Annotated in this window: 61 protein-coding genes (1 of these 61 cut by a window edge); 16 read left to right on the top strand and 45 right to left on the bottom strand. The window is 42.9% G+C overall.

The window, feature by feature from the left end; all coding sequences use genetic code 11:
• The 25 genes from rpsA to FTV31_RS08420 form a co-directional block, all read right to left on the bottom strand.
• Positions 1-405: the 5' portion of a 30S ribosomal protein S1 gene (gene rpsA / locus FTV31_RS08540; RefSeq protein ID WP_004783987.1), read on the bottom strand. The gene continues 1,272 nt to the left of window position 1, outside the view; 405 of the gene's 1,677 nt are visible here — the first part of the coding sequence; the start codon lies at positions 403-405; its stop codon lies beyond the left edge, outside the window.
• Between the two features lie 110 nt (positions 406-515).
• Positions 516-1,199 carry a (d)CMP kinase gene (gene cmk, locus FTV31_RS08535; RefSeq protein WP_180014275.1) on the bottom strand — a complete coding sequence of 228 codons (684 nt, stop codon included), beginning with the start codon at positions 1,197-1,199 and terminating at the stop codon, positions 516-518.
• 14 nt (positions 1,200-1,213) lie between these two features.
• On the bottom strand, positions 1,214-1,648 hold the full coding sequence (locus tag FTV31_RS08530; protein ID WP_180014273.1) for an SRPBCC family protein: 435 nt from the start codon (positions 1,646-1,648) through the stop codon (positions 1,214-1,216).
• 62 nt (positions 1,649-1,710) lie between these two features.
• Positions 1,711-2,226 carry a tRNA adenosine(34) deaminase TadA gene (tadA, locus tag FTV31_RS08525; protein WP_180014271.1) on the bottom strand — a complete coding sequence of 172 codons (516 nt, stop codon included), beginning with the start codon at positions 2,224-2,226 and terminating at the stop codon, positions 1,711-1,713.
• A gap of 6 nt (positions 2,227-2,232) precedes the next feature.
• Positions 2,233-3,354 carry an enoyl-CoA hydratase/isomerase family protein gene (locus FTV31_RS08520; RefSeq protein ID WP_180014269.1) on the bottom strand — a complete coding sequence of 374 codons (1,122 nt, stop codon included), beginning with the start codon at positions 3,352-3,354 and terminating at the stop codon, positions 2,233-2,235.
• Positions 3,351-4,064 (bottom strand): uracil-DNA glycosylase, encoded by a 714-nt coding sequence (ung, locus tag FTV31_RS08515; protein ID WP_004783992.1) that lies wholly within the window; start codon positions 4,062-4,064, stop codon positions 3,351-3,353. Before ung ends, FTV31_RS08520 begins: the two co-directional genes overlap by 4 nt.
• A 45-nt stretch (positions 4,065-4,109) precedes the next feature.
• Positions 4,110-4,706: a 6-carboxytetrahydropterin synthase gene (locus FTV31_RS08510; protein ID WP_180014267.1), complete on the bottom strand. Its 597-nt coding sequence runs from the start codon at positions 4,704-4,706 to the stop codon at positions 4,110-4,112.
• A 160-nt stretch (positions 4,707-4,866) separates the two neighbouring features.
• Positions 4,867-5,838, bottom strand: a complete 972-nt coding sequence (gene gspK, locus FTV31_RS08505) for a type II secretion system minor pseudopilin GspK (RefSeq protein WP_180014265.1) — start codon at positions 5,836-5,838, stop codon at positions 4,867-4,869.
• Between the two features lie 14 nt (positions 5,839-5,852).
• On the bottom strand, positions 5,853-6,479 hold the full coding sequence (gspJ, locus tag FTV31_RS08500) for a type II secretion system minor pseudopilin GspJ (protein WP_180014263.1): 627 nt from the start codon (positions 6,477-6,479) through the stop codon (positions 5,853-5,855).
• On the bottom strand, positions 6,476-7,060 hold the full coding sequence (gene gspI, locus FTV31_RS08495; protein ID WP_180014261.1) for a type II secretion system minor pseudopilin GspI: 585 nt from the start codon (positions 7,058-7,060) through the stop codon (positions 6,476-6,478). Before gspI ends, gspJ begins: the two co-directional genes overlap by 4 nt.
• Positions 7,050-7,598 carry a type II secretion system protein gene (locus FTV31_RS08490; protein WP_180014259.1) on the bottom strand — a complete coding sequence of 183 codons (549 nt, stop codon included), beginning with the start codon at positions 7,596-7,598 and terminating at the stop codon, positions 7,050-7,052. Before FTV31_RS08490 ends, gspI begins: the two co-directional genes overlap by 11 nt.
• A gap of 9 nt (positions 7,599-7,607) precedes the next feature.
• Positions 7,608-8,222, bottom strand: coding sequence for a TetR/AcrR family transcriptional regulator (locus tag FTV31_RS08485; protein ID WP_180014257.1), 615 nt, complete (start codon positions 8,220-8,222; stop codon positions 7,608-7,610).
• Between the two features lie 40 nt (positions 8,223-8,262).
• The gene (locus FTV31_RS08480; protein WP_004783999.1) at positions 8,263-9,036 is read right to left on the bottom strand and encodes a TatD family hydrolase; all 774 of its coding nucleotides are present in this window, start codon (positions 9,034-9,036) and stop codon (positions 8,263-8,265) included.
• Between the two features lie 27 nt (positions 9,037-9,063).
• A complete protein-coding gene (locus FTV31_RS08475) occupies positions 9,064-9,405 on the bottom strand; it encodes a PilZ domain-containing protein (RefSeq protein ID WP_005236142.1) in 342 nt (113 codons plus the stop codon).
• Between the two features lie 17 nt (positions 9,406-9,422).
• Complete coding sequence (locus FTV31_RS08470; protein ID WP_180014255.1) at positions 9,423-10,403, bottom strand: DNA polymerase III subunit delta' C-terminal domain-containing protein; 981 nt, start codon at positions 10,401-10,403, stop codon at positions 9,423-9,425.
• A gap of 14 nt (positions 10,404-10,417) precedes the next feature.
• Positions 10,418-11,179 carry a 3-deoxy-manno-octulosonate cytidylyltransferase gene (gene kdsB, locus FTV31_RS08465; RefSeq protein WP_180014253.1) on the bottom strand — a complete coding sequence of 254 codons (762 nt, stop codon included), beginning with the start codon at positions 11,177-11,179 and terminating at the stop codon, positions 10,418-10,420.
• Between the two features lie 12 nt (positions 11,180-11,191).
• The gene (gene lpxK / locus FTV31_RS08460; protein WP_125279030.1) at positions 11,192-12,196 is read right to left on the bottom strand and encodes a tetraacyldisaccharide 4'-kinase; all 1,005 of its coding nucleotides are present in this window, start codon (positions 12,194-12,196) and stop codon (positions 11,192-11,194) included.
• Between the two features lie 3 nt (positions 12,197-12,199).
• Entirely contained in the window at positions 12,200-13,927 is a 1,728-nt protein-coding gene (gene msbA, locus FTV31_RS08455; protein ID WP_180014251.1) for a lipid A export permease/ATP-binding protein MsbA, read from the bottom strand.
• Entirely contained in the window at positions 13,927-14,349 is a 423-nt protein-coding gene (locus tag FTV31_RS08450) for a biopolymer transporter ExbD (RefSeq protein WP_004784014.1), read from the bottom strand. Before FTV31_RS08450 ends, msbA begins: the two co-directional genes overlap by 1 nt.
• A gap of 10 nt (positions 14,350-14,359) precedes the next feature.
• Positions 14,360-15,001 carry a MotA/TolQ/ExbB proton channel family protein gene (locus FTV31_RS08445; RefSeq protein WP_180014249.1) on the bottom strand — a complete coding sequence of 214 codons (642 nt, stop codon included), beginning with the start codon at positions 14,999-15,001 and terminating at the stop codon, positions 14,360-14,362.
• A 37-nt stretch (positions 15,002-15,038) separates the two neighbouring features.
• Positions 15,039-15,926, bottom strand: a complete 888-nt coding sequence (locus tag FTV31_RS08440; RefSeq protein WP_004784018.1) for a ParB/RepB/Spo0J family partition protein — start codon at positions 15,924-15,926, stop codon at positions 15,039-15,041.
• Positions 15,923-16,705, bottom strand: coding sequence for a ParA family protein (locus tag FTV31_RS08435; protein ID WP_004784019.1), 783 nt, complete (start codon positions 16,703-16,705; stop codon positions 15,923-15,925). The genes FTV31_RS08440 and FTV31_RS08435 overlap by 4 nt, the downstream gene beginning before the upstream one ends.
• Before the next feature lie 24 nt (positions 16,706-16,729).
• The gene (rsmG, locus tag FTV31_RS08430; protein ID WP_166139427.1) at positions 16,730-17,362 is read right to left on the bottom strand and encodes a 16S rRNA (guanine(527)-N(7))-methyltransferase RsmG; all 633 of its coding nucleotides are present in this window, start codon (positions 17,360-17,362) and stop codon (positions 16,730-16,732) included.
• 85 nt (positions 17,363-17,447) lie between these two features.
• Positions 17,448-18,137 carry an N-acetylmuramate alpha-1-phosphate uridylyltransferase MurU gene (murU, locus tag FTV31_RS08425; protein WP_180014247.1) on the bottom strand — a complete coding sequence of 230 codons (690 nt, stop codon included), beginning with the start codon at positions 18,135-18,137 and terminating at the stop codon, positions 17,448-17,450.
• On the bottom strand, positions 18,138-19,151 hold the full coding sequence (locus FTV31_RS08420) for an aminoglycoside phosphotransferase family protein (protein WP_180014245.1): 1,014 nt from the start codon (positions 19,149-19,151) through the stop codon (positions 18,138-18,140).
• 121 nt (positions 19,152-19,272) lie between these two features.
• Between FTV31_RS08420 and lptC the strand changes: the two genes are divergently transcribed.
• Together lptC and FTV31_RS08410 are read left to right on the top strand one after the other, a co-directional pair.
• Complete coding sequence (gene lptC / locus FTV31_RS08415; RefSeq protein ID WP_180014243.1) at positions 19,273-21,726, top strand: LPS export ABC transporter periplasmic protein LptC; 2,454 nt, start codon at positions 19,273-19,275, stop codon at positions 21,724-21,726.
• Complete coding sequence (locus FTV31_RS08410; protein WP_180014241.1) at positions 21,726-23,033, top strand: peptidylprolyl isomerase; 1,308 nt, start codon at positions 21,726-21,728, stop codon at positions 23,031-23,033. The genes lptC and FTV31_RS08410 overlap by 1 nt, the downstream gene beginning before the upstream one ends.
• A 103-nt stretch (positions 23,034-23,136) precedes the next feature.
• Here FTV31_RS08410 and hfq read toward each other — a convergent pair whose 3' ends face one another.
• The 4 genes from hfq to tsaE form a co-directional block, all read right to left on the bottom strand.
• Positions 23,137-23,661, bottom strand: coding sequence for an RNA chaperone Hfq (gene hfq / locus FTV31_RS08405; protein ID WP_180014239.1), 525 nt, complete (start codon positions 23,659-23,661; stop codon positions 23,137-23,139).
• Positions 23,662-23,752: 91 nt separating this feature from the next.
• Positions 23,753-24,697 carry a tRNA (adenosine(37)-N6)-dimethylallyltransferase MiaA gene (miaA, locus tag FTV31_RS08400; RefSeq protein ID WP_180014237.1) on the bottom strand — a complete coding sequence of 315 codons (945 nt, stop codon included), beginning with the start codon at positions 24,695-24,697 and terminating at the stop codon, positions 23,753-23,755.
• 6 nt (positions 24,698-24,703) lie between these two features.
• Positions 24,704-26,674 (bottom strand): DNA mismatch repair endonuclease MutL, encoded by a 1,971-nt coding sequence (gene mutL, locus FTV31_RS08395; RefSeq protein ID WP_180014235.1) that lies wholly within the window; start codon positions 26,672-26,674, stop codon positions 24,704-24,706.
• Positions 26,667-27,143, bottom strand: a complete 477-nt coding sequence (gene tsaE / locus FTV31_RS08390; protein WP_180014233.1) for a tRNA (adenosine(37)-N6)-threonylcarbamoyltransferase complex ATPase subunit type 1 TsaE — start codon at positions 27,141-27,143, stop codon at positions 26,667-26,669. The genes mutL and tsaE overlap by 8 nt, the downstream gene beginning before the upstream one ends.
• A gap of 129 nt (positions 27,144-27,272) precedes the next feature.
• Here tsaE and FTV31_RS08385 point away from each other — a divergent pair, with 129 nt between their 5' ends.
• From FTV31_RS08385 to FTV31_RS08375, 3 genes are all read left to right on the top strand, one after another.
• Positions 27,273-28,181, top strand: coding sequence for a pseudouridine synthase (locus FTV31_RS08385; RefSeq protein ID WP_180014231.1), 909 nt, complete (start codon positions 27,273-27,275; stop codon positions 28,179-28,181).
• Between the two features lie 113 nt (positions 28,182-28,294).
• Positions 28,295-28,642 carry a type II toxin-antitoxin system RelB/DinJ family antitoxin gene (locus FTV31_RS08380; RefSeq protein WP_180014229.1) on the top strand — a complete coding sequence of 116 codons (348 nt, stop codon included), beginning with the start codon at positions 28,295-28,297 and terminating at the stop codon, positions 28,640-28,642.
• A gap of 99 nt (positions 28,643-28,741) precedes the next feature.
• On the top strand, positions 28,742-29,185 hold the full coding sequence (locus tag FTV31_RS08375) for a GNAT family N-acetyltransferase (protein ID WP_180014227.1): 444 nt from the start codon (positions 28,742-28,744) through the stop codon (positions 29,183-29,185).
• Positions 29,186-29,195: 10 nt separating this feature from the next.
• Here the strand turns inward: FTV31_RS08375 and FTV31_RS08370 are convergent, their stop codons facing one another.
• Positions 29,196-29,903 carry a pseudouridine synthase gene (locus FTV31_RS08370; RefSeq protein WP_180014225.1) on the bottom strand — a complete coding sequence of 236 codons (708 nt, stop codon included), beginning with the start codon at positions 29,901-29,903 and terminating at the stop codon, positions 29,196-29,198.
• A gap of 136 nt (positions 29,904-30,039) precedes the next feature.
• Between FTV31_RS08370 and FTV31_RS08365 the strand changes: the two genes are divergently transcribed.
• Positions 30,040-30,492: a DUF441 domain-containing protein gene (locus tag FTV31_RS08365; protein ID WP_159124011.1), complete on the top strand. Its 453-nt coding sequence runs from the start codon at positions 30,040-30,042 to the stop codon at positions 30,490-30,492.
• Positions 30,493-30,701: 209 nt separating this feature from the next.
• Here the strand turns inward: FTV31_RS08365 and FTV31_RS08360 are convergent, their stop codons facing one another.
• From FTV31_RS08360 to hrpA, 5 genes are all read right to left on the bottom strand, one after another.
• Positions 30,702-32,417, bottom strand: coding sequence for an AAA family ATPase (locus tag FTV31_RS08360; RefSeq protein ID WP_180014223.1), 1,716 nt, complete (start codon positions 32,415-32,417; stop codon positions 30,702-30,704).
• Positions 32,418-32,504: 87 nt separating this feature from the next.
• Positions 32,505-34,511, bottom strand: a complete 2,007-nt coding sequence (locus tag FTV31_RS08355; RefSeq protein WP_180014221.1) for a hypothetical protein — start codon at positions 34,509-34,511, stop codon at positions 32,505-32,507.
• A 154-nt stretch (positions 34,512-34,665) separates the two neighbouring features.
• Entirely contained in the window at positions 34,666-35,424 is a 759-nt protein-coding gene (locus FTV31_RS08350; protein WP_180014219.1) for a lysophospholipid acyltransferase family protein, read from the bottom strand.
• A 14-nt stretch (positions 35,425-35,438) separates the two neighbouring features.
• A complete protein-coding gene (locus tag FTV31_RS08345) occupies positions 35,439-36,548 on the bottom strand; it encodes a beta-ketoacyl-ACP synthase III (RefSeq protein ID WP_180014217.1) in 1,110 nt (369 codons plus the stop codon).
• 30 nt (positions 36,549-36,578) lie between these two features.
• Complete coding sequence (hrpA, locus tag FTV31_RS08340) at positions 36,579-40,523, bottom strand: ATP-dependent RNA helicase HrpA (RefSeq protein ID WP_180014215.1); 3,945 nt, start codon at positions 40,521-40,523, stop codon at positions 36,579-36,581.
• Between the two features lie 362 nt (positions 40,524-40,885).
• Between hrpA and ahpC the strand changes: the two genes are divergently transcribed.
• Both ahpC and FTV31_RS08330 read left to right on the top strand, forming a co-directional pair.
• On the top strand, positions 40,886-41,449 hold the full coding sequence (gene ahpC / locus FTV31_RS08335; RefSeq protein ID WP_004784041.1) for an alkyl hydroperoxide reductase subunit C: 564 nt from the start codon (positions 40,886-40,888) through the stop codon (positions 41,447-41,449).
• A gap of 294 nt (positions 41,450-41,743) precedes the next feature.
• Positions 41,744-41,950 (top strand): KTSC domain-containing protein, encoded by a 207-nt coding sequence (locus FTV31_RS08330; RefSeq protein WP_004784043.1) that lies wholly within the window; start codon positions 41,744-41,746, stop codon positions 41,948-41,950.
• A gap of 16 nt (positions 41,951-41,966) precedes the next feature.
• Here the strand turns inward: FTV31_RS08330 and FTV31_RS08325 are convergent, their stop codons facing one another.
• Together FTV31_RS08325 and FTV31_RS08320 are read right to left on the bottom strand one after the other, a co-directional pair.
• Positions 41,967-42,557: an O-methyltransferase gene (locus FTV31_RS08325; RefSeq protein WP_180014213.1), complete on the bottom strand. Its 591-nt coding sequence runs from the start codon at positions 42,555-42,557 to the stop codon at positions 41,967-41,969.
• 43 nt (positions 42,558-42,600) lie between these two features.
• The gene (locus tag FTV31_RS08320) at positions 42,601-42,819 is read right to left on the bottom strand and encodes a DUF1653 domain-containing protein (RefSeq protein ID WP_180014211.1); all 219 of its coding nucleotides are present in this window, start codon (positions 42,817-42,819) and stop codon (positions 42,601-42,603) included.
• A 233-nt stretch (positions 42,820-43,052) separates the two neighbouring features.
• Here FTV31_RS08320 and ahpF point away from each other — a divergent pair, with 233 nt between their 5' ends.
• Positions 43,053-44,618, top strand: a complete 1,566-nt coding sequence (gene ahpF, locus FTV31_RS08315) for an alkyl hydroperoxide reductase subunit F (protein ID WP_180014209.1) — start codon at positions 43,053-43,055, stop codon at positions 44,616-44,618.
• A gap of 64 nt (positions 44,619-44,682) precedes the next feature.
• Here ahpF and FTV31_RS08310 read toward each other — a convergent pair whose 3' ends face one another.
• Positions 44,683-46,083, bottom strand: coding sequence for a serine hydrolase (locus tag FTV31_RS08310; protein WP_180014207.1), 1,401 nt, complete (start codon positions 46,081-46,083; stop codon positions 44,683-44,685).
• Positions 46,084-46,542: 459 nt separating this feature from the next.
• On the opposite strand from FTV31_RS08310, the gene FTV31_RS08305 reads away from it, so the two are divergent.
• Positions 46,543-46,791: a hypothetical protein gene (locus FTV31_RS08305; RefSeq protein WP_004784054.1), complete on the top strand. Its 249-nt coding sequence runs from the start codon at positions 46,543-46,545 to the stop codon at positions 46,789-46,791.
• Between the two features lie 126 nt (positions 46,792-46,917).
• Positions 46,918-47,118 (top strand): hypothetical protein, encoded by a 201-nt coding sequence (locus FTV31_RS08300; protein ID WP_180014205.1) that lies wholly within the window; start codon positions 46,918-46,920, stop codon positions 47,116-47,118.
• A gap of 5 nt (positions 47,119-47,123) precedes the next feature.
• Here the strand turns inward: FTV31_RS08300 and FTV31_RS08295 are convergent, their stop codons facing one another.
• Together FTV31_RS08295 and FTV31_RS08290 are read right to left on the bottom strand one after the other, a co-directional pair.
• Positions 47,124-47,762: a LysE family transporter gene (locus FTV31_RS08295; protein WP_180014203.1), complete on the bottom strand. Its 639-nt coding sequence runs from the start codon at positions 47,760-47,762 to the stop codon at positions 47,124-47,126.
• Positions 47,763-47,882: 120 nt separating this feature from the next.
• The gene (locus FTV31_RS08290) at positions 47,883-48,449 is read right to left on the bottom strand and encodes an FxsA family protein (RefSeq protein ID WP_159124495.1); all 567 of its coding nucleotides are present in this window, start codon (positions 48,447-48,449) and stop codon (positions 47,883-47,885) included.
• A 125-nt stretch (positions 48,450-48,574) separates the two neighbouring features.
• Between FTV31_RS08290 and ruvC the strand changes: the two genes are divergently transcribed.
• Positions 48,575-49,120: a crossover junction endodeoxyribonuclease RuvC gene (gene ruvC, locus FTV31_RS08285; RefSeq protein ID WP_180014201.1), complete on the top strand. Its 546-nt coding sequence runs from the start codon at positions 48,575-48,577 to the stop codon at positions 49,118-49,120.
• Here the strand turns inward: ruvC and FTV31_RS08280 are convergent.
• Complete coding sequence (locus FTV31_RS08280; RefSeq protein WP_180014199.1) at positions 49,117-49,398, bottom strand: acylphosphatase; 282 nt, start codon at positions 49,396-49,398, stop codon at positions 49,117-49,119. The genes ruvC and FTV31_RS08280 overlap by 4 nt on opposite strands.
• Positions 49,399-49,409: 11 nt before the next feature.
• A complete protein-coding gene (locus FTV31_RS08275; protein WP_180014196.1) occupies positions 49,410-50,867 on the bottom strand; it encodes an NAD(P)H-hydrate dehydratase in 1,458 nt (485 codons plus the stop codon).
• A gap of 23 nt (positions 50,868-50,890) precedes the next feature.
• Here FTV31_RS08275 and queG point away from each other — a divergent pair, with 23 nt between their 5' ends.
• The 3 genes from queG to bioB all read left to right on the top strand — a co-directional run bounded on the left by queG (position 50,891) and on the right by bioB (position 53,451).
• Positions 50,891-51,985, top strand: a complete 1,095-nt coding sequence (gene queG, locus FTV31_RS08270) for a tRNA epoxyqueuosine(34) reductase QueG (RefSeq protein ID WP_180014194.1) — start codon at positions 50,891-50,893, stop codon at positions 51,983-51,985.
• A gap of 106 nt (positions 51,986-52,091) precedes the next feature.
• Complete coding sequence (locus FTV31_RS08265) at positions 52,092-52,310, top strand: hypothetical protein (protein WP_005236211.1); 219 nt, start codon at positions 52,092-52,094, stop codon at positions 52,308-52,310.
• A gap of 139 nt (positions 52,311-52,449) precedes the next feature.
• Positions 52,450-53,451: a biotin synthase BioB gene (gene bioB / locus FTV31_RS08260; protein ID WP_159124490.1), complete on the top strand. Its 1,002-nt coding sequence runs from the start codon at positions 52,450-52,452 to the stop codon at positions 53,449-53,451.
• 10 nt (positions 53,452-53,461) lie between these two features.
• Here the strand turns inward: bioB and FTV31_RS08255 are convergent, their stop codons facing one another.
• The 3 genes from FTV31_RS08255 to FTV31_RS08245 all read right to left on the bottom strand — a co-directional run bounded on the left by FTV31_RS08255 (position 53,462) and on the right by FTV31_RS08245 (position 55,702).
• The gene (locus FTV31_RS08255; protein ID WP_125279759.1) at positions 53,462-53,689 is read right to left on the bottom strand and encodes a hypothetical protein; all 228 of its coding nucleotides are present in this window, start codon (positions 53,687-53,689) and stop codon (positions 53,462-53,464) included.
• A 113-nt stretch (positions 53,690-53,802) separates the two neighbouring features.
• The gene (locus FTV31_RS08250) at positions 53,803-53,961 is read right to left on the bottom strand and encodes a hypothetical protein (protein WP_180014188.1); all 159 of its coding nucleotides are present in this window, start codon (positions 53,959-53,961) and stop codon (positions 53,803-53,805) included.
• Positions 53,962-54,190: 229 nt separating this feature from the next.
• Positions 54,191-55,702: an aldehyde dehydrogenase family protein gene (locus tag FTV31_RS08245; RefSeq protein ID WP_180014192.1), complete on the bottom strand. Its 1,512-nt coding sequence runs from the start codon at positions 55,700-55,702 to the stop codon at positions 54,191-54,193.
• Positions 55,703-55,909: 207 nt separating this feature from the next.
• On the opposite strand from FTV31_RS08245, the gene FTV31_RS08240 reads away from it, so the two are divergent.
• Positions 55,910-57,091 carry a transcriptional regulator gene (locus FTV31_RS08240; protein WP_180014190.1) on the top strand — a complete coding sequence of 394 codons (1,182 nt, stop codon included), beginning with the start codon at positions 55,910-55,912 and terminating at the stop codon, positions 57,089-57,091.
• Positions 57,092-57,352: the final 261 nt, after the last annotated feature.

Here is a 57,352-nt window from a genome sequence, read left to right as displayed (position 1 = left end):
TAAAGAACCTGGAAGGAACGCACGAACTGGACCGATGTCAACAGTGAAACCGCCTTTAACTTTACCAGAGATAACACCAGTAACGATTTCGCCGTCTTCAAAGATTTTTTCAAGTTTAGTCCAAGTCTCAGCGCGTTTAGCTTTTTCGCGAGAAAGAACTGTTTGACCCATACCGTTGTCAAGTGCTTCAACAACTACGTCTACAGTGTCGCCAACTTGAACTTCAAGTTCGCGCTGTTCATTTAAGAACTCAGCACGGTCAACAACGCCTTCAGATTTAAGGCCAGTGTCAACAGTTACCCAATCAGAGTCGATGCTTACTACAACGCCTTGGATGACTGCACCCTTTTCAACGTTGAGGTTTAATTCGCTTTCTTCAAAGAGGGCTGCAAAAGATTCGGTCATGATATATCCGATAAAGTCAGCGGTCTTGGATCAGACAAGGCCGGTTTAATTAAGCATCTACATAGTCCATATAAAACTGATCAAGCTATGCGTCTGCTGAAATAATAGGGTTATTGAGCTAATTGCTGATCCACATATGTGGTCATCAGCTTGAATACTTCATCGATATTCAGATCTGAACTGTCGATGATGTACGCATCAGCAGCAGGTTTGAGCGGAGCAACAGTGCGTTCCATATCTCGTTTATCCCGCGCTTCGATATTAGCTAAAATGTCGTTTATTTTAACATCCAGCCCCATACCCTGCAACTGCTTTACACGTCTTTGCGCACGGGATTCAGCCGAAGCTGTCAAATAAATCTTGGCTTGTGCATCTGGGAAGATACTGGTCGCCATATCGCGGCCATCTGCCACTAGACCAGGAGCTTGAGCAAAAGCATGTTGACGGGCCACCAGAGCAGTTCTAAGTTCAGGAATTGCAGCAACTTTTGAAGCATACTCACCGACACGTTCAGTACGGATGGTTTGCGACACATCTTCACCATTCAGCCATACCTGAACACCTGATTCAGTACTGACAAATTGGATGTCCAAATTTGTTGCAATTTGTACGCATTCAGCCAGTTTAGTATCTAGTTCATCGAGTAAATTATAGTGATGCAATGACAGTCCCAATAAACGATACAAAGCCCCTGAATCCAGTAAATGAAACTGGTAATGTGCTGCAAGTTTTGCAGCCAGTGTGCCTTTGCCAGATCCACTTGGACCATCAATGGTAATAATTTGAACTGTCATTACTTTCCCGTTATTTATACAGATTTTGCAAGTTTTGCGAGGCCTAGTTTAATCCCTGTCTTGAGCTGTGCAAGAATTAATTTACTGACAAATGGAAGACGTGCCTGCAATTCTATCGTATAAGTCACCAGACTTTTGTTATCGTCCAATGCTTCAAACTCAATAATACCCAAATGATGTTTAATCAAAGGATTCTTTACGATCTTGTATTCAATACGGGAGTTCGGCTCTAGCAAGGTAATTTGCTCTTTTAGCGGCTTGACTGGACCAAAACCCATGCTACGCACAGAACCCACACCATCTGGGCGTTCAGGGTCTGCCGAATCCTTAATCCGTTCCACCTGCATTGGCGCAAAAGCCACGTTATAAGCATCGTGTTTAGACAGTAATTCAAAAACCTTATCAATCGCTGCTGGGAATTCTTTTTTTACCTGAATCGCATTTTTCATTTTTCTTTTTCCTGAAAATAAATGATTTTAAAGTGAGCAAAGTTTAACGAATTAGATTCGATTTATTTATGAGCATTCAGTAATTTTTCTTGCAATTTCAGCTGGCGTTTTTGTTCACGACGCAACTTGAAAAATGCACTCAACTGCTCAGCACACTGCTGCTGCATACAGCCCGAGTCAAATAGAAATACATGATTATAGTAGCCAGTCTCAAAAAGCTTGCGTGCACTCACCAAAGAACCTGCTTTGGGCTCATTTGTACCAAAAACGACCCGTGAAATACGCGAATGCACCAATGCACCTACACACATGGTGCACGGTTCCAGAGTTACATAGAGGACGGCATCTTCAGGCAGGCGGTAGTTTTGCAGGTTCTGACAAGCTTCACGTAATGCTACGATTTCAGCATGGGCAGTCGGATCATTTAAAGAAATAGGCGCATTGTAGCCACGGCCAATGACCTGATTTTGGCTGACAATCACGGCACCCACAGGAATTTCACCCTGCTCAGCAGCAAGTGCAGCCTGCTCATAAGCAAGCTGCATCCAATATTCATCGGTAAATTGTGTTTCGGACATTCAGACTTAAATCACATCATAGTGCTTGAGTAGCTCATTCCAGCTTTCAATGGTGGTTACCGGTGGATTCTGAGACAGAATGCCTTTCAGGCTTAAATTACTACCCTTTTGCCATTCTGGAGACAGATCTTTATCAACCAGTCGTGCACGTACACCTTCAACAAAATCAGGATGACGGATTTTCCAGTCTGAAATCTGGGTTTCCAGTTCAAAAATTTCATTCCATGAATGAACCTGTTTACCCCATTGCCATAATAACCAGCTTAAAGCAGCGGTTGCAGGAGAACCTTTTTGCAGGTTTTCGCTGGCCTGACGTAACCAGTCACTACGCGCATCACTCAAACCAATAATTGATTCATAATCGTGCTCGAAGTTTACGCCACGACATACACTGTGGATTACATCCAGTGAGTTTTGCAGAGGACCCGGGCCTACCGGACGGTGCATGCTGTTCAAGGTGTCATCAATCGCACGGAAATCCCCAGCTGGATAATGTTCCCAGTCTATATTTACGACCTTATCTAATACTGAATCACGCTGTGCATCACAGATATGAGTCGCCCAGCCAATACCGTAAGCACCCGCAGCAGTCATAATGGAACCCGTTAAACCTGTAAACAGGCCAATCGCTCCACGGTCTGCCAGGAAGCGGGTCGCACCCACATCTGGATATAAACCAATATTAATCTCAGGCATGGCCAGACGTGAATACGGCGTCACCAAACGGAATGGAGCCGCCATAAACAGGCCTAAACCACCACCCATAACATAACCTTCACCCCACACCAATACCGGCTTGGCATAGTTATGTAGTAATAAATCTAACGCATATTCCTGTTCAAAAAACTTATTGGCCGTTGCCACTTCATCATTAATTACTAACTGACGCAGCTTACGCACATCGCCACCAGCACAAAATGCTTTAGGCGTAGTTGAATCTAACCAGATCGCTTTTACGCTGTCATCTGCATGAAAGTCCTGAAAAACTTCCAGTAGTGCAGAAACCAGAGATTCATCTAAAGCGTGTAATGATTTTGGACGATTCAGGCGAACAATGCGCCAGCCATTATTGGCTTGTTCAACAATCAGGTCCGGATGGTAAGGTTTAGTTACAGGAGAATAAGTCATGCGTCCAGCTGCCAATCTATAGGCTCAATGCCATGTTGTTTGAGATAATTATTCGTTTTCGAAAAAACTTTACAACCAAAAAAACCACCCCGGTTTGCTGACAAAGGCGAAGGATGTGCTGCCTTTAAGACCAGGTGTTTATTTTGATCAATGCGCTGTCCTTTACGCTGTGCGTATGCGCCCCAAAGAATAAAAACGATATGTTCACGTTGTTCATTCAATACATCAATGACGTGATCTGTGAATTCTTCCCAGCCACGTTTCTGATGTGAAGTTGGCTGTGCTGCCTCTACAGTCAGTACAGCGTTGAGCAGAAGTACACCCTGTTCCGCCCAATGAGTTAAATCACCATGTTTAGGGATTTTTACGCCTAAATCATTATGTAACTCATGAAAAATATTACGTAAAGATGGAGGTAATGCAACCCCTTTTTGCACCGAGAAGCTTAAACCATGCGCCTGATTCGGGCCATGATAAGGGTCCTGACCAATGATGACCACTTTGACTCGGTCTAATGGCGTTGTATTCAAAGCATTAAAAATCAGGTGATTCGGTGGATAAATCACCTTGTCTGCTTTTTTTTCTTCAATTAAAAACGTTTTTAACGCATCCATTTTTGGACTCAATAAAAACTCACTGAGTCCATATTTCCAGCTGTCATCTAACTGAACTTTATTCAGTTTCGCAATTTGCTGTTCATTTAAAGACATGCTTCAATCCTAAATCTATGTCAGTCTGCGTTTATATTTGAATTTTTAAGGCTGGACTTGCAGTTCCACAGCCGGGTTATGAAATGGAAGACCCTGTTTCAGTTTCGCAAACATCTCTGGATCTGTCCACTCTGCCCGCACCTGCTCCGAGAATTCAATCTGTTCCAGGCTAAGTGGACCCATCTGTTCATTCTGGATATCTTCCAAGAAGCTTTGCGCATAGCCGGTATCAGTTTCATGAACAATCACAGAATAAACTTCAACATCCCCTTCACCATTCTGAGTAATGGTGGATGCCAATACCTGCTGAGCCAAGAAGAAGAAAATACGTGAAAACTGTTCTGCAGACGGTGAAACCGGCAAAGATACCCAGCGTGCACTAAAGTTTTTACATGCCTGAATATATTCAGGATCATCTTTTTGCCAGAAGCAGATCGCATGATCAAAAGAATCAAAGAAATCCTTAATCACCCCTTTGAGCAGACCAAAATCATATACCATCTGGCCATGATCCAACTTCGACGCTTTCAGCAATAACTCAACTTTATAACTATGACCATGGATCGAACGTTTACAGCGATCCGAGGTGCAGTTACGCACAATATGAGCATTTTCAAACTTAAATAACTTACGAATTAACATATGCCGTAATGTCGTCAAAAAATAGGTGAATTAATTTCAATTATAAAGCAAAAGTAAACCTATGAGGATTAATTTTGCAGTTCGTCATGATAGGGAAAAGGGATTGAAGCAAAAACAGATTAAATCCCAAGAAATGAGATTATTTAAAATTAGCGGAATTTTAAAAAGGCGCCATGCTTCGATAGGCAACATAAACCTTCTTGTCCTGCCGCACCAGATCACTACTAAACTGACGTTTACGTTCACTCAGCATCACTTCGATACGTGCTTTAAAGTGATTGGATTGCACTCCAAGCAGGTTATTAAACAGGTTATGTTTGGCTGCATCCACCTGAGCAAAGGGTTCTAGTGTCCAAAGATCAGCTACATTGGAAAAATATTCCAGATTTGCCTGACGGCGATCCAGCAATTGCTGCACGGCATTCACATCCAGCTTTTCATCCATGCTCGCCAAAAGAAATGCAGATGCGGTATTAATATTGACCGTAGTATCTGCTACAGGCGCAGTACTTAGATAAGGTGCGATTAATTTGTACTTGTTTTCTTCAAAGCCTCGTATCAGTTTCAGCTCTTCAACGCTATGAAATTTGGTATTCGGAGGCAGAGAACCATTCGGCAAGCCCTGATAATGATTAGATTCTGCACCCATTGGGCCACTTGGCATTTCATCTTCATCCTGCCAGTCGATCACGGCTTCACTCAACTGCTCTGGCAATCCAGCACGTTTTAATATCAGCTCGAACCAGGCTTTAGCATTTTCATTCACTGTGCCTTCTGCTGTAATCAGGCTATTTAAATTAAACTTACCTGACTCATCTTGCAGTATTCCCGAAACATAACCATCTTCAACCGGAAAAGCCGGCATTGGCTGCGCCCAGGTTTCATTTAAATGATCAACTTCTGCTGCATTCTCTGCGTCATCCACCAGCAATTCAGAAAAAAACGCTTCAGCACTTTTGGCATACATCAAAGACTGGTTTTGTCGCATTAAATAAGCGGTACTTTCAGCAGTTGCGGCCTGACGTTTAGCAATAGTCGCAGCCAAAATAGTTGCAAGCGCCACCATCACTAGAATGGTAATCAGAGCAATTCCCTTCTGCTGTTTGATCATCATTGCTTTGTTCATCTGCATTTTATTATTCTTTGTCAGGTTAACTTTTGGGTTTCAAGCAGGAAATCTGTATTCAATAAACTGAAAATCCACTCATAACTAACCCCATTAACCATTAAGTTGATTTTAATGCCTTTGGGCAGACGCTGTTTTTGCTCAACCTGATTTAAATCAAAAGATGAGTCTGGCCATTGGGTCATTTCATTCGGATTAAGCACTACGATCTGAAACTGTTCAACATCGGACAACAGCACACTGGATTCAGGTTGATCACGACCGGTCTGGTTTAAATTCCGGTATTTCAGGCGATATAGTTTTTGTTCATCTGCCCGGTACTGATATTCAACCCGTTCATCTGGAGAAATCCCCTCTTCCAGAGGATCGGTAACTCCAGTCTTACTAAAGTTAAAACGCCCGTTTTGCAAAACCAGTGCCGGCTGAATATCCCCATTAATATTGGCCGTTAAAGGCACCGCCTGTACCGTATCACGCAAAATCTGCTGATAAGTATCTTGCAACTGACTTAAGCGCTGTTCATGCACTGCATTACGGTCTTTGGTTTGCACAATATAATCAAATACTTTCCAGCCTAGAGCAGAGAGTACGGCGAAAATAGCAATAGCAACCAGCAGTTCGACCAGCGTAAATCCCTTAGACTTCATGGCGCTTCATTCATCCGGTGATTAAAGAACATTAAGCTGCTAATTCCATTTTCTGCCTGACCGGTTTCAGTGTTGACCAGACTCACCTGTAATTCAATGCGTTGTACATTAGGACTTACAGTAGGCTCACTGCGCTTATCGATTTGCCAGGTTTCGCCCTGTTGAGTGAGTTGTTTAGATTCCGTACCAGTAAGCCACTGCTGATTAATTTCCATCAGTGCCGCTTCATTCAAGGCAACAAACTGGGCTTGGGTTCTCAAAATGGCATTCGAAGTCGATTGGGTATATTGCATAGCAACTTTAGTCAGGGTCATGGCTGCTGTGGCAAAGATCGCCAGCGCGACCATCACTTCCAGCAAGGTAAATCCTGAGGCACGATTAAGTCGAGTAATCCTCGATCTGAGCGGCATTATCGCGCAAAAAAGTCCGAAAGCTGTGCTTGAGGAGCCGCGATGAGTGAAACGCTGTTTCACCGCTGCGCAAGACGAAGAGCTATACTCGGATTGCGCACGATCAGCATTTGACTTAAACGGCTTGATTACATCAGCTTCGGCACTCTGCTTGAAAACCCTAGCTTTCATGGACTTTACCCAAGTGATCAATTTCAATCGGATTGCCCACTACACGATCTTCCAGATAGAACTGGATTCTGACCGGTTTAACTTCACCATTGCCTAACCAGATCAGCTTGGGTGCATTGGCTTCAGTAAGATCCCGATTTTGGGCATTATTATAATGCTGCTCTAAAGACTGAATCCGGAAAGAGACCTGCTCTGGCAAATTACGCAGATTAAACTCCGCATAGCTTTGCCATTTCTGCTGATTTAAAGTGGGTTCTGCTGGATTAAGGGCGCGATATTCCACGACCTCGTAGCGAAATGGTGAAACATCAGTGGCAGCCTGAACATCAAGCGCAAGAATACGAGACTGATCATTGGATTCCCGCAAGATTCTTTGCAAATCCAGTAACAGGACTTCCCGCGCCTGCATTGCCTTGCGCTGATCTACCCCACTAATATTGAGCACGACCAGTGACGCCATAATACTCATAATCACAATCACCACCATCACTTCGATTAGAGTGAATCCACGAACGGAAGCGTGATGTGATCTGATCATAGGCAACTCTTAGGCGAACTGCTCGGCAGGATGGATCTGTTTCGGTAAAGCTAGCGCTTGATCAATGAGGGCAACACGCAAGGTATCGCGTGAACCAAGATAGCGCTGATAGAAACTGGAGTTAAGAATAGCAGCTGCACCATGGGTCATCGACCAGATCGATGCCAGATAATCACGCACCGACATGCTGCTATTGATTGAAGCCAGATAGCTTTCAGTCATACGGATAATCAGACGTAAGCGCTGTTTGCGCACCTGATAAAGTTCGCTAAACAGATGTTGGATACCCACACCCGTTGTCGACAAACGCTCTTCAATCTGATGGAACAAGACAGTACGTTCAGGGTGATGCAGATGGTGCAGCATAAAGAAAGCCAGATGTTCAGGAAAAGCCTTGTCACTATCCTGAATCATTTCCAGCAACATGCGCTCATTACGAATAATCAGCAACATGTACAATTCATCCTTACTCTGGAAATGCTTGTAAAGAGTGCCTTTGGCCAGATCCAGTTCTGCTGCCAGTGCATCCAGGGTCATCCCGGCTTCACCATTTTCTAGCAGTAACTGTTCTGCAACTTGAAAAATCAAGGTTTCTCTTGCTCGAAACTGAGCCTGACGATCCATCTTCACCCTATAACTCTCTTGTACTCTTATCTAACTTTATTTACTTTGAATTCAGAAGATTCTCAAAGTTCTGCTTTGTGATATAAGCCATTTCTTCTAGCGACTTATCATATACATCGCAAAGCGCTTTGGCTACATAAGGAACGTATTTTGGTTCATTAGATTTGCCGCGATATGGCATTGGAGCAAGGTAAGGACTGTCCGTTTCGATTAAAACGCGATCAAGTGGAACCTGTTTGGCAACGTCACGCAAATCCTGGGCATTTTTAAAAGAAACAATACCGGAGAAAGACACATAATAACCGCAGTCTAAAACAGCTTTAGCGGTTTCCCAATCTTCGGTAAAACAGTGCAAAATGCCATGAGTAGATTTCTCTGCACGGATAATATCAACCGTGTCGTGCTTGGCAGAACGGGTATGCACGACGACAGGTTTTTTCACGATTTGTGAGGCATGGATATGACGGGCAAAACAGTCTTTTTGCTCGGCAATAAAATCGGTGCTGTGATAATAATCGAGCCCCGTTTCACCCAGCGCCCAGACTTTTTCTGGCTGTGCCAGTTCAACCAGATATTCAGTGGTCGCACGCGCCATTGTCGCCGCATCTTCGCAAGGATGTACACCAACGGTATAACCAACATCAGGATGACGGGCCGCGATTTTAGCCAACTCGATATGATCATCCAGATCCACCGAGATACTCATAAACTTGGATACGCCTGCTTCACGGGCCTGAGCGAGCGCCTGATCCAGATCACCGTTATAAGGTGTTAAATCGAGCAGCGTTAAATGGCAATGAGTATCTACAAACACAATGAGTTCCTACCGAAGGTAAATTAACTACATAGTGTAACTTTTACGTCCATCAGATTTAAGACCCGCAACCAGACGATCTGCTTCATTTTTGAAGAAAACGCCTTTTTCACCGGTGAGCTGAATCCCAAAACCTTGTGGCTTGATGCCATTCTGCTTTTGAGATATCCAGATTACTTTTCCGGTTAATGGAATTTTCTGCGTCTGTTCAGGTAAAGTCGTCAAAACAAAAACTTCTTCACCTAATTTTACTGGCTGCTTGGAAGGAATAAAAAGTCCACCACCTACAACATATGGCATATAACTGGCAAATAACGTTTCAATATCCGGAATATTGGCCTGAATAATACCGCCCATACGTGGTTGCATCTTGTTTTCCCCTTAAGCTAAAGATTCATCAGCTTGATACACAATTCATCGAGCACCAAATTACTTTGTACGTTCTGCTCTAGATATTGCTTGGCTCGCTGAAAATCCTCATAAATTTTAAAAAGTATTTCCAATGAATATTGTTCGGCCAATACATTAAAGTCCAGATCAATGTTTTTTACGGCCTGATTTAGCTTGACACAAATTAAATCGGACAACAAGTATTCAAACATTTGACTAAATTCACCAAAACTTAGGCTTTTATTCCATTTGGTCGCAATTGCCATTGGCATATTTTTTTGAATAACCAATTTTTTCCAGTCTTCCATGAATTCCTGACGTAGTGGTAGCCATGAACTTTGTGCAACCTCAATCGCTTGCAAAGGCATTTGATTGGATAAATTCATCAATAACTGCTGCTGGCTCGAACCTGCTTCAGGTAACTGTGCCTCTACATATTCACTGAATTGCGCTGATGAAATCCGGTCTAAGGCAAAATGCTGTAAACGACTGCGGATAGTTGCAGGTAATTTCAGATAATGGTCCGCAAGCAGAATAATGACAATATTTTCACCCGGTTCTTCCAGAGTTTTCAGCAAGGCATTGGAAGAGGCAATATTTAATGCTTCAGCGGGTTCAATGACAATGACGCGCCAGCCATCAACGGTCTGCTGTACAAAAGGAAGAAGATCACGGATTTTTTCAATTTTAATTTTGGCATTCTGTTTTTTATTGTCTTCATCAGTGCTGATATAGACGTAATTCGGATGGGTATCCGCTTTCAGCCACTGACAGCTACCACACTCACCGCATGGCCCATCAGGCTGACGGTTCAGGCATAAAACCCAGGCCAGAAACTGCTGGGCAAAGGCTTCTTTACCACAGCCTTTTTTTCCATAGAACAATAAACCATGCCCAAGCTTAGGAAAACGCCCGGTTAGCGTTTCCCAAACCTGTTGCTGCCATGGATAAATCTGTGCATTGACATCAAGCGGCATGGAGAATTCTCAAATTAAGCAAAAGAAGATGGATCCATCTGGTTTAAGCGATCCAGATCTTCCTGCGTATCGACACCTGGCGGTAAATTGGCTTCTGCCACAGCAATGGCAATACGGTGACTATTTTCCAGTACACGTAACTGTTCTAAAGATTCCAGTTTTTCCAGCACACCCATTTCCCAGGTTACATATTCCTGTAGCAGTTTCACACGGTAAGCATATAAGCCCAAATGGCGATAAGCCTGATCATGCAGTTTTTGTTCAGTCAGCTTGGCACCATCACGGTCATAAGGAATCGTAGCACGACTAAAATACAATGCCTGATTTTGCTTAGACATCACAACCTTAACGATACTGTCACGCTTGAATTCCTCTAAATGATGAATTGGCTCACACAGAGTCGACATTGAGCAAGCCGGTTGATCTTCTAAAAGTTGCGCCACCTGTTTAACTAACTGGGCTGGCAATAAAGGTTCATCACCCTGCACATTCACGATAATGTCATCACTTGCCCAGCCCTTGATTCGAGCGACTTCACTCAAACGATCCGTACCTGAGGGATGATCTGCTGAAGTCAGAACCACATCAACGCCTTCAGCACGGCAAACTTCTGCAATACGCTCATCATCTGTCGCCACACACAGGTCATCAAAGCCTTGTACTTTTTTAGCCTGATCCACGACACGCAGAATCATCGGACGACCATGGATTTCCAGCAAAGGTTTACCCGGCAAACGTGAACTGGAGAAGCGTGCAGGAATAACTATATGTTTCATCGTAAATAAACCTTAGGAAATAGAAATACCCTGTTGCTCTAATTGCTGCTGCAATATTGTATAACAGGCAGGTGACAAGACTGCATCGACCGGCACCACCCAGATATCCCGCTGATAATCTGGATACTGTTTGAGTAATGCCATAATTTTAACTGCATCTTTTTCAGTAGTAATGATCGGACTATTGTCATCGAATTGCAGATCTTCAATTTCATAATCATGATGATCTGGAAATTCATGACACTGAAATTGCTGCAGCCCCAGATGTTCTAGTGTTTGATAAAAACGCTGTGGAAAACCGATGCCGACTACTGCATAGAAAGCCGCAGTTGGATCAAAGCTTTTGATAACATCCTGATTTAATAAATACGGCTGAGAGGCTGCAAGATGCATATGCAAAGGCGAAACTGGATTTGCTGCATGTTCAATCACGGTACCTTTTTCCAACCGGGTAACGGGTTCACGCAGATAACCTTCTGGTAAAAGTTTCTGGTTGCCCAAGCCTCGGTTATTATCCAGCACAATCCATTCAATCTGACGATTTAAAGCCCAGTGCTGCAAACCGTCATCACAAATAATTAAATCCAGTGCATGCTTTTCTAGCAGAAGCTCAATGCTCTTTTGACGATTTGGCCCTACAGCCATCGGCACACCAGTCGCTTGGACAATTAAGGCTGGTTCATCACCTACCACTTCAGGCAAGGTATTTAAATCTACATAAGCAGGAAAAGGACCTTTACCACCATAACCTCGACTGATTACACCAATCCGTAGGCCTTTTTCAGTGAGGTAATCCACCAGATGAATCAGTAAAGGTGTTTTACCACTCCCACCTACGGTAATATTTCCAATCACCATTACTGGAATAGGTGCGGTATAGCTTTTTTTAATCCCTTTACGGTAAAGCCAGTGGTTACTGACAAAACCCAAGCGGTAAAGCCAGGACAAAGGACGCAGCACAACCAGCCACTTTGCCTGTGTATTCCAAGCATCCTGAATGATCTGTGCCAAAGCCATGAATTAATGTTCCTCGAAATTACGTTGGTGCAGCTGATAATAAGCACCTTGGCGTGCAATCAGCTCAGCATGATTACCCTGCTCGATAATACGACCTTGATCCATCACTACAATGCGGTCGGCATTTTCAATTGTTGATAGACGGTGGGCAATCACAATCGTAGTCCGATCTCGCATCGCCTGATCAAAGGCACGCTGAATAAAGTATTCAGACTCATTATCCAGCGCACTAGTCGCTTCATCCAGAATCAGAATCGGAGCATTTTTCAAAATGGCACGGGCAATCGCAATACGCTGACGCTGACCACCTGACAGATTCAGACCCTGAGCACCCAGTGGCGTATCATAACCTTGTGGCAAGGCCATAATGAAATCATGCGCATAGGCGGCTTTTGCTGCTGCAATGATTTCTTCATCACTCGCATTTTCTAGCTGGCCATAAGCAATATTTTCACGAACAGTACGGTTAAACAGCACTACCTGCTGGTTTACCATCGCGATCTGGGTACGTAAAGCAGTCAACTCATAATCAGCAATCGGTTTTTGATCCAGCAAAATTTGCCCGGATGTAGCTTCCTGATAACGTACCAACAGATTCACCAGAGAAGTTTTACCTGCTCCTGAACGCCCGACTAATGCTACAGTCTCGCCCGCTTTCACTTTCAGGTTAAAGTCATGAATCGCATGATGACCATCGCCATAAACCAGATTGACATCTTTAAATTGAATATTGCCTTTTAAGGCATCATTGAGTTTGCCGGCATTATGCTCTTCAGGCATATCTAGCAATTCAAACACAGAATGTGCGGCCGCCATACCACGCTGAATTTTTTCATTTACATCAGTTAATGTCTTGATTGGGCGTGCCAACATGCCTGCAGCTGTAATATAAGCAACAAATTCACCGGCAGTAGTATCTCCCAGAATTTGTGGGCGCAATGCAATATACATCACAATACTGAGTGAAACTGACATGATCAGCTGTACCACTGGACTGTTCAGCTGCTGTACTGCCACCATTTTCAAGCCACGGCGCAGGTTTTCCAAAGAATTCTGTTTAAAGCGTTCCTGCTCATAAATCTGACCACCAAAACCTTTGACAATCAGATTGGCATTTACAGTTTCCTGAACAACATGGTTCACATCACCCATAGTGTCCTGAACCTGTTGTGATAGCTTGCGCATCCGTTTTGAAGCTTTACTGATCACAAAACCAATCACGGGTCCAAAGATCAGAATACACATAGTTAAACGCCAGTTGGTATATAAAAGATATCCCAACAAGGCAATTGTGATCAGACCTTGCTGAATGATCGTTCTAAGTGCTTCAGTTGAGGCTGCGGTGAGCTGCTCAACGTTATACATAATTTTGGCCGTAATATGACCGCTGGTATTGTCCAGAAAATATTGCGCAGGCAAACGCAATATTTTGGCAAAGACTTCCTGACGAATATTAAATACCAGATTACGGGAGATGACCGCCGTATAATACCCACCGAGGAATAGACCTAAGCCCCGGAAGAACATCAGTACTACCACTAAGAATGGGAAAAGTAAGGTGAAACCCTGGTCTCTGTTTTGTATCGCCTCAATGATATATTCCAGTAATTTGGCTACAGAAACTTCTGTGGCCGCATTAATAGAAAAACCAAGCAGGACAATTAAGGCTGTGCCCCAAAATGGTTTTAAATAGCTTAAAAGGCGAAGATAGACCTTAAAATCGTGCTTCACTAATAACCTCGAGTTGGTACTTTCGTACTGATGTTGACATTGACAAAGCCAAGTTGCCCTGCAACGTCCATGACACGAATAACATCCTGATGTGTCGCTTTTGCATCAGCGGCAATGACAAACATTAAATCACGACGTTCATTCGAAATCTGTTTAATTGCCGTATTTAAATCTGCTGCGTCCTTACTGGCAATAGACTGACCATTTACGGCATAGTGACCATTGGCATCCACAATCACTTCAATTTTCTGGTCAAAATTCTTTGGCGGTACACCTTGCGCATCTGGAAGCGTCAGGTTCATCCGGCTCATCTGGTTAAACGTGGTTGAAAGCAGCAGAAAGACCAAAATAAATAGCAGGCAATCAATCATGGGTGTCAGATTGATATGTACATCTTCCACCTGGTTACGTTTAAATTTCATGCCCCTGCTCCTAGCTTGCTTTCTTGATGCGTTCTTCTACATCATCTGAAGCATTTAAATAGAACAGGTTGGCATGAAATAACGTTGCTTGCTGTTCAAGTTCCGCCACATATTCCTGAACCAGACGCTGGAAATAACGATGTGCAAATAAAGCAGGAATAGCAATCAGCATACCCGCTGCTGTCGTGATCAGTGCTTTAGAAATACCAGGCATCATTAAAACTGGGTCACTACTAGTACCGACATCAATCATTAAAAATGATTCAATAATTCCAATCACTGTACCGAGCAAACCGAGTAGAGGTGCTACTGCACTCAAAGTACCCAGAAAATTAATATTCTTTTCCAGATAGCCAATTTCCTGTGAAGCTACCACTTCCATCTGGGCACGAGCATATTGCTCAGACTGGTGACACGCTTCAAAACCAGCAGTAAATACACGACCCAAAGTACTGTTTTTCAAAGCTGAACTTTGTTGCAGCTTTTGCATAGCTTGGTCTGCATTTTGTGCAGGACCCATCAGAAGTGAGTTGGGCAGTACCAGACTCTTTTTTAAACGAATGAAGCGCTCGACCGAGATCGCTAGCATAAATATCGAACACAATACCAGCGGCAGCATCAACCAGCCGCCTGCTTTAACCAATTCCCACATCTGATTTATTCCCCAATAAAAACAAATTTTAAATTAATTATTCATCGCCCAGGATCGAAAGAATCCCGTCCAGCTCTTCTAAAGAATGATAGCTAATGACCAGCTTGCCTTTCCCTTGCTTGTTGTAGTCAATTTTAACATCCGCACTAAAGCGCTCAGACAGACGCTGAGTCAACTGCTGAATGTCTGGCGCAATCGCTGCTTTTGGTTTTTCTGTTTTCGGTGCATTGTAGTCGCGTACCAACTGTTCGGTTTGGCGTACTGACAGACTCTTTTCAATGACCATCTCAGCAACTTTAAGCTGATCTTTAGCCTTCAAAGTCAGGATGGCACGTGCATGTCCCATATCCAGCAAGCCCTGCTGCATAAAGTCTTTTACTTCTTCAGCCAGAGTTAGCAGACGCAGTAGATTACTTACTGTAGTACGTGCCTTACCGACGGTATCGGCAATTTCCTGATGGCTTAAACCAAACTCGTCATGGAAACGCTGCAAAGCCATCGCCTGATCAATCGGGTTCAGATCCTGACGCTGAATGTTTTCGATTAAAGCTAATGCAATTGCGACCTGATCATTCAGCTCACGCACAATCGCAGGAACTTCAGTCAGACCTGCTAACTGTGCCGCACGCCAACGACGCTCACCCGCAATAATCTCGTATGGATAGCGTTCATCATCGACCGGACGGATCACGATTGGCTGCATGATGCCATGCTTCTCAATCGATGCTGCCAGTTCCTGCAGATCCTGCTCATTGATATAGCGACGTGGCTGATATTCACCACGTTTGAGCAGATTGACATCAATCTGTTTCAACTGACCATGATCAAGACCTTGTGCTTCGAGTTGTAATTTTTCTTTTTGAATTGATCCCAGCAAGGCATCTAAACCACGACCTTTGGCGAGTCCACGTTTCTTGACGGTCATGCTTTACTTCCTTTTTTCACTTTGCTTTTCTTTAATACTTCAGCTGCCAGATTTAAGTAAGCAACTGCACCCTTTGAACTTTTTTCAAAATAAATTACCGGTAGACCATGTGCCGGCGCTTCAGCCAAACGGATATTACGTGGAATCACGGTTTCATAAAGTTTTTTACCAAAATACTGCTCTAACTCTTCCGAAACATCACGGGTCAAGGCATTTCGGGCATCATACATGGTACGCAATACACCCACGATCTGCAGATCTGGATTAAGTGCTTGCTGAATGCGGTCAATGGTTTGTGTCAGATCAGCCAGGCCTTCGAGAGCATAATATTCGCATTGCATCGGAATAATCACGCCATCCACCGCTGCCAGTGCATTCACGGTAATCAAGCTTAAGCTTGGTGCACAATCAACAATGATATAGTCGAATGAGGATTCAATTTCCTGCAAAGCTTCACGCAAAATAAATTCACGGCCTTTTTGCTCAGCAATCGCCAGCTCCACACCAGCTAGGTCACGGTTTGCCCCTAAAACCTTGTATCCAACTTCAGCCTTGGTAATCGCAGTTTCAATCGGCACTTCACCCAGCAATACATCAGTCACTGAATACAGCAGGTCATTTTTCTGAATCCCTGACCCCATGGTCGCATTGCCTTGAGAATCCATATCCACAAGCAAAACGCGTTTTTTTAGCACAGCGAGAGATGCCGCCAAATTTACTGCGGTTGTGGTTTTACCGACACCACCTTTCTGGTTGGCAATCGCAATAATTTGTGCCATGTTGACCCCGATCCTTCAAAAATTTTAAATACGTTTTAATAGAAGTAAATGACGTTGTTCGTCCAAGCGCGGAACCTTCAGTTCAATAATCTGACAGCTAAATTCATCTTTTAATGCTGCCACTTCCTCTTCAGGAATCAAGCCTTTCATGGAAGCAATAATACTCTGCTCATGCATATATGGTTTAGATGCATTCACAAAATCTGTCAATGAAGCAAATGCACGACTGGTAATCACATCGAACTGACCCAGCTCATTGATACTGTCTTCATTTTCCACACGGGTTTGTACTGCAATGACATTTTTTAATTTTAGGTCTGCAATAAACTGCTTGAGGAAACGAATTTTTTTACCATTTGAATCCAGTAGTACGCAATCACGCTCAGGCTGACATAAAGCAATGATCATGCCCGGCATACCACCCCCAGTCCCGATGTCGAGCAAACGACCTGCAGGCAAGTCCTTCAGAATGCTCAGACTGTCAAGCAGATGCTTAACCAGCATTTCTTTAGGATCACGGATTGCAGTCAAATTGTATGCTTTATTCCACAGTACCAAAGCGTCTTGGTACTTGAGTAATAAATTTAAAGCTTCATCCGACAGCTCTAAACCTAAAGCCTGGCTACCCTGCTTTAGTTCTTGAAAAAACGTGTGCATAAACAATCAACGCTCGAAAAAGTTAAGTGGAAGTATACCGTTTTCTCTATATTGGCACAGTAGGGAGTGCTTAGTGAATATTCACTTAAGCAGACTTCCCTTCTCGGATCATTAAATCCAGCGCATTCAAACGCTCAGGCGTTCCCACATCCACCCAAATACCTGTCAATTTAGAAGCAGCAATCTTGTCTTCCAGCATTGCTACTTTTAATAGTGGTGCTAAAGGACGTTTTCCAGCTTCTAAGTCTGCAAACATTTTCGGGTGAATTACTGAAACACCGCTAAAAGTCAGGTTTTCACCCGCCACCTGCTGATCAAAGGTATAAGCCTTGCCATCTGCAAGCGTGAAATCACCGTTTGGATGCTGTTCCGGGTTTTGTACTAATACCAGATGTGCCAAATTTTCACCCAGCTCAACATTCAATAAAGGTGCAAAGTCCATGGTTGTCCAGACATCACCATTGACCAGAATAAAAGGTTCATCACCAAGTAGTGGTAAAGCATTAATAATGCCACCGGCTGTTTCCAGACCTTCACCTTCATGTGACCATAAAATCTTGATACCGAACTGTGAACCGTCACCCAAAGCCTGAGCCAGTTTTTCACCTAGCCAGGCAGTATTAATGACAATTTCATTCACGCCTATCGCAGCCAGTTTTTCAATATGCCAGACAATTAATGGTTTGCCACCTACTTCAAGCAAGGGTTTTGGCGTATGCAAAGTCAAAGGACGCATGCGGTTGCCCAAGCCAGCCGCGAGAATCATCGCTTTCATTTAGGCCGCTACCTCGTATGAACCATATTTTGCTTCAAAAGCTGGCATCACTTTTTCATGAATAAACTGCATAAATGGCTGTAATTCAGGATAGTCTTTAGTTTCTTCCAGTAGATACCACATCACACGTGGCAGGTCTTTTAGATAGCCAGATTTACCATCTCGCTCAAACAAGCGGACAAAAATACCTAAAATCTTGATATGACGCTGAATGGCCATCATATCCGCATCTTTTTTAAACTGTTCGAAATCACGGTCCTGTTTTGCCGCTGCTGGTAACAGGTCATAGAACACTTTAAACCAGCGATACACGCGATCAGCATTCCACTGTACATAAGCATCACGGGTAATAGAGATCAGGTCATAGGTATCAGCACCAATCACTGCATCCTGAAAATCAATCACACCTAGTTCAGTTTCATTTTCGATTTTCATCAGGTTACGGCTATGAAAATCACGATGCACAATGACTTGAGGTTGTGCCAAAGCAGCATTCGCCAGAATCGCAAAGGTGCGCTTGATCAGAGCGGACTCTGATTCTGTTGGCTGAATTTTTAAAGCAGGCAGCATCCAGTCAGTCAGCAGCTCCATTTCAGAAATAAGCTTCTCATAAGAATAAGCAGGAAACTGACCTTCTCCAGGAATGGCTTGCAACTGAATCAGCTGTTTAAAACTTTGCTCATAATAGGCATCAACCGTCTGATCATTCAGCAGATTTGATAACAGCACATCACCAAAATCTTCAAGCAGCAAAAAGCCATTTTCCAGGTCTTTGGCTACGATGTGTGGAACACGTACGCCATGGGCATCAAAAAATTCATCAATCGTCACAAAAGGCACACAATCTTCTTTTTCTGGTGGTGCATCCATGAGCATAAATGTTTTATTATTCAGTTTGATTCGTGCATAACGACGAAAACTTGCATCGCCTGCTAAAAAATGTGTTTCAAATTGATCTGAACCGAGTACAGAAGCAATCCAAGATTGTATCAATTGTTCGCGTTGAGTATTCATTTGCAATAAATTCTAGTACAGGCTGAGTTTTTAAAGTGCTAAGTGTAGCTACTTATCAACTTTTTCTCTATGATGCGACAATAATTAATTGCGATAAAAGCATGATTGGTTAATGAGACAAATGAAGCATCACTTTAAAATAAACCCTCTAGCGACTGCGATCTTAACCCTTTTATGTAGTAGCTCGGTCTCAAGCTATGCTGCATCAAATGACTCATCCAATGTAAATGCGGAACAACTTAAACAGCGCATTAATGAGACCTATCCCGGTGAAGCATTCTTCTCACAATATTATGTGGATAAATCTTCACCAGAAGCACAGCAGCGTCAAGGTAAATACCTCAGTTCAGCCTATTGTGAGGGCGCCTGGGTCACTCCTATTGCACCTGATGCACCGACGATTGACCCTGAACAGGCAACTTCAACCATTACTGCAGACTATGGTCATTATAATCCGGCCGGTGATTCTTACTTAGAAGGCAATGTGGTCATTGATCAGGAAGGTCGCCAGATTCGTGCGGAACGCGTGACGATTGATCAGACTCAAACCTATGCCAAGGCAGAAGGTCAAGTCCAACTGGCCCAAGGTGGCTTGATTTCGCAAAGCGATGATATTAATTACAACCTGAAAACCCAGCAAGGTGACTTAAACAACAGTTTCTTCATTGCCGAAGAACAACATGCGCATGGTCGTGCTGAAAAGATTGCCAAAACCTCTGACGATACGCTTGAGCTGGAAAATGCCACCTATTCCACCTGTCCGCCTGAACAGAAACCGACCTGGAAAATTCAGGCAGATCAAATCAAGCTGAATCAGGAAACCGGTCGCGGTGAAACCCGTAATACCAAGCTCTATGTGAAAGATGTTCCGGTACTCGCTGTTCCTTATTTTAACTTCCCAATCGATGATCGCCGTACCACAGGGATTCTGACGCCAACTTTCGGATTTACCAATGATGGCGGTCTGGAATTAGGTGTGCCGGTTTATCTCAATTTAGCACCACAATATGATGCGACTATTACGCCACGTTATATCAGTGACCGTGGCGCGATGCTGGATGGGGAATTTCGCTATCTGACTGAAAATTATGGTGAAGGCCGGATTTGGGGTGGCTACCTGCCATCTGATGAAAGTTATAGCAATAAAGACCGTAAAGACCTGCACTTCCTGCATAACTGGCAGATCAACGATCAGTTCTCAACAAATCTTGAATATAATTACGCATCAGACAAGGACTTTTTTGCCGATCTGGATAATAACCCAGATTCAAAAACAGACCTGAACTTGCGTCGTGCTTGGGAAGTCAATTATAAAAATGGTATCCCCGGCTTAAAAGCCCAGTTTAAAGTTGAAGATTTCCAGACGCTTGATCCTGCCGTTCTGGATGAAGACCGCCCTTATGCACGTTTGCCGCAGCTTTTAGTGAATTATAAGACCGGTAACCCATTGGGTTTGCAATACGAATTTAATAACGATACGGCTTATTTCCAGAAAGACATCAGAAATACCGAAAATATTGATCCAGATAATGAGATCATTTATCAGCCAAGTGGCACACGAATCTATAATGATTTCTCGGTGCGCTATAACCACTTCACGCCATGGTCATTCTTCATTCCTCAGGCGACATTACGTAATATCAATACCTTTTATGATGAGGAAACCCAGAACCGTAGCTCATCAAGTGAAAATCATTCTATCGTAGTGCCACAATTTACGCTGGACACCGGTTTAATTTTTGAAAAAGATGGTCGCTATTTACAGACCTTGACGCCTCGCCTGTTCTACGCTTATTCACCGTATGAAAATCAGCGTAATCAGCCAAACTTCGACTCTGTCGTAGCCTCAATTAACTATGACCAATTATTTAGCGCACGTCGCTTCTATGGTAATGACCGTTTAGAAGACAATAACTTCGCTTCTTTAGGTCTTAGTTATAGTTTATTTAATGAAGAAGGTTTAGAGCGATTACGCGCCAGCGTGGGACAAAGCTTCTTCTTTGAAGATCGCCGTGTCACATTAGATCGTGAAGCAGATGAATTTGACCGTGAAAGCCATACTGGACCAGTTATTCAGCTTAGAAGCCAGTTAAACAAAAACGTGCATGTCAACCTGAATTCTAGCTGGATGTCGAATGGCTCCAATGCCCAGCGTGATGTACAGGTTTATTATACGGGCGATCAAGGCAATCTGTATAACGTAGGCTATTTCTATCGTAAAGATATACCAAACCGCCAGGAAAGTTATGATCAGGTTGTTGGCTCATTTATCCAGCCAATTGCCAATAACTGGCGTTTAGTCGGCCATGCACAATTTGACCTGGATAATAGTGTCGCACGTGAATATTTACTTGGCGTAAACTATGAGTCATGCTGTTGGGGAGTATCTGTCTATGGCCGCTCATACTACAATGACCTAGACGATATCAATGACCCAGATGTGAAAGCGAAACGTGCAGTAATGGCTGAAGTAACGCTTAAAGGTCTTGGCGGGTTAAGCAACAAGCTAACCTCATTACTAGAAAATCGTATTCTAGGTTTTAACAATATCAATCAAACTTGGACAGAACGTTAATGAAGACAAAACAGTTAAAACAAATTTTTAAAGCGACCGCACTTGCGCTATGTCTTTCTTCAGCGATGACGACTTTTGCTGTTGCCCAACCTAAAGATGAAGTTGTAGCTGTTGTCGACAATAGCGCTATTCTGCGTAGTGATCTGGCACAAAGCGTTGCTGAAATTTCTCACCAGTTACAAAAGCAAAACAAGCCTGTTCCACCGCAACCTTATCTTGAACAACAAGCACTTGAACAGCTAATTGTACGTCAGGCTCAACTGGAACAGGTCAAACGCTACAATATCCGTCCAGATGAAAAATCTTTAAATGAAGCAGTGCTTAAAGTAGCACGTGATTCAGGCTCCCCTAGCTTGGAAGCTTTCCAGCAAAAACTGGATGCTATCGCGCCGAATACGTATGCCTCTTTACGTAACCGTATTGCAGAAGATCTGGCACTTAGCCGTTTACGCCAGCAAGCCGTAAATTCACGTATCCAGATCAGTGATCAGGATGTGAAAAACTTCCTGAATACACCACAAGGTCAAGCTCTGTTAGGTAGCCAAGTACATGTTCTGCATTTACGTATAACCGGCGAAAATGCTCAACAGATTGCTGCGCAAGTAAGAAATGACTTGAGCAGCAGCAATGATATTCAGGCGATCAGCAAAAAATATTCAACTGGCGATATTAAAGTAGATGCTTCTGATATGGGTGTTCGAAACCTGTCAGAAATTCCAGGAGAACTCGCTGCACGTGTTTCTACCCTGCAAGCGGGTCAAACATCTGAACTGATTCCTGCGGCAGATGGCGTGCATGTCCTGAAACTTCTAGAACGTAAAGGTGGTGAGCAAAAAGCACTGGTACCTCAGTACCAGACCCGTCATATTTTGATTCAAACATCAGAAGTGGTTAGCCCAGAAAATGCCAAACAAATGATTGATAGCTTGTATGCGCGTCTTAAGCAAGGTGAAGATTTTGCAGTATTGGCATCTACTTTCTCTAATGACACAGGTTCAGCGCGTGATGGCGGTAGTTTAGGCTGGGTCAGCCCAGGTGTCATGGTACCTGAATTTGAACAACGTATGAAAAGTACGCCAGTGGGTCAAATTAGTGAACCGTTCCAGTCACAATTTGGCTGGCATATCCTGCAAGTGACCGATACACGTCAGCAAGATATGACTCAGGAATATCAGGAACGTATGGCCCGCCAGATCCTGGGTGAACGCCAGTTTGATGCTGAGCTAGATAGCTGGTTACGTGAAACTCGTAGCAATGCCTATGTAGAAATCAAAGATCCTCAGCTAGATCCTAAACGCGCTCGTTAATTTAAGAAAAGAAAGCCAGTATAATGCTAGCTTTTTTTAATGGCTCAATTTTTTAAGCAATAAAAAAGCCTCTTATTAAGAGGCTTTTTTATTTCAGATCCGATTAACGATTGTTTTCGTCGTCAGAAGAATCTTCAAATTTTGAATCGTTGTCAAAACCAGCGCCTTGACCACCAAAACCAGCACCTTGACCACCAAAGCCAGCACCTTGACCACCGAAGCCACCTTGACCACCGAAGCCACCTTGACCACCGAAGCCGCCTTGACCGCCGAAGCCGCCTTGACCGCCGAAGCCAGCGCCTTGACCGCCGAAGCCACCTTGACCGCCGAAGCCACCAGCAGCGCCTTGACCACCGAAGCCACCTGCGCCGCTTTGACCACCGAAGCCAGCACCTTGTGGACCAGCAGGAGCACCAGCAGGACGAGGGTTACGTGCAGGTACAACTGTAGAAATCGCGTGTTTGTAAACCATTTGGCTTACTGTATTTTTTAATAATACAACGTATTGGTCAAAAGACTCGATGTGACCTTGTAATTTGATACCGTTTACCAGGAAGATAGAAACTGGAATACGTTCCTTACGGAGAGAATTCAAGAATGGATCTTGTAAAGTTTGACCTTTAGACATGTTATAACTCCAAAAATTTAAAAATCAGCGCAAAAAACTATCTCTATTTTTCAATTAAAAATTATAAAAAAGATAGTACTCAAATTTTGCTTTATCCGTGACAGTTTCGCAAGTCTTCTTGGGCCTGCTCGAGCGTAAAATATGTTGTAAATTTATGCTTTTCTTGCAAAGATCTCAACCAAGTATATTGACGTTTGGCAAGTTGTCGTGTCGCAAATAAAGCCTTATCCTCCATTTCCCGTTGTTTTTCATGACTTAGGTCACCTTTTTTTAAGAATTCTATGGCTTGGCGGTAACCTACTGAACGCATTGAGGGTAAATTTTCGTCAAAATCGTATTTTCCCATTAATCCTTTAACTTCATTTAAAAATCCGTTTTTCCACATAATTTCAAGACGTTTTTCAATACGTTTGTGCAATTCTAACCGATCGGGCATTAAGGCATAATTATGGAAACTGTAACGATATGGTAAATTTTTTGGTTGTTCTGCTTGTAGTTTTGTAATCGGCTCACCTGTTAGCTTAAAAACCTCTAATGCACGGATAATTCTCTGTTTATCACTGACTTTAAATTTCTGGCCTGCTAGTGGATCTACCTGACATAATTCAGCATACACCGCTTCCCACCCTTCACGAGCGGCTTTCTCTTCAATCTGGGCACGCACCGCATAATCTGCACTTGGTAAATTATCAGACAAGCCTTCAAGTAAGGCCTTAAAATACAGCATGGTGCCACCCACCAAAATTGGTGTTTTACCATGCGCATGAATATCATCAATCAGACGGCAAGCATCTTCGACAAAGTTTGCTGCAGAATAGACTTCGAGCGGGCTAATAATATCGATCAGATGATGCGGATAGCGCTCTAATTCCTCTTTAGAAGGTTTCGCCGTACCAATGTCCATTTCCCGATAAACCAGCGCAGAATCGACAGAAATCAGCTCAAAATGACCTCGCTCGTATAGTTCACATGCCAAAGCAGTTTTACCGCTTGCAGTTGGTCCCATTAAATTGATGACCGGCAGTTGATTGGACATGTAAGGCTACTCTCCCCGAGCAAAAAGTTTATCAAGTTGAGACAATGGAAATGCTCGCCAAGTTGGACGACCATGATTACATTGGCTCGCAAATTCAGTTTGTTCCATCTGACGCAGCAAAGCGTTCATTTCAGACAGACTTAACATTCGATGCGCACGTACCGCACCATGACAGGCCATGCCTGCAAGAATCTGATCACGTTTTTGCATTAACCCCTGTCCCTGATCATTCGGATCCAGATCATTCAATAATTCAGGGATCAAGGCATCAAAATCAGCCTTATGTAAAATGGCCGGTACGCCTCGCACAATGACCTGTTCATCACCATACTGGTCAATTTCCAGGCCTAAACGAGCAAGTTGATCTTTGAGCTCGTCAACACGCATGGCTTGCATACGACTAATGCTCACCACTTTAGGAATCAGCAATTGCTGGGATATCCAGAATTCCGGTTTATCCCAAGCCATTTTCATCTGTTGCAACAGAATACGCTCATGCGCCGCATGCATATCTACGATGATTAAGCCTTCGGTATTTTGCGCCAGAATATAAATACCATGCAGCTGGGCGATCGCAATCCCCAAAGGATGCTCATCCACTTTACTGTGTAAATGTGACTGAAATGCATCCGATGCTGAATTAATGGTTTCCGGTTCAGTTTCTCTTAAAGGCGCGAGATAACTTTTTAAGGCATTATTCAGCTGCTGTGAACCCGAATATGGTTTGCTGTAATCCTGCACATAATGCACAGTTTGTGGACCTGATGACTCGAAATCCGTTAACACATCAGAAGCTTCTTCTTCACGCTGATGATATGGATATGTGGCGGGAATAACCGGTTGAGTGGCTACGGACTGATGCAGGCTAAACTGCTCCTGATAGCGTGGCTGAGGTGTAATCGCAACAGCTTCAGACTCAGTTTTCATGGCCTCAGCCAGATCAGCGCTCGCAGTCTGGAATTGTGCCAGGGTTTCCTTGGCATAGTGACGTACAAATTCATGTACTTCACGCTGGTTCAGGAAACGAATTTCATGTTTGGTTGGATGCACATTGACATCGATGCTTTCTGGATCGATTTCCAGAAACAGTAAATAAGCGGCATGCTGATGGCCATGCAGGATACCATCATAAGCCATACGCAAAGCGTGCGAAATAGTCTTATCTTTAACGATCCGGCCATTCACATAGACATACTGCAAATCGGCTTGAGCCCGTGCATCCGAAGGATGTCCGAGCCAGCCTGATAAACGCATATTGATACTGTCTGCATCAATCCAGTAAGCATTTTCAGTAAACTGACGGCCAAGTAATTGTTGCACACGTTGAAAACGCAAAGCTCCACTATCTGCAACCGGCAAATTCAGCTTGATCGTTTGGTTATGTTCCAATACAAAGCGAATATCGAAATGCGTTAAAGCCATACGGCGAACAATTTCTTCGATATGTCCAAATTCAGTGCCGGGCTTTTTCAGGAATTTGCGCCGCGCCGGAACATTGAAGAATAAATCCTGCACCCTGATCTGGGTACCTTTGGATGCTGCGACCGGTTGAATATCCTGATGATCAAAAGCCGTACCGTTCACTTCGACCTGATAGCCAATGCCATCTTCATTCTGGCTACTGGTTAAAGTCAGGCGTGACACTGCAGCAATCGAGGCCAACGCCTCACCACGAAAGCCCAAACTGGTAATCGCATGCAGCTCTTCAGCCGTTTGAATCTTACTGGTCGCGTGACGCATCACGGCTAGTGGCAAATCCTCATAATGAATGCCTCGGCCATTATCAATGATTTCAATCAGCGTACTGCCGCCCTGTTCCACCCGGATGATCAGCTCGGTCGCACCTGCATCAATCGAGTTTTCCAGCAACTCCTTGACCACAGATGCAGGACGTTCAATCACCTCACCTGCGGCAATCTGGTTCGCCAACGCAGGATCAAGTGCGCGGATACGGCGTATGCTTAAATCATCAACCATTTGGGAATTCAGGCTCCAAAGCTTGCTGTAAGGCCAGATTAGAAAAAATCAGACTTGCTGTACGGGTCAGCTCATCTTCTGATTTTAAAATTTCAATAATTAAATCGGCTTGCGGGATTTCATCACCCCCCTTAGAAGGCCATTCAAATAAAAATAGCGCATTAGGAGTTTCTAAATAATCCCGGATCCCCATCAATTCAAGTTCATAAGGGTCATTGAGACGATATAAATCAAAATGAAAGATATCCTGACCATTCACCTGATACGGTTCCACCAGCGTGTAAGTCGGACTTTTTACTGAGCCTTTATGACCGAGCTGTTGTAAGTAATAACGCGTCAGCGTGGTTTTCCCCGCACCCAAGTCACCAATCAGATATATAACGCCCGCAGAAAAATTATTTGCCAGAACTTTGGCCAGATTTTGGGTGTCATCTTCATGTTTTAAAGTGACGTTAAATGAATAAGGCATATTACTCACGACATGATGAAAAAGAATAATTATGATAGCATCGCAACGCTTTAAAAGCCTATTCACCTCTGTGAGAAACTGTATTTTTTCACAGCATCCGTTCCAGACCAGAGATAGATCCACGTTGTGATGACTTCGACTGTTGAATTTAGCCCACCCATGCTGAATGGGGTAACGGCAAGTAAAGTGTTCCTGCAAGCGACATCAGATTCACCCAAGACAGTCTATGCCTATCTCTGTGCACAATTTCCACATATTGAGTCGAGCGAATGGCAATCCCGTTTCGATAATGGTCTGGTTTATGATACTCAGGGCAAAGCCTTAACCATCGAAAGTTCTTTTCAAGCGAATACTCATTGTTTTTATTATCGTTTTTTGGCACACGAAGTGCATGTTCCTTTTCAGCATCAGATTCTGTTTGAGAATGAACATTTGCTGGTGGTGGATAAACCGCATTTTTTGACCATGAGTCCTACTGGAAAATATGTACAGGAAACCTTGCTGGTACGCCTAAAACAGCAAACTGGAAATGAACATCTTACTCCGATTCATCGCTTAGATCGTGAAACGGCAGGTGTGGTGCTGATTTCAAAATGTGTGCAATCGCGTGGGGTTTATCAGCAAATGTTTGCAACTCGGCAGGTACAGAAAACTTATCATGCGATTGCGGTTTATCGTGATGATTTAAGTTTTCCGCTCATCACAAAGCTGAAAATGGAAAAAGGCCAGCCCTTTTATACCATGCAGGTGGTAGAAGGAGAGCCTAATAGCGAAACCGAAATTCAACTGCTGCAACATGATCAGCAATGGGGCAAATATGAGCTAAAACCATATACAGGAAAGCAACATCAGTTAAGGGTACATTTAAGTCATTTGGGAATTCCGATCCAGAATGATCCTTTTTATCCGCAGGTTTCCCATAAGGCGGATGATGATTTTTCTGCACCTTTACAGCTACTGGCCAAACACATTCAGTTTACGGATCCAGTTACCCAAAAGCAGATGCAATTTAGCTCTGAACTTGAATTGACACTGTAAATCTCTTGTCATTACAGATTATTTTCTAAAAACGGCGACTTGAGGATTGAAATCCCGAAGTTATCGATTAGAATAAGGCGAAAAGTTAAGTAATTTAAAGCTTTGAAAATATTATGAGAAAAACTGAAGTTTATCAAATTCGCCTGGATTCCCAAGAAAAGAAACAGGCATTTGCAGTATTTAAACAATTGGGGATTACGCCGGCTCAGGCAGTTCGTCTTTTTTTTAAACAGGTGGTTCTGACCAAATCAATCCCCTTCTCGATTGAAAATCAGAATATCAATCTGGAACAGCTGATCAAGTTACGCAAGCAGAAACAGAATGAACTAAAGTCAGAACAAACTTCAAGTCCAAGTGCTACAGCGATTCCAGCAGATCATCAGGAAATAAATCTGGATGATGATCATTTTGATTTATTTGAAGAACTGAATGCTATTCTAGGTGAAAGCGACAAAATTTAACATTGTTGCATTTACGAACAATTCTTAAGTTTCTCTCCTTTCAAACTTCGCTATGCTTGATGTTAATGATAAATAATAAAATTAACATGGAGTAAGCCGATGATCGTGCGACGCGCCCAGTCAGAAGATCTACCTAACCTGGCCATTTTATTTGATGAGTACCGTCAATTTTATGGTACTTCTTCCAATCTGGATTTATCTCACGAGTTTCTGAAACAGCGTTTTGAAGATGGTCAAACTGTCATTTTCATCAATACCAAGGATGATATTTTTACCGGATTTATTCTGCTGTATTTAAGATTTTCCTCAGTCGCATGTTCTACTTATTATGTGCTGGACGATGTCTATATTAGCCCGCCTTATCGCCGGCATGGTGCAGCCAAGCAACTGATTGATACTGCTATTTTATTTGCCCGGCATGAAAATGCGCTTCGAATCAGCCTGGAGACGCAAAAAACCAATTATCAGTCACATAAACTTTATGAGTCACTTGGATTTATTCAGGACAATGAATTTGTGACTTTCCATTGTTTCCTGAAATAAATCCCAGACTTTATTCGGTACGGAATTTTGCTTGTGCCACTTGTTCTGCATCCAGATAGGTCCATTCCCCTATTGCCAGTTCATTCAAGGCCAATGCACCAATCTGGGTACGATGCAACTGCTCTACTTTATTGCCAACAGCTGCCAGCATACGTTTCACCTGGTGATAAATCCCTTGATGAATGGTCATTTGCAGACGATTGTCATCCAGACGAACAATATCTGTAGCAGCAAAGGTGCCTTTTTCATTTCTCAATTCCACACCCTGTGCAAGCTGTTGAATCTGCTCATCTGTCACGGGATCGGCAGTAGTCATCTGATAGACTTTCGCCACATGTTTCTTAGGATGGGTCAACGCTTGTAGGAACTGACCATCATCCGTCAGCAATAACAGTCCGGTGGTATCCTGATCGAGACGACCTACACATTGAATTCCACGGTTTAACAGGATGTCATCAAACAGATCAAATACACTGAAATGATGGGTAGCCTGATGTGAGCACTCATAATCTTGTGGCTTGTTGAGCGCAATATATACTTTTTCCCGATAGCGATACTCATGACCATAGACGCTAAAAGTCAGATCTTGCAGATTCAGCTTATGCTTGGGGTTATCGATGAGTTCGCCCTGAATCGAAACACCACCATTTTTAATCAGTTGCTGACAATGTTTTCGTGAACCGAAACCTTGTGATTGCAACATTTTTTCCAATAGCATCTGTCTAAACCTGTTTAAATGAGGGATAGGCGCATTCTATACTGAAAACTAACCAGATTCATTTCTTGTAGGGCTTTCTCCCTTTAAATGGCTAAAAAGCCTATAATCCTGTGAGTTTTCCTTTTTCTATCTCCTCATGTCCCAACTTGATCTGAATCTGCTTGTTCTTCTGGTTCTACTGGCTTGCGGTATTTTTAGTCATAATACTGCTGTGACCATTGCTGCGGCCGTGTTGATCGTATTAAAAATCACGCCTCTCAATGAACTCTTACCTTATGTACAGCAACATGGCCTAAATATCGGGATTATTATTTTAACCATTGGCGTATTGACTCCGATTGCTAGCGGGAAAATTCCTGGTGACAGTATTCTTAAATCATTTCTGAGCTGGAAATCTTTACTGGCAATTGCAATCGGTCTATTCGTTGCCTGGCTTGGTGGACGTGGGGTGAAACTGATGTCGAGTCAGCCTGATGTCGTTGCAGGTCTATTAATTGGTACAGTCGCAGGTGTCGCGGTACTTCGTGGTGTCCCTGTCGGGCCATTAATTGCGGCCGGGATTTTATCGTTATTGATTGGAACGCAATAAGCCTTTAACCATGATTGTGCAATATTCTTAAAAATTAACATTCTAAAATTATGAACTGCAAAGTATTAAATCACATGATCAGCGACATGGATGTCGCTCGTTGGATTGAGGTACAGGATGTACCTTCAATCCAACAAAAGATTTTTGTTACTTTTGATCTTTTAAAAGTAAAAGCTCACGTTAAATACTAAAATTTAAAAACCCAAATTTTATTCCACAAACAGCAAGGCCAAACGCACCTGATCATAACCTATACGCGGACTGGTCAATTCCACAATCGGACGTAATTTAATACTGCCATCATCATTAAAATGATCTGAATTTTGACGTTTGGTTAGACGTTTATAAATCTTGCGGACTTGTTCAACAACTTCTTCACCCGGATGAGCGACTGAGATATCCAGCCCTTGTTCTTTATGCAAACGTCCCAGATGGTTAATGATAGTGGCAGGTGTCAAGCCACGTTCAGTTGCAATATCGGAAATCTCATAACCTTCTTCAAACAATTCACGGGTTTCATCCAAGGTTGCAGTCGCGTAGTTTTGCTTGCCACCATTTTTAGCAATTTTCTTCTCATTACGCTGGATCTCGACTTCGTTCAAAGTACCACCACAATGACGGATAAAGGCCTTATGCTGTACAGTCAAATCTACGTTTTCAAAATTCGCTTCTGCTTCATCTGACAGTTCCTGAAAACGGCGATCAGCCTTAATGGCAAGACTATCCAGTTCCAGAGCCTGTTCATTAAAGCCTTTTAGACGTAATCCATTTAAGCTTTTCAAACGGGATAATGCTACATAGCCCTGACCTTTTTCAAAGGTATGGCTCAAGTCAATCTCAGCAGCTTCGAGCGTCATGCCTTGAGACTTATGAATGGTAATCGCCCAAGCTAGACGTAATGGAATCTGCTGGAAACTGGCAATGGTTTTGCCTGCTTCATTATCCACTGACCAGGTTTCAGGCTCTACAATCAGGGTAGTTCCATCTGTCAGTTTGACCTTTGGCAGAACGCCATGCTCATCATCATCTTCAAAGCCGATCACTTCACCCAGACTGCCGTTGATATAGCCCATATCAAAGTTATTTTTCACGAACATGACCTTGGCATGTTTTTTCAGGGTTAAGGCTTCGGGTGCACGGACTGAAGACTTTAAGGTTTCTATCAGTTTTTCATTACCATCACATTGCGCATCAAACTGGCGTGGATCCTGATCAATTTCATTCAGATGCTTAAAGTTAATACTGTCGACATCCATATTGTGGGTATAGAGACGTGTATAGGTATCACCAATATCCTGCTGACGTGTGGCCTGTAGTGCTGAACGATGTTCAGGTGAAATGGCCTGCGCACGAATGGCATTCAGAATATCATTCAGGTAGTCATTACCCTGACGATGCTGCTCGGTCAGATAACAAACCCGAAACTTGGCTTCAACCCAGGCATCCGACATAAAACAGAATTTATCGCGGTTACGTTCATCATTTTTTCCAACAGGCGGTAACTGGAAAAAGTCTCCTGCAACAATGACCTGAATCCCGCCAAAAGCTTCATCGCTTTCCTTGAAATATTTTAGCACCTGATTGACCAGATTGAGCTGCTTGGCATGCAGCATAGAAATTTCATCAATAATCAGAACTTGCGCATTTTCCAAGTGTTCTTTCAGGTATTTACGCTCTTTCATCCGCTTCAGGTCTTCTTCAGACAAAAAGTCTTTGATCCCGATCCCTGCCCAAGTATGAATGGTCATGCCATTCATATGCGTTGCTGCAATACCAGTCGACGCAGTAATGGCGACTGACACCTTACGGGCTTTCAGATAATTGATATATTGATTGAGCGTATAAGTTTTCCCTGCACCCGCAGAACCGGTTAAAAAGACATTTTCCCCTGCTTTTAAGAGCTTAAGTGCAGTTTCCTGTTTCATAAAAGAGATACCGTAAAAGAACGGCTATAGCCTAACGATTTTTGCCGGAAAAGTTAAGCTTCACGGACAGAAAAGCATTGAATCAGGTCAAGCCTGGAGGTTTAACCAGTTAATAAAATGCTGGGCAATATTGATATATTCAACTTCCGCTTTTTGATTATTTGGATACTCAAGCTGGTCAAAGATGACTTGGTCATTCTGCAACTGGCAGCCTAAAATCAGAGGTAATTTGATTGCAGGATGTGACATGCGAAAGGCCACATATTCACCTTCGACTATACGCTGTGCATAACTTGCAGCCAGACAGTTCCGGAATATTCTGGCCTCTTCAATAATCCGCTCCAATGTTTTTAATTCCTCAAAACGCCAATTAAAATACAGTAGAAAATGTGCTTGTGTGAGCGGCTTCCAGCTTGCTAGAGCAAAGTCTTTTTTGAGCTTGGCAATAATTTCCTGCTTCTGAATCTGTTCATGCCAGGCAACTGCCTGCATAAATAAACTGGTCCAGCTTAAATTCTTAGGCACTTCTGTTTGAGTAGAAAAATACTCCGGCAGATAATCGCGGATATAACCGTCAAAACAGGATTCCCGCACATGCCGGGCATGTAAATAAAAACGCTTCCTGAACTCTACAAATGGAATCTGGTTACGTTGTAGCACGTTATAAAAATCACGGTCTTGCTGAGTTTGAGGCCGAATATAAGCCAGCACATCCTTAGGCAAATCACGGGTGACCTTATACAGATGCTGCATATAAGCCTGCATCACCCGACTTAAGTTAGCGTAAACTCTTTTAGTCATCTGATCATCCATTGCCACTACATCCCGCAATAATCCGATCCATTCATCCAGATATAAAATCGATGGACTAATCGCAATACGATGATCCTCAACAGCCTGACGCATCCCTTTGAGAACAACTTTTCGATTCCGCTCATACTCAAACCAGCAATGCTGAATGGCATATTGATGAACATCATCAATAAACAGACGTGCTGCGATATATTGAAAATACTGCAAGGTAGCTAAAACAATCTGCGGATGAATATGATGCGTATCAATAAAGCTTAAGGCTGTTGCTGCTACCCGCACACTGCTATGTTGAATATTGCTGCTCAGCCAATCCAAGATTTCCGCAGGCTGTTTAAATAGCCAGTTCACTACCCGATGACAATCAAATAAAGGAAGTTTGGCGACTTTTTTTTGCCATAAATAAGGATTATTTTCCAGAAAATTGCGTTTGGATAGCAGATCACTCCGATGCCAGCTATCACGATTCATCAGCCGGACAAAGCCCAGTAGATGACTTTGCTCTTCGGCATGCCGATACAGCAAACGGATATCGTCAATATGGTCATTCAGCTCATGCAGATTGAACCGGTTTTCAAAGGATAAGGAGATAATCCGGAAGGTCGCGGGGTGCAGAAACTCAGGCGCACTAAAACAGAATGCATCCAGACTGTCCATCACTGACTGAATCGATAGAAACTCATCTGACTGCAAATGTTGCAAGGAAAAGATTTGCTGTAGCTGTTTTAAGACATGCGCAGGAATCTCATGCCCACTTTGAAGACAATTGCTGATCAAAGGCTGAGTATAAACTTCAGCCTTAATCATAAAGGAGTCGATAATTTCAGCTTGCACAAGCGACATCTGCTTTAAGCAATTAGCAACTCGTTCAGGCGCATTAACCCATATATAGACTTGATCAATAATAAGTTGACGGAGCTGTTTGGCTTTATCACGTAAAAACAGGGAATGCTGGGGCTTTAAATCCCCAGTCAGAAAGTAAATATCCTGAAAGAAAAACTCTTCCAAAGCCTCTGCTTTAGCCAGCCTGGAATCAATCTGCATTTCTGCTAAGGCATGGGGACTTTCCAGATTTAAATCTTGAGGTGTATATAGCTGTATATTTAATAAGCCATTAAGCAGATCAATTCGATGCTCATCCTGATGAATCCTGAACAAATTCTGGGCATTCACATGACCAATAAGCGCCATTTGATCCAGATACAGCTGATTTAACTCAGGAAAAATACTGAGGCATTGTTCAGCGAGCTGTCTGAATGGCAGTAACAAACCCTCCTGTTCCATATTTCCCCCTTCGTTTTAACCCTATTGAGTTACAGACCTACTGAATTTCAATCCTTTAAAATCGCTTTTTCCTTTCTATTACAGAAATTGAAGCATGGTGATTTTTTAGACGATTCGATCTCAATGTAAAGCAAAGCAGGAATGATGAAAAGACCTAGACTTCATCTTGCCGACGCCTGTCAGCTAGCTCCTCGAGTCCCTGATAGATCTTGTGTTGTAAATGCTCACGAAAATCAATCAGATCATTCTCGTGCTGCATATGATGAATCGGCTGCCGCGGCATAAACTGAAAATAAAAAGGTAAACGTTTTGGGAACAGATTTTTAGGTAAGGAAGGAATCACGTCACCATGACGTAATAATTTATTGAGTTGGGGAATTTTTAATAATTTTTGAAAATACTTATGTTGAATGATCTTATTGGCATCAAATCCAATCTCATAGATTTCATCACCGCCCAGTGCAGCAAAAGGGACAATATCGTATTGAAACTCTTGAGCCAGCTTAAGGAAACCGTAACGCTCTTTCCAGATCAGCTGATACTGCTCACCTTCCCTCTTCAGCACTTCACGGCCACCACCCGGAAAGACCAGAATCGAGTAGCCTTGCTGCATGGCCGAGCGGACATAATCCTGTATGCCATCAATAGCGCCAAACTTTTTCACTGCTTCACGCCATAGCGGCACATAAAAATGGCTATGATCAGCAATACTGACCACAGCCACTTGATGTTGGTTGTACAGGTAATCAATCAGCATTGGCGCATCAAAGATGCCATACATGGAATGATTACCGACATACATTGCAGGTCGACTGGCATCAATATTTTCAGCCCCTAGAAAAGTAGGCGTGAAATACAGTTTGGATAAGGCACTTAAGCGCCTGATCCATGCTCCGTCATGCTTGACCTGCAAAATATGCTCCCGGCTTACGCCACGCGTTTTTGTACCAGGATTGAACCTACTGAGTAGCCTGCACCAAATGAACACAGTACGCCATACTCGCCGTCTTCAACTTCATTTGCAGTACGGTGTAAGGCAATAATGACACCTGCTGAAGAAGTATTGGCAAACTCATTTAGAATGATAGGTACCAGGCCTGGCTTGGCATTTTCTTTGCCCACTACCAGTTTTAGAATCAGTTCATTCATGCTGGCATTGGCCTGGTGCAACCAGAAGCGTTTTACATCTGTAGGGGCAATATGATTTTTCTCAAGTTGAGCAGTAATCATCTTGGCAACCAGTGGACACACTTCTTTAAATACCTTACGACCGTCCTGACGGAAACGTTTATCGTCGATATCCGCATTTTCTGATGTATTCAGGAAACCGAAATTATTGCGGATATTGTTTGAGAACTGGGTAAATAATGAAGTATCCAGAATCTCGAAACCGGTTTTAGTTTCAGTATCTTCAATGATCGAGGCAGTTGCGACATCACCAAAAATAAAGTGACAGTCACGTGAACGGAAATCGGTGTGTGCAGAGGTAATTTCAACATTCACCAGCAATACACGACGTGCGCCTGCTTTGATAGCATCAGTAGCCTGTTTTAAACCAAAAGTTGCTGCTGAACATGCAACGTTCATGTCATAAGCATAACCTTGAATACCCAGAGCAGTCTGGATTTCAATCGCAACCGCAGGATAAGCACGTTGCAGGTTTGAACATGACAGGATCACGACATCGATATCTTCAGCAGTGACACCAGCATTTTCCATCGCCTGTTTTGCTGCGATCACGCCCCATTCTGCCTGAAGGGAAATTTCATCATCTGAACGTTCAAGTAGATTTGGACGTAAACGTTTTGGATCGAGGATGCCAGTTTTTTCTGACACATAACGGCGTTGTACGCCTGACGCTTTTTCAATAAATTCTGCGCTAGAACCACGACGCGCATCTAATTCGCCTGCAGCGATTTTATCTGCATTTTCGTGATTATACAGTTCCACATAAGCATTTAAACTTTCAACTAACTCTTCATTGGTAATGACATCTTCCGGATGGAACAAGCCAGTACCCGTAATACGGATGCCCATGTAAAACTCCTTCTCAAAATGACCTATATCTTAACTGATTCCAAGACGTTCCCATACTTTTTGCAGGCGAGTTGGAGAAACGGGTGTTTTCGTTTTCATCGGTTGAGAAAACAATGAGATCCTTAACTCCTCAACCATAAAATACAATTCTTTAAGGCGAGCGTCATTTTTAAACTTAAATAATTTTTCCATCCACGGATCAATTTGGTCAATGGCGGAATCATCCCTCTGTAGGTTATTTGGCAAGCGCTCTAAACGCAAGATCAGGGCTTTCAAATAACGTGGAAATTCTGACCATACGTCGGAAGGTTTCCGATAAACGAAGTCAGAAAGACTCATCAAATCAAGCTGATCCTCAATATCATCAATATTTTTTCCAAATATAGATGGGTCTAAAACCAGTAATTTACGACGGATTTCCTGCCACTGGATATAAATATCCGTGATTTCTTTCAGAGCAGTCTGGCCATGAGTCAGGAAAGATTTTTTTACATCCTCCACTAACTTTTGGAACTCTTGCATATTGACAGGCAGCTCATTAATTGAAAGGTGCAGTGTGGCATAAACTAACATTTGCTCCAGTTGAGTCTTATCGCCAAGCGGTGAATATGCCAGTGCCAGCGGTTTGGAAATCTGTTTTTTCAGCTGACGCACCAGATCTCCGAGCTGCATATGCACCAGTCGAATAATCCCTTCACGGTGCTGTTTGACAGCTTCAGCCTGATCATTAAAGGTCTGAATCACGACACCAGACTCATCTTTCTGCTCCAGTGCAGCAAAAACTTTGGTCGGAACCAGTGCCTGATATTGCTTGACCACTACCCCCGTCACTTTTTGCGACGCTTCAAAGACAAAGTTTTCCGGGAAAGTTTTAAATTCACCTTTTAACTGTTTCACCGGACTATGAGTTTCAGTACGGCAACGGGCTTTCAGCTCGGCCAGATCACGGCCTTGTTCAATCACACGACCTTTTTTATCAATCACCTTGATCAACGGCAAGAGATATTGCTCAACCCGATCCAGGCTAAAATCTTTTTCTGTAATCTGCTCGCCACGCAATTGGAAAGCCAGAAAACTGAAAATATGCTCACGTAAATTTACCGCATCAATACGGGCTGCCAGTTTTTTCGCAGTATCTGGAATCGGCACCAGACTACGGCGTTTATCTTTAGGCAAAGTCTTTAATAAAGCTTCGATCAGATCCAGACGCCAGCCCGGAACACCCCATGACCAGATATTTTCATCGACCTGCGGCAAAGCCTGTAGCGGGATTTTAACCGTTGCACCATCTTCATCATGACTTGGGTCAAAACGGTAACTGGTCGCCAGGCGCAATTCACCATTACGTAAATAATCCGGAAATTGTTGTGTGGTCGGACGATCATTCAGCCACAGCGCATCATCATCAATAAACAGATAATGCGGATCATGTGGCTCTACTGTAGCAAGCCAGTCCTCAAAACTGCGGCGACTAGCTACTTCAGGTGGCACTTTGGAGGCATAGAACTGGTAAATGGTTTCTTCATCCACCACCAGATCACGACGGCGCAGTTTGTCTTCCACCCGCTCCACTTCTTCCAGTTTCAGCAAATTATGCTTCAAGAAGGGTGGATTAATACCGAGATTGCCTGTAGTCAGTGCATCGCGCAGGAAGATTTCATGCGCAGCCGGCTGATCCACTTTCTCATAATTGACCGGACGTTTCGGCTCAATAATCAGACCAAACAGAGAAATCTGATCGTATGCATTTACGACACCTGCTTTTTTCGACCAGTGCGGTTCGAAATAATGATGTTTCAGTAAGTCCCGCGCAGCCAGCAGAATCCATTCCGGCTCAATCTTTGCCAGAGTTCGTAAATACACCTGCGAGGTTTCGACCATTTCAAAAGCCATCACCCATGGGGTATTGGTCTTGTGTAGCGTTGATGCCGGGAAAATCCTTGCTTTCTGCTGACGGACTGCCATAAACACATTACGTTCATCAGTCTTGTTGGCAATAAAAGATAGCAAGCCAGTTAACAAGGCACGGTGCAGGTTTTCATAACTGGCTTTCTTTTCATTAAAGGACAATTTTAAGCCTTTAGCCAGATCCACCAACTGCTCATGAGTTTTCTTCCATTCACGCAGACGCAACCAGCTCAAAAAGTGATTACGAGCAAAAGTACGGCGCTTGTTTTCGCTCATACTTTCGCGGTTGTTATGCAGGGTATCCCAGAGCTTGATATAAAACAGGAAATCTGAATCTGCTTCACGGAACAAGGCATGTTTCTGATCGGCCTGCATCTGCTTATCCGCAGGACGTTCACGTGGGTCTTGTACTGCCAGCGCCGCGACAATCACCAAAGCTTCATTCAATGCACCAAAATGCGCACCGCCAAGAATCATTCGCGCCAGACGTGGATCAATTGGCATTTTTGCCATTTGCTGACCGATCTTGGTTAGAGAATCTCCCTTGCCTTGAAGTCCTCCTTTCGTAAAGGAGGATTTAGGAGGATTAGTAGAATCTCCCCCAACCCCTCTTTCAGAAAGAGGGGCTTTACTCTTCTCCACCATCGCCCCAAGCTCAATCAAAAGCTTGCGACCATCATTGACCAGACGGTGATCTGGTGGCTCAATGAAATCAAAATCTTCCAGTGAGCCTAGGCCCAGACTTTGCATCTGTAAAATGACGGATGCCAGATTGGTCCGTTTAATCTCAGGTTCGGTAAATTCAGGACGACTTAAAAAGTCTTCTTCACTATACAGACGAATACAGACACCTGGCGCAATACGGCCGCAACGACCTTTACGCTGATTGGCAGCAGCTTGAGAAACCGCTTCGATCGGTAAACGCTGCACCCGTGAACGATAGTTATAACGGGAAATACGGGCAAAACCGCTATCAATCACATAACGAATATTCGGAACAGTTAATGCTGTTTCTGCTACGTTGGTGGCGATAATAATCCGTCGACCGCCGCCCGATGGATTAAAGATTTTTTGCTGTTCTGCTAATGCTAATCGTGCGTAGAGTGGTAACACTTCAGTATGACGTGGACCATGCTTGATCAGGGTTTCCTGCAGTTCACGAATTTCCTGTTCGGTACTGGCAAAAATCAGGATATCGGCATGTTCAGGATGACCTTTTTCCTGTGCATCCTGAAAACATTCTTCTACAGCTGCAACTACCGCACGCGGCAGATTTTCTTCAAAATCATCAAATTCGTCATCATCACTGCCGACAATGCTCATTTCAGAAATTGGACGATAACGCACTTCTACCGGATAGCTACGCCCTTCCACTTCATAGATCGGTGCGCCATTGAAGTAGTTACTGAAACGGTTTACGTCCAGCGTTGCCGAAGTAATGATCACTTTTAGATCTTTACGACGCGGCAACAGCTGCTTGAGATACCCCATGATGAAGTCGATATTCAGCGAGCGTTCATGCGCTTCATCGATAATAATGGTGTCGTATTTGGTCAGGAACCGGTCATTGGCCAACTCTGCCAATAAAATACCATCCGTCATCAAACGGACAATCGAATCCTGCGAGCCCTGTTCATTAAAACGGACCTTAAAGGAAATTGATTCACCCAGTTTTTCGCCAACTTCTTCTGCAATACGCTGTGAGACGCTACGCGCAGCCAGACGACGTGGCTGGGTATGGCCAATCAGACCAGTCAGGCCGCGACCTGCCAGCATGGCGATTTGTGGTAATTGCGTGGTTTTACCGGAACCGGTTTCACCAGCCACAATAATGACCTGATGCTGCTGGATCGCTTCAATCAGCTTGTCTGCATACTGGGTAACAGGCAGATCCTGATTCAGCTTGATATTGGGAATGCGTTCGATACGCTGCATGACTTTGGCATGCGATTTTTCAAATAATTCTTGATATTGCTTTTGGTTGGCATCTTTACCTTTTTGGAGTCGATTTAAACGATGACGGTCACGCGCCATAACGAGCTGATCTACATTTAAAGGACTCTGCACTGAGAAAACACCTGATATCAAAAAAGACAATAGGCAGCTATTTTACGCTGTATTGCCCCTAAGCGAAAGAACGGCCATTTTGAATATTTTTATAATTTTTTAATTTTTGCCCTTGAATTTTACTGCTTGCGGCATCATGTCTGAAGAGGCATTAAACCGGGGTGAGTCTTGTCATGATGTATTCACCATTCTACGGTCGAATCATTTTTATCAAGAGCAATGCTGTTTGCGCTGATGGTGTTTTATTTTTAGCTTAATTCGGTTTTTCCGATGTATGTTATGTAAAAATACTGTTTCAGCAAGAAAAATAATTTCTGTACCCTATTGGAAATTAAATACAAACCTCAATCATGGAGACAATGATGAGCTTAATTAATACTGAAGTTAAACCGTTCAAAACAACTGCGTTCCAAAATGGTAAATTCATCGAAGTAACAGAAGCTGACCTTAAAGGTAAATGGTCTGTAGTATTCTTCTACCCAGCTGACTTCACTTTCGTTTGCCCAACTGAACTTGGCGACCTTGCTGACAACTACGAAGAATTCAAAAAATTAGGCGTTGAAATCTACTCAGTTTCTACTGACACTCACTTCACTCACAAAGCTTGGCACGATTCTTCTGAAGAAATCAAAAAAATCCAATACGTAATGGTTGGTGATCCTACTTGGACTCTTGCTAAAAACTTCGACGTATTAATCGAAGCTGACGGCCTTGCTGACCGTGGTACTTTCGTGATCGATCCAGAAGGTAAAATCCAAATCGTTGAAATCAACGCTGGCGGTATCGGTCGTGATGCTCAAGAACTTCTTCGTAAAGTTAAAGCAGCTCAATATGTACACGCTCACCCAGGCGAAGTTTGCCCAGCTAAATGGAAAGAAGGCGACGCAACTCTTGCTCCTTCAATCGACCTAGTTGGTAAAATCTAATCTGTATTAGATTGAACTGATTCAAAAAAACCACGCTTTTAGCGTGGTTTTTTTATTTGAACATTTATTTGATTACTCTATTGGCCAAACGTTTTATTTTCCCTTTTCTTGTATCTAAAGCCATCCTGTCAAATCTTTATTTTTCACTTTAAAGATCATATAAAAATCAGGCATGCATATTGCATCCTCTTCATAACAATCCCCTACTTATGCTTACAATTCAGTTATACATCTTCAATGTCAGTTGGCATAAGTTCAAGACATAAGATAATAATATTCAGTGGAGGAAAACGTATGCAAAAACTGCTAACCGTGATCTCATGGGCTTATAGTCCCTCTAGCCGCCACCTGAAAATCATTTATAGCAATGGCGATATAGAGCTCTACCATCCTGTTCCCGAATTTGTTTATGACAACCTGTTAAGACGCCAAGATAAAATGGCCTTTGTACAGAAATATCTTGAATACAACTTACATTTTGACCGGGTTTGCCTGTTTTAATTTAACTAATTTCTGCTTAACGATAAGTCACCATGAGTAAGCCAGCTCCAATCGGCAACGTACTCATGATAAAACCTGAATCCTGCTGGATCAGATGAATAAATTCTTCTACTTCCGCAGCATGTGAAATCACATTATCCACCAGTAATACTCCACCTTTTGGCTTGAGTAATCGGGCCAAATGGGTCCAATAATCCACATAAGCATCACGTTCCGCATCTAACAATATAAAATCAAATACGTTCTGCTCAGCTTGCAAATAATGCAATGCATCTGTCACTTTAAAATTAATCAAATTATCTAGACCTAGCTGATTTGCATACTGCTCGGCCTGCGCAACTCTTTCTGCATCTATTTCTAATGTTGTAATCGTCGCTTGAGTCTGCCAGGCAGCTTCGGCCAGCCATAAAGTGGAATAGCCTGTAGAAGTACCAATTTCCAAAATACGTTTGGACTGCTGGGCACGAATGAGTAATGATAAAAATCGGCCTGATTCAGGCTCAATATTTCGATAGCGTTGCAGACGTTCAGTTTGCTGAAGATCATGCGCATGAAAGGTCTCATACAGCTCCTGCATGAAACTTTCAAAATGTTGTAATTGATTCATTGCTCTTCCCTGAGGTTATCTAAATAAATTATTTATGGACTGATTAAAGTGCCTGAACCAATTTAAAGCGTTCTACTTCACGATCATCACTGGTGATAATACTTTCTGTAAACATGGATAGCGGTCGTACCCAAATCGAATAGTCACCATAAAGGCACTGATAAACCACCAGCTTTTCTTCCGTTTCACTATGCGTTGCCACATGCAGGACCTGATAAAGCTTGCCTTTATAATGTTGATAAATGCCGCGTTGTAATTCCATCGTTCAACTCTCAAATGCAGAATTCTGATATTAACCGAAAAAGAGTAATATCATTCTAAACTACTTGAAAATTCATGCTAAGCACCCATATATAAGCTTGAAATTAATCATGAATTTTTCAATACATTTGCAAAACCGATCAAATTTATAAAAACAAACTGTTTTATCTATTTATCGATTTAGCTTAGTATCTACTTATCGAATGAATTCTTACTCCTTTGGAGACGTTAGCAATGTTAGATCAAAATACTTCAGCTCAATTAAAAACACTACTTGAACGTTTGGAAGGCCCGATTGAATTAGTGGCAACTCTGGATGGCTCTGACAAATCAGCCAAAATCAAAGAACTGGTTGAGGAAATCGCTCAGCTTTCTGATTTAGTGACTGCCCGTTTTGACGGTACCAACAAACGTGCACCAAGCTTTGGTGTGGCAAAAGCCGGTGAACAGCCTCGCGTGTTCTTTGCAGGCTTGCCAATGGGCCATGAGTTTACTTCCTTGATTCTGGCATTGCTTCAAACTTCTGGTTATGCACCAAAAGTCTCTGCCGAAGTTCTGGAATCGATTAAAGGCTTGGGCATCAAATCTGACTTTGATGTATTTGTCTCACTCAGCTGTCATAACTGTCCGGATGTTGTTCAGGCATTGAACCTGATTGCCATCTATAACCCGGGTACAACAGCCACCATGATTGATGGGGCTTTCTTCCAGGATGAAGTGGAAGAACGCAAAATCATGGCCGTACCAATGGTGTTCCAAGACAATGAACATATCGGTCAGGGTCGTATGACACTGGAAGAAATCATTGCCAAACTGGATACCAATGCCGCAGCCAAAGATGCTGAAAAATTAAATGCCAAAGATGCATTTGATGTGTTGGTGATTGGTGGTGGACCTGCAGGGAATACTGCAGCGATCTATGCAGCACGTAAAGGCATTCAAACTGGGATCGTGGCTGAACGCATGGGCGGTCAGGTGATGGATACCATGGACATCGAAAACTACACATCAGTGCAAAAAACCCAAGGTCCGAAATTTGCTGCTGAGATGGAAGCACACGTGCGTGAATACGGCGTTGACATCATGAACCTGCAACGTGTGTCTGACATCAAAGGCGCAGATAGCACAGCGAATGGTCTGGTAGAAGTGACTTTAGAAAATGGTGCGAAACTTGAATCTAAAACAGTCATTCTGTCTACCGGTGCACGCTGGAGAGAGATGAATGTTCCAGGTGAACAGGAATACAAAACTCGTGGTGTAGCGTATTGCCCACACTGTGATGGTCCATTGTTCAAAGGCAAACGTGTTGCAGTGATCGGTGGTGGTAACTCCGGTGTAGAAGCTGCGATTGACCTTGCAGGTATTGTTGAGCATGTAACGCTGGTTGAGTTTGATACCAAACTGCGTGCTGACCAAGTGCTTCAAGACAAATTGCACAGCTTGCCAAACACCACCGTAATCAAAAATGCGCTTTCTACCGAAGTGATCGGTGATGGTTCACAAGTCACAGCGTTGAAATACAAAGACCGTGCAACTGATGAAGAGCACACTGTTGAATTGGCTGGGATCTTCGTTCAGATCGGTTTGTTGCCGAACACTGACTTCCTGAAAGGAACCGATGTTGAGCTAACCAACCGTGGTGAGATTGTGATTAACGAGCGCAATGAAACCAATGTCAAAGGTGTGTTTGCTGCAGGTGACTGTACCACTGTTCCTTACAAACAGATCATCATCGCGACTGGTGAAGGTGCCAAAGCATCATTATCTGCCTTTGATTACATCATTCGTTCTGGTCAGTAATCCTTAAAATCCATGAATTAAAAAAGCCCGCACAATGCGGGCTTTTTACTATCTCAAAGCTGATTTATTCCTGTAAGAGTTGAGCTGCCAGTTTTTCAATATTTGCCATTTCAGGATGTACAGCAGCAACATTGGCTAAAATCGTCACTGCCTTCTTCTTGTTTAAATCAATCATCAAAATAGCAGAATGCCCTGCGGTATTCCCACCATGCCAGATGATTTTAGTGCCATTGTCCTGTTCTCGCACAAACCAGCCCAATCCCAATTGGTAGCTACCTGCTTGTTCTGTGGTTGCTTGCTGAGTTAATTGTACTGCTGCATTTTTTTCATCAAACTGAGCTTGTGCAAATCTGGTTAAATCTGAAGCTGTAGAGAGTACGCCGCCTGCGGGTAAAAAAGTATCAAAGGTCCAAGTGGTGATTTCTTTTCCTTGGGCATCAAATGCAGACACAAGTTGCTTAGCTGCTTGATCAGGCGAGGTATAGCTATGTTTCATCCCATACTTTTTAAAGACATATTCATTGAGTAACTCAGCAAAATCCTTATTTTGCGATTGACTCAAACTCTGTCCCAATAAAGCCACAGCCAGATTAGAATAATGTGGCACTTTCCCGCTGTTATTTGCATGTTCAAGCTCTAAGGAATTTTTTAAATATTCTTCCAGTTTAGCTGCATCATATTCCTTATATGGATCAGTATCATCATCTACTTCCAAATTACTCGGTAGTCGTGGCAGTCCAGACGTATGATTGGCTAAATCCTGAAAGCGAATCTGGATATGGTCCTTAAATGGAAAGGCATAATAAGGATTAATCTTGTCATCGAGTTTAATTTTATGTTGGGTCACCAACTCAGCCAATATAGTTGATGTCATTACTTTGGTCAGAGAACCGATTGCAAAGACTTTATCCTGATTGGCCTGGGCCTGGATTTTGTCCTTATGTTTCTGTACCCCATAGTAATGGGTTTTGTCTTGATCTAATACCGCTATAGCCACTTGAGTCTGCTTTGGAAAAGTACGAGTAGCCTGATAAATTTTCTCTGCAATCGCTTTTGGATAGCCTTGAATAGCATTGACTGTCTTATTATTTGCTGCAGTAGATTCGATATAGGGCGTAAATAAAAGACCGGAAATCTGTTGATCATTATTCAAACTCATGCTGAGTTTCAGACGATCTTTTTCAAAGTTGGCCTTATAGACTGCAGTCTCTTTGCCTTTAGACTCTATATACTCAATACTTTGGATTGTGCCTAGTTGCTGCTGCAAGTCTTTAGAGACTTTTTCAAACATATTTAAAGGAATCGCCTTTTTCGCTTCAGGTGAAAACTTTTCGAAAATTGCTGCATAATTTTGTGCATTAAAATCCTGCTGAAACTGAGTAATAACTTCCTTTTCAATATCAGATTGTGCATAAAGACTGCTCATACAGAGCAAGGATGATAAAAACAGTGATATTTTCTTCATGAGATTAGTATTGTTCCTTAAGTTTATAGTGCACTTTCATAAAAATTATTGAAATTAAACATTTTTATAGAATTAATAGAGTGCAACGAATAGCTAAAAAATAAGCAAAATATATTCCATATCATTCTATTTTGTAGGGCAGATCAAGCCATATAAGTTCTTGCCCTGTCTATTTCCCATTTTATACTTGTTGTTCTTAAGCTCCACTCAAATTGGTTCAAAAATTGCTTATGAATTGATAGATAGCATAGTTAATTATTCCAGAGAAATTTCTTGAAATAACCTAATGATGTTATGTACTTAGCCAATTATTATTTGTTTTCCTCACTAAGACTTGGGTAACTTTTTGTTATATGACTTGTCAGCGTCTAATTGCATCATTAACATGAAATGCAGACCTGAAATAAAAGTCCGTGAAAGATAACAAAAAAAATATCAGAAATGTAATGGAGCTTAGCAATGTACTATCAATATCACTGTGCGTGCTGCGATAAAGTTGTAGAAGCTGGCCAAAAAGAATGTCATGCCTGTGGCTCACATAATATTCGCAGCCCTTATGGTTTTTGGATTTTATGTCTGGTGGCCTGTCTGGTTACTGCAATCGCATTCAAAGTAATGCATGTCTATATCCAGTCACAGCAGCAGGAAGTGCCAGCTCAGTCATCTTTATTTGATGTGCTGCAACAAGATAATAAACGTCCGCGCTAATTTTTTATCCTCCAGCAAGACCTGACATGGATCAGGTCTTTTTTATGCGCTTTTAACTTAAAGATGAAACGCTGCCAGAATAGAAAATTTGAATTACAATAAATCATCTTGCAGTGAGAGATGAAAATGGTTCAGTTAATTAAAAAAGGCGGCTTACGTGAGCGTGCCAATCGCAGTCGCAGTTATCAAGGTTCGGAAAATACTGAGGCCACCCTTAAACCGAATCGTTATCAGTCCCCAGTGCAGAAACAGAATCATCCAGTTTCTGACGCTTCCGCTGCACAGCAGCCTTCTACCGAAAACTCCTCTGTTACCCCATCGAATTAAGATTTTTAGTTCATTAGAACCAGCGCGTCATACCATAACCAGACTGCAAAAATCAGGAATAACCCGCCTGAAATCATATCGATATAACTTCCTGATCGCTGGTAAGCCTCTTTAATTTTAGGATGGGAAATTAACAGCATCAGTAAAGTAAAAGTAATAAATGTTTGCAGCGGAATAATCACTGCCAGTTGCGCTTTTAAATAATTAGAAGCTGATGAACTCAGGGCGAGTGAAAATACACTACTGAAATAGATCAGGGTTTTAGGATTCGACAGATTAGTCAATAAACCCTGCATAAAATAACTTTTTGGTGCTTCTACTGTATTTAAATCATCTTGAGTTTGATGTCTGTTCTGAAAACCTTGCCAGCCACCTTTTAGCATGGCCCAGCCCATTTTGACCAAAAATAGCCCACCGATGACCATTAATACCTGCTGAATCCAGGGAAACTGGTCGATCAGTACGGTAAAGCCTGCTAGCGTCAATACCACCCAAACCACGATCCCTGCTGAAATTCCGGCAATCACCTTTAAGGCATTCATACGTGTCGTAGAAGCCGCACTTTTTGCGATAAGTAAAATGTCAGGACCCGGGCTTAATTGAGCAACAAAATGCAGAAAACAGATGGTAAAGAGCAAGGACATTTAAAAAAGATCAAATGGTAAAAAAACTATTATAACTTTTTTTTAACGAAATTAGAAAGTTCCAGTAAAAAAGCCGAATCATGAGATTCGGCTTGAAGCATTTATATTGAAAGCGTGATTTTATTTCTTGTTCACATCTTTCATTTCAATTTTCTTGGCTTCCGGGGTCACTTCACGAGCTTCGCCATCAATAATGGTTGAATCGCCATGACCACCCTGCTGGTTCTGCATATCCTGCATTTGACGCATCATTTCAGCAAACGGGTTTTGGCCTGCACCGCCACCGACATCGCCCATCATGCCACCCATCATTTTTTCCATCATGGCTTGCTGACGTTTCATCATCATTTTCATCATGGCTGCCTGGAAAGCACGTTGTACAGGTGGAATCAGCATTAATACCGCAAGCACATCACTAATCAAACCAGGAATCAGCAGGAAAAAGCCGGCTAAAATTTTAGGTAAATTATTCGATAATGCCGGATCTGCACTCATCTGCCCCATCTGCATTTGCTGCATTTGTGGCATAACGCCGGCCGAATATTTCCGGATCAGGTTCATACCGATAAAGAAGGCCGCCACAAACCAGAAAAATACGTACCACATGCTCCCGACAAGGTCACCCACGCCAATCCATACAAATACTTCGAGGACTAAGCCGGCCAGGATAATAAGAAATAATTTCATGAAAATTAATCTAATCTCAGTAAAATAAATATTAGGATGCTGTAATCAACTGCTTCATCAGGATCAAGCTTTTTTGATACGCTTATGTAACAATATGGGCATTATTTTATTTTTAAAGTGCAGGCATGTCATTAATTATTGGGATTGATCCCGGTTCGCGTCTAACAGGTTACGGTATCATCCAGAAAGAAGGTTCAAAACTCACTTTTGTTGATGCGGGAACGATTAGAACTGAAACAGCGGAAATGCCTGAACGTTTAAAACGAATCTTTGCCGGTGTCGAACGGATTGTCAAATTTTACGGCCCGACCGAGGCTGCGGTGGAACAGGTGTTTATGGCACAAAACCCGGATTCTGCTCTTAAACTGGGTCAGGCTCGTGGTGCGGCAGTCGCAGCCTTAGTGAACCTAGATCTGGAAGTTGCTGAATATACGGCGCGTCAGATCAAACAGTCTGTAGTGGGTTATGGCGCTGCAGACAAAGAACAGGTTCAAATGATGGTTATGCGTATTCTGAACCTGACAATCAAGCCGCAACAGGATGCTGCTGATGCACTCGCTGCTGCCATTTGTCATGCCCATGCTTCAGGCAGCATGAGTAAAATGGCTGTATTGAATGCATTGGGGGGTATGGCACGCGGACGCAGTCGGGTCAGCACCCGCCGCCGTTAGTCTTCAGTTAATACTTTAAAATCCTGAAAATCAGCGCCTTGAAGATTTAAACTCTGCTGATGAATTGCAGTGACTTCTGCACGTTGTGGTCCAGTTCTGCTGAACTGGATCATGTCCTGAACAATCGCCTCCTTCCCAACAATGACAGCCTCGACTTCGCCTGTTTCCAGATTACGTACAAAACCCTTTAAACCTAATTGAATTGCTTTTTGTTCAAACCAGCGACGGTAGCCTACGCCCTGCACTTTGCCCTGAATGATTAAATGAATGGCCTGCATTTTTATTGTCCTTAGTGGTTCACAACCTGGTAAATGGCATGTTTCATATCTTGCGCCTGCAAGCCACGTTCACCTTTTTTCGCCAATACATCACCGGCAAGTGCGTGCAAAGTTACGATTTCATGTAAATGGGTGGCATCTTTAAATTGGGCTTTCAAACTTGCGATCATACCAGCAAGTACATCTCCCATTCCTCCGGTTCCCATACCGGCATTGCCTGCGGTACAGATGAAAAGAGCATCTTCTAAAATCAGGCTACCTGAACCTTTGAGCACCCATTGTCCCTGATATTTTTGCTGGAGCTGTTGAATTGCCTGAATACGATCTGCTTCGACTTCTGATGCTTTCATTTCTAACAAAGTAGCCGCTTCACCCGGATGTGGTGTTGCATAAGTATGGGCATTCAACTTTTGTGGTGATTTTGCCAGAAACCACAAGGCGTCTGCATCGAGAACTGTCTCCAGTTCTGATTGCTGAATCAGGTCAAACCAGTATTTATATTGCTGTTCAGCCCAAGTATCTCGTCCTAACCCCATACCAAAACAGACAGCATCCACATGACGAACTAAAGCTTGGCGTTGCTCAGCATCTAGCGCATTAATATCACGCAGCATGATATTCGGAGCACGTGACAAAATGGCAGTATGATGTTTGGCATCACAAACCACAGTGACCTTACCTGCACCGGCAGCAAAGGCTGCCTCAGCTGCCATAATGACCGCACCGCCCATATCGGCATGCCCCCCAATTACGAGCACATGCCCATAACTGCCCTTATGTCCAAAAGCTTCACGTTTAGGCAGATGAATTTGAGTCGAGGAAATTTGAGCTATCGGCACAAGTTCAGCATCGGGAGGAATAACCGAGATGACCTCTACCTTGCCGGCATATTCTTTGCCTCGTCCGGTAAATAGTCCCGCCTTTAAACCTAAAACAGTAAAACTATGATCTGATTTAATGGCGACCGGCAAAGGCTGGCCAGTATTGGCATGCAGTCCGCTTGGAATATCCACTGCGATTTTGAGTCCTTGCTGGGCATTAATGCTTTGAATAATCTGTTGCCAATTTTCATTCAGATTACGGTTCAAGCCGATCCCAAATAAGGCATCAATATAGACTTCATATTGTTTCTGAAAATTAAAACCTGAATAAGTGGGTATGCCGATTTCCTGAGCTGCCCCGATTGCTTGTGCCAGATCCTGTGATAGACCGGGTTCTGCTGCATAAATATCTATTTCAAAACCGGCCTGTTTTAAATATTTACCTACTAGATAACCATCACCGGCATTATTACCTTGACCGCAACACACAGCGATTCGGGTCAATTGCTGTTGTTCCAACAAAGAGATGAGTCGCTGCGCAATCGACCATGCCACCTGTTGCATTAAACCATAAGAACTATTTTGCTTGCCAAACCAGCGCTGCTCCCATGCTTGTATATCGCGGCTATGATAAACTTGCTGCTGCATTTCTTATTTCCTGTTTCTGGTTTATGACAACACCCGATTCCCAAGCGCAAATCCAAGTTTATCAACAAGATCCCCATGAACTGAAAGCGTGGATCAAAGCGCAGGCACGAGAACTGGGTTTTTCTGATTGTGTCATTGCCCAACCGGATGCTCAAGCAGAATTAGTCCGCTTGCAGGAATATTTAGACCGCGGCTATCACGGTGATATGAAGTTTTTGGAAGAAAATCTGGAAAAACGTGCCGATCCCACACTGCTTATTCCCAATACCAAATCCGTGATCTGTGTACGAATGGATTATCTGGTCGATCTTCCAGAACCGCGTCTAGTGCCCTATGCACCAAATTCTGCGATTATTGCCCGTTATGCCCGTGGTCGTGACTATCATAAGACCATGCGCGGGCGCCTAAAAATGCTGGCTTCTAAAATTCGGGAAAAAGTCGGTGAATTTGAATCCCGCCCCTTTGCAGACTCTGCTCCTGTATTTGAAAAATCCCTGGCCGAAAGTGCGGGCATGGGCTGGACCGGTAAACATACTTTATTAATCCATAAAAAATCCGGGTCTTTCTTTGTTTTAGGTGAGCTGTTTAGCTCACTGGAACTGCCCTTTGATGAGCCTGCAAGCAAACATTGTGGTTCATGCACAGCCTGTATTGATATTTGCCCGACACAGGCTATTGTTGAACCGTATATGCTGGATGCACGTCGCTGTATTGCTTATTTAACCATTGAGTATAAAGGGATCATTCCAGAGGAGTTACGTCGAGGGATTGGTAACCGGGTCTTCGGTTGCGATGATTGTCAGTTGATTTGTCCGTGGAACAGCTTTGCTCAAAAAACTAATATTGAAGATTTTCACCCCCGACATGGACTGGATCAAGTGAGTTTACTGGATCTCTGGCAATGGGATGAAGCTACATTTTTAAGCTCAACTGAAGGCAGTCCATTACGCCGTACCGGCTATCAGAGCTTTATGCGCAATATTGCGATCGGCTTGGGTAATGCGCCTTTTGATCCACAGATTGTCCAGACATTACAAGCTCAGCAGAATCAACATGATGAGATTGTACAAGTTCATATTGACTGGGCCATACAGGAACAACTGGCAAAATCCCGGTAATTTTCAATTTTTACTTCGGTTCACATTTTCTCGTCAAAGCCTTACACAGTTACTGTGCAAGCTATGGCATAAAGGAAAAAGAATAGAAATAAAGCCGGAGGTGGATATGCAAAAGTCATCTGATACACAACATCAAAATCAGGAACAGCTTGAAGAGTTGCAACATCAACACCAGAAGCAGCAACAACAGCAACAGCAGCAGTCACAACATGGCCCGCTTGGCTCTCCAAAAAATAACCAGCACGAACAAGATGAACGTGTATTAAACAAGCAACATCGTAGTGATTTACAAAACCAGAATATTCACGGAAATCATCGTGAATAAACTCCGATCAAGAGTTCAACTACAAAGCTCACCTTGTGTGGGTTTTGTTTTTTCTATAAGGTCATATTTTGCTAATGAAGATGGCGATACTTTTACTTAAGATGGAGCCTGATAAATAAATATGAACAAGGATGGACAGATGAACAGTATTGATCCAATACGTAATGATTGGTCTCGTGCAGAAATTGAAGCCCTATATCAACAACCTTTAATGGACTTAATCTTTCAGGCTCAACAGGTTCATCGTCAATATTTTGATGCCAATACCGTTCAGGTCAGTACCCTGCTCTCTATTAAAACCGGTAAATGCCCAGAAGATTGCAAATACTGTTCTCAGTCCGCACATTATGACTCCAAACTCGAAGCGGAAAAACGAATCGCAGTAGAAAAAGTAATTCAGGAAGCAAAAGAAGCTCTTGCCTCTGGCAGTTCACGTTTCTGTATGGGAGCAGCATGGCGTAATCCGCATGAACGTGATATGCCTTATGTACTGGACATGGTACGTGAAGTCAAAGCACTTGGACTAGAGACCTGTATGACTTTAGGCATGCTGAATGCCTCACAGGCAGAACGTCTAAAAGATGCTGGACTGGATTATTACAATCACAATCTGGATACATCACGTGAATACTATTCACATATTATCAGTACCCGCAGCTTTGATGACCGACTAGATACATTGGACCATGTGCGTCAAGCTGGCTTGAAAGTCTGTAGTGGTGGCATTGTCGGCTTAGGTGAAAGTCGTAATGACCGGATCGGTTTATTATTTGAGCTTTCTACACTTCCGATTCACCCAGAATCTGTGCCCATCAATATGCTAGTGCCAATTGAAGGCACACCGATGGCAGATGTTGAAAAACTGGATGTGATTGAATGGATTCGAACTATTGCAGTGGCCCGCATTCTGATGCCAAAAAGTTATATTCGTCTTTCGGCAGGCCGTGAATCACTGACTGACTCAGATCAGGCATTGGCATTTATGGCAGGCGCCAACTCGATTTTCTCAGGCGAAAAACTGCTAACGACTCCAAATACAGCCAAAGGTCGTGACCAACAGCTCTTTGAAAAATTAGGACTGGTAGCAGAACAACCAAAGCCAAGCATCCGCGCATTGGCGACTGATGCAATGGCAAGTTAATTGAAATAATTCAAGATGCTGAAAAGTTATGCGCAGTAATTAAAATGCCATAACTGGCATTGAGATAATCACCGATCCGGATCTGGTCTGTTCCATTGGCATGATGTACGACCAGTTCCTGCGTCAGTGCATCAAAACTAAAAGAGTCATAACAGTCCTGATGCAGGCTTAACCAGTGTAAAGTGTCAGCCAGATTTTCATCTACAATATAGGTTTTGGCATGGAAATCTTTGCTCATTTAAGCCTTCTCATCATGTGGTACTGGTAATGATTTTAATGGATATGAGTTTAGATTAAATATAATGGATATAAAAAAGTGAGCATATCGCTCACTTTTTCTTGCAGTATTTTTTAATCTCTTTGGGTACCACATTTGCGGCATTCCCAATCTGCCCCAATTTCCTCCATTTGCTGGTATTCATAAATGTGCAGACAAAATATTTTTTTTAATAATTGAAGCATTGCTAAAACTCCCGTTTCATCATTTTTAAAATACGCTTCTTTAGGCACCCTTCCTGAGTGTCGATTTGTTGTTCTGGATAAAAATCACCTCTAACTTATAACCAGAATTTTTCAAAATGTAAAACCTATTTCATTCATTTTTTCAACTTTCCGATAAAGTTAAATTTCAATTGATTCATGCTTTTAATTAGCATCTGTGATCTATATCTCAAATACCACTTATTAAAGATTCTCTACTATAAAAAAAGCGAACCGAAGTTCGCTTTTTTGCTTTTATTTAGAAGAAACCAGCTGGCTTGGTTGAATAACTCACCAACAGGTTTTTGGTCTGCTGGTAATGATCCAGCATCATCTTGTGGTTTTCACGACCGATCCCAGATTTCTTGTAACCACCAAAGGCTGCATGGGCCGGATAGATATGATAGCAGTTGGTCCAGACACGACCCGCTTCAATGGCACGGCCAGCGCGATACGAGGTATGTGCCGAACGTGACCAGACACCAGCACCTAGGCCATAAATCGTATCGTTGGCAATCTTGATGGCATCATCAAAATCTTTAAAGGTGGTTACTGCCAGTACCGGCCCAAAAATTTCTTCCTGGAAGGTACGCATATTATTGGTGCCTTTAAAGATGGTCGGTTCAATGTAGAAGCCTTGCCCGACTTCCTGACGTACACCGCCGCCAACAAGCACTTCTGCACCTTCGCCGCGACCTGTTGCAATACACCCCAGAATCTTGTCCTGCTGTTCCTGCGATGCCTGCGCACCAATCATGGTTTCAGTATCGAGTGGATGACCAGTTTTAATACGTTTAACCCGATCGATTGCCAGTTCCAGGAACTGATCAGCAATACTTTCCTGGACCAAAGCACGTGATGGACAGGTACAGATTTCCCCTTGGTTCAAGGCAAACATGGTGAAACCTTCCAGTGCTTTTTCCAGATAATCATCCTGCTGCGCCATGACATCTTCAAAGAAAATATTTGGTGATTTACCACCAAGTTCCAGTGTCACCGGAATAATATTTTCAGTAGCATATTGCATGATTTGCTGACCTACAGCAGTCGAACCAGTGAAGGCAATTTTGGCAATACGCGGATTCACAGCCAGTGGACGGCCGACTTCAACACCATAGCCATTCACGATGTTTAATACACCTTCAGGTAACAGGTCCTGAATCAGTTCAGCCAGTACCAGAATACTGACCGGGGTCTGCTCTGCCGGTTTCAGAACGATACAATTGCCTGCGGCCAAAGCCGGTGCCAATTTCCATGCTGCCATCAAGATCGGGAAGTTCCATGGAATGATCTGACCAACCACACCTAAAGGCTCATGGAAATGGTAGGCAATGGTATCTTCATCAATCTCAGAAATGCCGCCTTCTTGCGCACGGATACAGCCGGCGAAATAGCGGAAGTGATCAATCGCTAAAGGAATATCAGCAGCCAGGGTTTCACGGATTGGCTTGCCATTGTCCCAGGTTTCAGCCACCGCCAGCAGTTCCAGATTGGCTTCGAGACGATCAGCAATTTTGAGCAGAATGTTAGAGCGAGTCGTTGGAGATGATTTATTCCATTGTGCTTTAGCTTTATGCGCAGCATCCAGCGCCAGTTCGATATCTTCCACGCTAGAACGTGGCACTTTGGTAAACAGCTTGCCATCTACAGGAGAAATATTATCAAAGTATTCGCCTTTGACTGGCGGCACCCATTGCCCACCAATAAAGTTGTCATACTGGGCTTTGAAATGAACTTTTGAGCCAGGCTGGTTCGGATCGATATAACGCATATGTATTTCCTTTGCTTATTTTAATCTTTAAAAATGCTGCATCTACAGCTTTGGTATAAGGTACATCCGTACTCTATTTAGTTAACATACGCGTTATAAGGTTGGAGAAAGGTTGGCACTCAACCGATTTACATTTCTTTTGATTCCTCATAAAAACAATAATAATTACATTTGGATGTAAATCATGAATTATTGTGAGAATAAGGAATGATGACAGAACAGAGCTTGATACAACAAAGGCAAAAAATTGATCAGCTTCGTCAAAGCAGCAGTTTATCGCCTTCACATGCAGCACAACTCGAACAGAGCATCGTTAGCTCCTGGCAACGCTCTTCTTTAGCCGAGATTCCCAAAAATCGTCTGGCTGCCCCATTAACAGATATAAAACAAATCAGCACTTCTTCGGCTTTAAGTCATGCCTTGGAACATTGTGCTGAAAGTTTGAGGCATATTGCCGAACAGTCCTCTATGGTTTTGGCCGTTGGAGATATTGGCAGTACGGTACTATGGCGGGCCTCCTGCCCTGAATTGCGCACAATTGCTGATAATATTCACTTAGTTGAAGGCGGTCAGTGGCGTGAGGAACTGGTCGGGACCAATGCCCTTGCCCTGTCGATCAAAACCCAACAATCGAGCTGCGTGTTTTCCAGCGAACATTACATGCCTTCCGTGCAGGATCTAGTCTGTTATGCCTCCCCCATTATTGATCCTTATTCCAAACAGATTCTAGGGGTTATTGACCTGTCCACCCACTGGCAAAAACATAATAGCTTAGGGCTATTAGCAGCCGAACGTTGTGCATCCATCATTCAATCTGCTTTACTGGAATCGCAAAAACAGCGTTTATATATTCGTGCCTTTTCTGTACCTCAGGTGATTTTTAATGGTAAGACCCTGACCATAACTCCACGCCAGACTGAAATTCTCGCTATTCTGGCTTTATTCCCACAAGGTTTAAGTCTGGATCGCCTGCATCAGGCACTTTATGGCGAACGTAAAGTCAGCATGGGTACGCTAAAAGCTGAAATGTCACAGTTACGAGATATTCTGGGCGGTATGCTTGGTTCGCGCCCTTATCGATTGCTGGCGCATGTTGAAGCAGACTTCCTGCAAACCGAACAGTCTTTAGATGCAGGTTATATCGATTCAGCCTTAAAACTTTATACTGGAGTTTTTCTGGCAAAAACTGAAAGCCCACTTTTATGTGCATGGCGGGATTGTCTGGAATCACGTCTCAGTGATGCTATTTTCAAAGCCAATGAAACTGATGTGCTGCTGAAACATGTAGCACGTTTTCCTGAAGCAATTGATGCGGTTGAACGTCTGATTGAACTAATGCCAAAAGATCATCCAGCACATCAAACCCTGCTTAAATTTCAGGATATTTAAAAATCAGATCATTTCTTGTTTGGCTTCTTGTTAGCAAGATAATTACGGCTATCTTCCATTGAGAAGATTCCAACTTATAAAAATATAAAAAGCATTTAACTACTTTAGAATTATAATTTTTTATTATAACATTTTATTAGATCTCTTTCATAAATCAAAAAACGATCTTCTTTTTGGTTAATATTTGCACTCCGGATTTCTTAGCATTCGTGCATAATCTGCGGATGAAATACATCGATTCAAACAAGCTTTCTGATCCTC

This window comes from Acinetobacter sp. YH16031 (genome assembly GCF_013417335.1).
Taxonomy (GTDB): Bacteria; Pseudomonadota; Gammaproteobacteria; order Pseudomonadales; family Moraxellaceae; genus Acinetobacter.
Note: the sequence above shows the minus strand (reverse complement) of the source record. Positions and strands in the feature narration are given on the sequence as shown.

Excerpts from the sequence above, each read along its gene's own strand:
- cmk (WP_180014275.1), bottom strand. The coding sequence starts at position 1,199 with ATGACAGTTCAAATTATTACCATTGATGGTCCAAGTGGATCTGGCAAA.
- FTV31_RS08530 (WP_180014273.1), bottom strand. The coding sequence starts at position 1,648 with ATGAAAAATGCGATTCAGGTAAAAAAAGAATTCCCAGCAGCGATTGAT.
- tadA (WP_180014271.1), bottom strand. The coding sequence starts at position 2,226 with ATGTCCGAAACACAATTTACCGATGAATATTGGATGCAGCTTGCTTAT.
- FTV31_RS08520 (WP_180014269.1), bottom strand. The coding sequence starts at position 3,354 with ATGACTTATTCTCCTGTAACTAAACCTTACCATCCGGACCTGATTGTT.
- ung (WP_004783992.1), bottom strand. The coding sequence starts at position 4,064 with ATGTCTTTAAATGAACAGCAAATTGCGAAACTGAATAAAGTTCAGTTA.
- FTV31_RS08510 (WP_180014267.1), bottom strand. The coding sequence starts at position 4,706 with ATGTTAATTCGTAAGTTATTTAAGTTTGAAAATGCTCATATTGTGCGT.
- gspK (WP_180014265.1), bottom strand. The coding sequence starts at position 5,838 with ATGCAGATGAACAAAGCAATGATGATCAAACAGCAGAAGGGAATTGCT.
- gspJ (WP_180014263.1), bottom strand. The coding sequence starts at position 6,479 with ATGAAGTCTAAGGGATTTACGCTGGTCGAACTGCTGGTTGCTATTGCT.
- gspI (WP_180014261.1), bottom strand. The coding sequence starts at position 7,060 with ATGAAAGCTAGGGTTTTCAAGCAGAGTGCCGAAGCTGATGTAATCAAG.
- FTV31_RS08490 (WP_180014259.1), bottom strand. The coding sequence starts at position 7,598 with ATGATCAGATCACATCACGCTTCCGTTCGTGGATTCACTCTAATCGAA.
- FTV31_RS08485 (WP_180014257.1), bottom strand. The coding sequence starts at position 8,222 with ATGGATCGTCAGGCTCAGTTTCGAGCAAGAGAAACCTTGATTTTTCAA.
- FTV31_RS08475 (WP_005236142.1), bottom strand. The coding sequence starts at position 9,405 with ATGCAACCACGTATGGGCGGTATTATTCAGGCCAATATTCCGGATATT.
- FTV31_RS08470 (WP_180014255.1), bottom strand. The coding sequence starts at position 10,403 with ATGCCGCTTGATGTCAATGCACAGATTTATCCATGGCAGCAACAGGTT.
- kdsB (WP_180014253.1), bottom strand. The coding sequence starts at position 11,179 with ATGAAACATATAGTTATTCCTGCACGCTTCTCCAGTTCACGTTTGCCG.
- lpxK (WP_125279030.1), bottom strand. The coding sequence starts at position 12,196 with ATGGCTTTGGCACAGATCATTCAGGATGCTTGGAATACACAGGCAAAG.
- FTV31_RS08450 (WP_004784014.1), bottom strand. The coding sequence starts at position 14,349 with ATGAAATTTAAACGTAACCAGGTGGAAGATGTACATATCAATCTGACA.
- FTV31_RS08445 (WP_180014249.1), bottom strand. The coding sequence starts at position 15,001 with ATGTGGGAATTGGTTAAAGCAGGCGGCTGGTTGATGCTGCCGCTGGTA.
- FTV31_RS08440 (WP_004784018.1), bottom strand. The coding sequence starts at position 15,926 with ATGACCGTCAAGAAACGTGGACTCGCCAAAGGTCGTGGTTTAGATGCC.
- FTV31_RS08435 (WP_004784019.1), bottom strand. The coding sequence starts at position 16,705 with ATGGCACAAATTATTGCGATTGCCAACCAGAAAGGTGGTGTCGGTAAA.
- rsmG (WP_166139427.1), bottom strand. The coding sequence starts at position 17,362 with ATGCACACGTTTTTTCAAGAACTAAAGCAGGGTAGCCAGGCTTTAGGT.
- murU (WP_180014247.1), bottom strand. The coding sequence starts at position 18,137 with ATGAAAGCGATGATTCTCGCGGCTGGCTTGGGCAACCGCATGCGTCCT.
- FTV31_RS08420 (WP_180014245.1), bottom strand. The coding sequence starts at position 19,151 with ATGAATACTCAACGCGAACAATTGATACAATCTTGGATTGCTTCTGTA.
- lptC (WP_180014243.1), top strand. The coding sequence starts at position 19,273 with ATGAAGCATCACTTTAAAATAAACCCTCTAGCGACTGCGATCTTAACC.
- FTV31_RS08410 (WP_180014241.1), top strand. The coding sequence starts at position 21,726 with ATGAAGACAAAACAGTTAAAACAAATTTTTAAAGCGACCGCACTTGCG.
- hfq (WP_180014239.1), bottom strand. The coding sequence starts at position 23,661 with ATGTCTAAAGGTCAAACTTTACAAGATCCATTCTTGAATTCTCTCCGT.
- miaA (WP_180014237.1), bottom strand. The coding sequence starts at position 24,697 with ATGTCCAATCAACTGCCGGTCATCAATTTAATGGGACCAACTGCAAGC.
- mutL (WP_180014235.1), bottom strand. The coding sequence starts at position 26,674 with ATGGTTGATGATTTAAGCATACGCCGTATCCGCGCACTTGATCCTGCG.
- tsaE (WP_180014233.1), bottom strand. The coding sequence starts at position 27,143 with ATGCCTTATTCATTTAACGTCACTTTAAAACATGAAGATGACACCCAA.
- FTV31_RS08385 (WP_180014231.1), top strand. The coding sequence starts at position 27,273 with ATGACTTCGACTGTTGAATTTAGCCCACCCATGCTGAATGGGGTAACG.
- FTV31_RS08380 (WP_180014229.1), top strand. The coding sequence starts at position 28,295 with ATGAGAAAAACTGAAGTTTATCAAATTCGCCTGGATTCCCAAGAAAAG.
- FTV31_RS08375 (WP_180014227.1), top strand. The coding sequence starts at position 28,742 with ATGATCGTGCGACGCGCCCAGTCAGAAGATCTACCTAACCTGGCCATT.
- FTV31_RS08370 (WP_180014225.1), bottom strand. The coding sequence starts at position 29,903 with ATGCTATTGGAAAAAATGTTGCAATCACAAGGTTTCGGTTCACGAAAA.
- FTV31_RS08365 (WP_159124011.1), top strand. The coding sequence starts at position 30,040 with ATGTCCCAACTTGATCTGAATCTGCTTGTTCTTCTGGTTCTACTGGCT.
- FTV31_RS08360 (WP_180014223.1), bottom strand. The coding sequence starts at position 32,417 with ATGAAACAGGAAACTGCACTTAAGCTCTTAAAAGCAGGGGAAAATGTC.
- FTV31_RS08355 (WP_180014221.1), bottom strand. The coding sequence starts at position 34,511 with ATGGAACAGGAGGGTTTGTTACTGCCATTCAGACAGCTCGCTGAACAA.
- FTV31_RS08345 (WP_180014217.1), bottom strand. The coding sequence starts at position 36,548 with ATGGGCATCCGTATTACGGGTACTGGCTTGTTCCATCCGGAAGATGTC.
- ahpC (WP_004784041.1), top strand. The coding sequence starts at position 40,886 with ATGAGCTTAATTAATACTGAAGTTAAACCGTTCAAAACAACTGCGTTC.
- FTV31_RS08330 (WP_004784043.1), top strand. The coding sequence starts at position 41,744 with ATGCAAAAACTGCTAACCGTGATCTCATGGGCTTATAGTCCCTCTAGC.
- FTV31_RS08325 (WP_180014213.1), bottom strand. The coding sequence starts at position 42,557 with ATGAATCAATTACAACATTTTGAAAGTTTCATGCAGGAGCTGTATGAG.
- FTV31_RS08320 (WP_180014211.1), bottom strand. The coding sequence starts at position 42,819 with ATGGAATTACAACGCGGCATTTATCAACATTATAAAGGCAAGCTTTAT.
- ahpF (WP_180014209.1), top strand. The coding sequence starts at position 43,053 with ATGTTAGATCAAAATACTTCAGCTCAATTAAAAACACTACTTGAACGT.
- FTV31_RS08310 (WP_180014207.1), bottom strand. The coding sequence starts at position 46,083 with ATGAAGAAAATATCACTGTTTTTATCATCCTTGCTCTGTATGAGCAGT.
- FTV31_RS08305 (WP_004784054.1), top strand. The coding sequence starts at position 46,543 with ATGTACTATCAATATCACTGTGCGTGCTGCGATAAAGTTGTAGAAGCT.
- FTV31_RS08300 (WP_180014205.1), top strand. The coding sequence starts at position 46,918 with ATGGTTCAGTTAATTAAAAAAGGCGGCTTACGTGAGCGTGCCAATCGC.
- FTV31_RS08295 (WP_180014203.1), bottom strand. The coding sequence starts at position 47,762 with ATGTCCTTGCTCTTTACCATCTGTTTTCTGCATTTTGTTGCTCAATTA.
- FTV31_RS08290 (WP_159124495.1), bottom strand. The coding sequence starts at position 48,449 with ATGAAATTATTTCTTATTATCCTGGCCGGCTTAGTCCTCGAAGTATTT.
- ruvC (WP_180014201.1), top strand. The coding sequence starts at position 48,575 with ATGTCATTAATTATTGGGATTGATCCCGGTTCGCGTCTAACAGGTTAC.
- FTV31_RS08280 (WP_180014199.1), bottom strand. The coding sequence starts at position 49,398 with ATGCAGGCCATTCATTTAATCATTCAGGGCAAAGTGCAGGGCGTAGGC.
- FTV31_RS08275 (WP_180014196.1), bottom strand. The coding sequence starts at position 50,867 with ATGCAGCAGCAAGTTTATCATAGCCGCGATATACAAGCATGGGAGCAG.
- queG (WP_180014194.1), top strand. The coding sequence starts at position 50,891 with ATGACAACACCCGATTCCCAAGCGCAAATCCAAGTTTATCAACAAGAT.
- FTV31_RS08265 (WP_005236211.1), top strand. The coding sequence starts at position 52,092 with ATGCAAAAGTCATCTGATACACAACATCAAAATCAGGAACAGCTTGAA.
- bioB (WP_159124490.1), top strand. The coding sequence starts at position 52,450 with ATGAACAGTATTGATCCAATACGTAATGATTGGTCTCGTGCAGAAATT.
- FTV31_RS08255 (WP_125279759.1), bottom strand. The coding sequence starts at position 53,689 with ATGAGCAAAGATTTCCATGCCAAAACCTATATTGTAGATGAAAATCTG.
- FTV31_RS08245 (WP_180014192.1), bottom strand. The coding sequence starts at position 55,702 with ATGCGTTATATCGATCCGAACCAGCCTGGCTCAAAAGTTCATTTCAAA.
- FTV31_RS08240 (WP_180014190.1), top strand. The coding sequence starts at position 55,910 with ATGATGACAGAACAGAGCTTGATACAACAAAGGCAAAAAATTGATCAG.